Raw genomic sequence first — 57,671 nt, 5'->3', positions numbered from 1 at the left:
TTTCTTTTCCAAAGTATCTGGAAAAGAAAGAAAAAGCGCGCGCTACAACTGGTTTAGACGAAGCTGTCGTAACTGGGGTGGGTGAAATCTTCGGCTACCGAACTGCTATTGGTGTGATGGACTCATTTTTCATGATGGGGTCTATGGGGACTGGTTTAGGTGAAAAAATTAAAAACTTGTTCAACTATGCAACTGAACACCAGTTACCAGTCGTCCTATTTACCGCTTCTGGTGGTGCCCGGATGCAAGAAGGCACACTGTCTTTAATGCAAATGGCTAAGATTTCCATTGCTGTTCAAAATCATTCTAAAGCTGGTTTATTATATATTCCCGTCTTAACTGACCCAACGACTGGTGGTGTAACGGCATCATTTGCTATGGAAGGGGATATTACCATTGCTGAACCAGGGGCCTTAATCGGTTTCGCTGGTAAACGGGTAATTGAACAGACGATTAGACAACAATTGCCTGAAGGTTTCCAAACGGCAGAACACCAACTGCAACACGGTTTTATCGATATGATTGTTGAACGTTGGCGCCAAAAAATCGTAATTGCTGAGCTATTACAAATGCACGGTGTCGCTAAAGGAGGTGCTCGATTTGAGCGTTAGTATGAAACAATTATTAAAAACCGTTGAGCAACCTGATGCGAAAATTACGCAAAAAATCCCTGCAGAAGTGGTAACAGCTTCACGTGATATCAACCGATTAACCACGTCTGAATTGGCTAAGAAAATCTGTGACGTCTTTTATGAGATGCATGGTGACCGTCGTTATGGTGATGACGGCGCGATTGTTGGTGGTGTCGGACAAATTAATGGCCGCGCAGTTACAATTGTTGGAACTGAAAAAGGCCACTCGGTCCAAGAAAATATCAAGCGTAACTTTGGGTCGCCTCATGCTGAGGGTTACCGTAAAGCCATTCGTTTGTTTGAACAAGCTGAAAAATTCAACCGTCCAGTGATTACCATTGTTAATACCTCCGGCGCCTTCTGTGACGTTGAAGCAGAAGACCGGGGGATTGGACAAGCGATTGCTGAATCTATGCAAACAATGGCTGGTCTAACTGTACCAACTATCACGATTTTAATGGGTGAAGGTGGGTCTGGTGGCGCGTTAGCTCTAGCTGTTTCAAATAAGGTGTGGATGATGGAGAATGCCATGTATTCAGTCTTATCGCCAGAAGGATTTGCAACAATTTTATGGAAAGACCCGAGTCGTGTACCAGAAGCTGCTGAATATATGAAATTCACGGCGCCTGACTTGCTAGATTTTAAGGTTATTGATCAAATTATCCCAGAGCATTACGGGAAAAAGGTCTTAGACCACGATGTTCAGGCCCAATTGATTAAAGAAATGGTCTTGAAAGAAATTGACCAGCAATTGGCCATGTCAAAAGCAGATTTAATTGCTGCCAAAGAAGCACGCTTTAATCAATTCTAGTCAACTGACATTTTGAATAAATAACCACTTTTAAAGGAAGGTGTGACCTAAGGTCGCATCTTCTTTTTTTGAATTATTGGATAAAAATATTCATGGATATGATATTGTGATAATATAAGCATAGAAGGAAGGGCGTTTACAGCCTGCATTTCTACCAGAAAATAAGATTTAAGAGGATGTATAATGAGAAACCAAGACAATGATTTTGAACGATCATTTAAATTAGATATTGAAGAAGCGATTCAGCGTATTAAAGCGGGCGAAATGAGTGAATCGCTGAAATTATTGCTGATTGCCCGTAAGAAAAGAAAGAGTGTCGTTGATTTTAGAAATTATATCATCGGCGTTTTATATGAAGAAGAATTAGAAAATGATTTAGTGGATATTTTCTCATTATTGATTGAATTTTATGGGGAAGGTGTAATGGCTAATCCTGATTTAATCGATGTCGAGGCAGAAATTGACTGGAAGTCTTTCTACCAATTTGTGCAAAAAGCCATTCAGGGACAAGTCAAATTGAACCTCCCTCAACACGGTCAAATGACACCCATTATGCAAATTATCATTGTGCCAGAAATGATGGAAAAGTTGGCCCAATTTGAGGCGACTTCAGATGATGATGCTAGTAATGTGGAGGTTTTACAAGGTCTACAAAAGTTATTCGACCAGTTAGTGGCCAGGGATAAACCCTTGACTATCCTTGAGAAGGCGCAGGTCAACCATCTGCTGGAATTGAGCGACAAGGTATCCATCGATAAATTGTTAAGTCTCTTAAATCGGGACCGGGATTTTGTCTTCCAATCGGATATTTTGCTTTATATTTTCCACCATCCACACGAGAACCAGGAAATTACCTTAACCAATATTTACGATGAGGCGACGACCATTTTACTCAGTGACTTATTTGAGATTGAAACCAATAGTCACTTCTTAGACTTGGTTTCCTATGTGGAGGAAGTGTATATCCACGAACCCTATCGCGTAGCCTATTTGATGGAGAATATTTATGATATATACACCGTCATGTACCCATTTGTCGATGATTTAAACCAAATTGACCAAGAAGATATGGTAGAAGCCATTGGCCAATTAATGGAAAGTGGCGACCCACTGGCGATTGACAATCAAGTCGTACAAGATATTTACCAATATTGGTTTTATGAGTATATGCAGAACTTTGCGAGTTTTGAATAAGAAGATGTAATGGATGATTAAAGGGTGATTGGATGTTAAAAATAGCCATAGACGGATCAGTGGACGGGCAATTTGGGCCGGCAGGCGTTGGTATGGTCATTGTGCATGACGGGCAGCAGCGACAAGAGAAATACCCTTTAAGTGGAGAAATGGACAACCATGAGGCCGAATTCCATGCCTTGCTATTATTGTTAGAAAAATTGCAGGCTGAGGGACTGAAAAATGAGTGGATCTTGTGTCAAACTGACTCCAAGATCGTCTTTGATGCCGTTAATAAGAGATTCCATAAACGAGACCCCTATAAAAGTTTGTTAAAGGTCATTTTAAATAAACTAGACCATTTTCCCATGTTTAATTTAAAATGGGTGCCGGACCAGGCCAATAGGGGGGCGGATAATTTAGCCCGCCAAGCCATGCACCAGGCCAAGAGAATAAGCAACCAGCAGGACTAATTAAGGGATAAATGCAGACCGTCAATCGCATAAACTGATTTTAAATTCGAATAACAGACACAAAAAAAACCAGGTAGCAGGCGAATAAATCCGTTTACCTGGTTTATTTATTATGATCGTAAATAACTTATTCCGCGTCTACATTTTTAGGACGTGGTTTGCGCGCGCCCCAGTATTGGAATAGGTCAGTACGGATAGCCCCATTGTATAATTTACGTTTCTTAGTAGCTTTCTCACCGTAGTATTCTTCAAAGGCTAAGTCAGAGGTCAGGATGTATTTACTCCAAGTTTTCATTGGACGGTAAAGATCACCCATTTGTCTGTATAACTTATGCACGTAATCTTCGTCATTCAAACGCTCACCATATGGCGGGTTGGCTACGATAACGCCGTATTCTTTATTCGTTGTAAAGTCAGATAATTGCATTTGTTTGAATTCAATTTGATCGCCGACACCAGCTGCTTCTGCATTGGCTTTTGCGATTTCAATCATCCGGTGGTCAATATCTGATCCCATGATATCTAATTGAATGTCATGACGGATAGCCGCTTTAGCCTCTTCACGGGCTTTTGAATATTCACGGTTATTGAAGATATCCCATTCCTCAGAAATGAAGGCACGGTTAATCCCTGGGGCAATATTTTTCCCGATTAATGCCGCTTCAATGGGTAGGGTACCTGAACCACATGTTGGATCGTAAAATGGCTTGTCAGGGAACCAGTTAGTTAATTTAACTAGGGCTGCAGCCATGTTTTCTTTAAGTGGTGCGCCACCTTTTTCAGTACGGTAACCGCGTTTAAATAGGGAAGAGCCAGAGGTATCAATAGTAATCAAGGCTTCGTCCTTGTGGATGCTCACTTCAATAGGGTATTTAGCGCCTGTTTCAGGTAACATACCACGGCGGTGGTAGTGGTCGCTCAGACGGTTAACAATCGCTTTTTTCACGATTTTTTGCACGTTAGGAACAGAATGCAATTTTGAATTGACTGATTTACCTGATACTGGGAACTCTGCGTCCATTGGTAGAATATCTTCCCAAGGGATAGCCTTAGTCGATTCAAATAATTGGTCGAAGGTGATAGCTTTGAAATCGCCCATGACGATTTTGATACGGTCTGCAGTCCGTAAGTTAATATTTGTTCGGGCTACGTCATCAAGACTTCCTTCAAAGCGGGCACGGCCATTTTCTACTTGAACCTCGTAACCCATGTCACGTAATTCTTTGCCGACTAGGGCTTCAATCCCTGCGGCAGCTGTTGCGATAAGTGGATATGTTGTCATATTGTACTCCTTTTGGGTGGTAAAGCTTCGTCTTATATTTAAGACTATTTTACCATGATTTCATCTTAATAAAAAAAGGTTGGAAAAGAATCCAACCTTTTGCCTGTTTGTAAATTTCGATAAGCCATGTTCTGTTCCCCGGTAATACAGGTTTAATACCGGTTCGGTAATCATCTGTCTACTAAATAATTAGTCTCTTATTCCGTTTGCTTCCAGTCAAAGAGCGCCCCTACCAATGTTTGGGTTGCTCGCTCGAGGGGTTTACCGCGTTCCATTTAACTACTTTCATAGTTGACTCGTCTCTGTGGCACTTTCAAACTTACTAGCACATAGTCCAAAGACCTTAGTGGGTTCTGTTGCCGTCAAATTAATGCTTTAGCTTATTTTTTCGCTAAACACGAACACTACAAGCGTTGCAGCTTGTGCGAGCATGGACTTTCCTCAGGTATAAGTATATACCCGCGATTACCTGAAATTTACAACTCCTAATGATAACACGAAAGTGACCAAATGACTAGTTATTTTCAAAAATAATAGTATGATCTTTCGTATCGCCTTTGTTCTCTTCGCTAGCATCTATTGTATTTTCGGCTTTGGCGTTTTGGCCACCGAATACAGCTTTTTCTAACTTGGACAAGCGACGTAGAATGTCGTAGTTGGTTGTCCCTTTTGATTGAGGTACTGTTGTAGATTTTGAGCGTTGGTTAGTGGCTTGACGTCCACTTTCACTTGTACCAGTTGAGTGTTTTGCACGTTCTAACTCATTCTTAAGTGAGGCAATTTCTTTTTCATATGACTCATAGTCACGAATAATTAAATCTAAGAATTCGTCTACTTCCTCTGTGTTGAATCCACGAAGAGCAGGTTTAAATTCCTTCTGTAAAATATCTTTTGTCGTCAAATTACGATCGGCCATTTAAATAACACCTCATCATTTATATTTCTAACTTCTATTATAGCACAGCTTTCATTATTTGTAATAAATGTAATATAATAATAGTTTAAGTTTCTATCAAATTCAACAGCAAGTAATAGCAAGTAATAGCAAGTAATAGCCTAATTGAATCCGTCAGAACATTGGTGCGGTAGTTATTTTTGTGTGGGTATATTATAATAATTAAAAAAGACGAAAGTGGGGAATCAACAGATGCAAACCGTATACACTTTTCTTGAAGAAATGTTAGAGAATAGCCATATTGATATTCCTTGGCGTTTATCCTATGTATCAGTAGCCAAACAGGTGGTATTGCAAACATATCTGCCAGTGGTTGCCAGTGATGAAATCACTTTTTTAGACAAAGATAACCAGCCTTTAGAAGGCATCGATTACTTAGAATTGAAGTTTATTTTTACAGCTGATCAACGTGCTAATGAAACAGAGAATGGGATTTTTATCATTCAACCAAAAGACACTGAACAGTTTCAAAAGGGGCACTTAGATATTCTATCCCAAGAAATTAGCCATCTTTTATATGAAGCCCGTTTGCAAATTAAAGAATTAATTAAAGGGGAAAGGATGGCGGTTGATTTGAAATGGCCAGCAGAAGAAGTGGACCAAATGATCACAACAAGAAGAGCTATTAAGCGCTATGATGACAGCTTATTATGTTTAGGAGATGATACGAATGACTTGGTATGAGGTAACAATTGAAACAGATAATAAAAGTGAAAATCTATTAACTGAAATTTTGTGGGGCTTAGACTCTGCTGGGGTGTCCATCAAAGACGAGCAAGACTATATTGACTGGTCAGATGACGGCTTTGGTTCAGTGAAGAATGACCAGCCGGCACCAGGAACCTATGAAATTAACCCGGTAGTTTTAGGTTACTTTTCAGACGATAAAAATATCGAAGACATCATCTCTGAAATCAAAACCTACCAAGCAAACTACAATAAAGAATTAGCAGCAGACCAACAAATTGTTATCCATGACATCCGCTACAGTCCCTTAGAAGATAAGGACTGGGAAACAGCTTGGCAGGCCTACTATGAACCAATCCATGTATCGCGCTTTATGGATATTGTGCCAATTTGGGAGAAAGACGACCAAGTAGCTGATTCGAAGAAAACCACTTTATTCCTAGATCCAGGTATGGCCTTTGGGACCGGTTCACATGAAACCACTAAGCTGGCATTACGTTTACTGGAAATCGCTATGGCTGGCGGGGAAGATGTCATTGATGTGGGGACTGGGTCTGGTGTCTTAGCCATCGCTGCGAAGAAATTAGGCGCTAATGACGTCGCTGCTTATGATTATGACGGGTCCATTTTAGATATTACCCGCAATAATTTTGCTTTAAATGATGTAGAAGACGCTATTTCCGTTGCCCAAAACAACATCCTAAATGGCATCGATACTCAAGTAGATATTATCACAGCCAATATCCTATTTGAAATCCTAGAACCCCTGATCCCGCAAGCATACACCAACCTAAAAGCAGATGGGCAATTGGTGCTATCAGGTATTTTCCATGACAAGAAAGACGACATGTTGGCCTTACTTGCCGCCAATGATTTTACCGTTGAAATCGTTATGAACATGGGTGAATGGTACGGTATTTTAGCCCGTAAAGGACAAGATTAAGATGCAAAGATATTTTATCGAAGAGGAAACCGCCCAATTAAATGACCAAATAGAGATGGATAAAGAGGCTTACCATCATATGCTCAACGTTATGCGGATGCAGATTGGGGACCGGGTAATTCTAGTCACCCAAACTGAACAAGTATTCATCGGTGAACTTGTTTCTGATGAAGGGAAAAAGGCAGTTCTTCGCCTAGTTGAATTGCGGGAAGAAAATAAAGAAATCCCCGTTGATACCACACTCTTTGTCGGCCTACCTAAGGGAGACAAGCTTGACTTAATCGTACAAAAGGCCACCGAATTAGGGGCCCGTCATATTGTGCCAGTTGCCATGCGGTATTCCGTCACTAAATGGGACCAAAAGAAAGCGGGCAAAAAAATTGACCGTTTGAAAAAGATTGCCAAGGAAGCTGCTGAGCAATCTCATAGAACTTTTGTCCCAACCATCGAAGACTTGCATAGTGTTAGCATGGTAAAAAATAGACTAGGTGAATTTGACCAAGTTTGCGTGGCTTATGAAGAGGTGGCCAAGTCGGGTGAAGCGGCCCTTTTGGCAAAGACTTATGCCTCACTAAAAGCCAAAGAAAGTATTGCCTTCATTACCGGACCTGAAGGGGGCATTCATTCAGATGAAATTGCCGACTTCACTGACGGATTCGATCATGTGCACTTGTGCGGGTTAGGGCCACGGATTTTACGGACAGAAACAGCACCCTTATATTTATTATCAAGTCTGTCATTTGCAACAGAATTATTAGGTGACTAAGAAGGGCTTGATAGGGTTTCTAGTCCATTTATATGGTAAGATAGGAGAAATATACAATCTAAATATGATGCCAACCATATAAGTTATACCAAGGAAAGTAGGTGGTAACATGCCGAATAAAAAGAACTATACAAAAGCAGAAGTTTTAGCCTTATGTGCTAGCTACATGTCTGAAGCGAAGGTGGACTATGTCCAGAAGGCAGCAGACTTTGCTGAACGTGCACATATTGAGCAAATCAGAAAATCAGGCGAACCGTACTTTGTACATCCAGTTCAAGTAGCAGGTATTTTAGCCGAATTGAAAATGGACCCGGATACAGTCATTACTGGGTTCTTGCATGATGTTGTGGAAGATACCGGTATCTCATTAGACGATATCGCCTACTTCTTCTCACCAACAATTGCCACCCTAGTAGATGGCGTCACCAAATTAGGGAAATTTAAATATAAGTCACATGAAGAGCAATTAGCTGAGAACCACCGTAAAATGTTGTTAGCCATGGCCAACGATTTACGAGTCATTATGGTGAAATTAGCCGACCGTTTGCATAATATGCGGACCCTAAAATGGCATAAGCCAGAGAAGCAAGTGATTATCTCTACAGAAACGTTAGAAATTTACGCTCCCCTAGCTGACCGCTTAGGTATGAACCAGATTAAATGGGAATTGGAAGATACAGCGCTTCGCTATATGGATCCAGAATCGTATTACTCAATCGTTCAACTAGTAGATTCAAAACGCGACGAGCGAGCAGAATTTATTCAAACGACTATTGACGAATTGGAATCACAAATAGAGGGGGCTATTACTGGTAAGTTTGAAATTTACGGTCGACCTAAACATATTTATTCTATTTACCGGAAGATGAAAGACCAAGGCAAAGAATTCGACCAGATTTTCGATCTGCAAGCTATCCGGGTGTTAGTGGAATCTGTTCGTGACTGTTATGCAGTACTTGGGATTGTCCATACTAATTGGAAGCCATTGCCAGGCCGATTTAAAGACTACATTGCCATGCCAAAAGCCAACATGTACCAGTCCATCCATACGACGGTTGTCGGTAACCAGCCAAGCCCAGTAGAAGTGCAAATTAGAACCTACGAAATGCACGAGGTTGCTGAGTACGGGGTTGCTGCGCATTGGGCTTACAAAATGGGTAACCATGAAAAGGTGGAGGCTTCACCTTTAGACGCCCAGCTAGATTGGTTTAACCAAATTGCGGAGTTGCAGGACGAATCTAAAGATGCCACCGATTTCATGGAAAGCGTGAAAGAGGACATTTTCCAAGATAATGTCTATGTATTCACTCCAACTGGCGACGTGACTGAGTTACCAGCGGGTTCCTACCCATTAGACTTTGCTTACTCTATCCATTCAGAAGTCGGGAATAAGACGATTGGAGCTAAGGTTAATGGCAAGATTGAACCTTTGAATTACAAATTGAAAAATGGTGACATCGTGGAAATTCTAACGTCACCGAATTCGGCAGGACCATCGCGTGACTGGGTAAACTTGGTGAAAACTTCGCGGGCCCGCAACCGTATCAAGCGATTCTTTAAATTGCAGGACCGTGACCAAGCGGTAGAACAAGGTCGACATGCGCTTGAAGAAACCCTTGATAATCTAGGTTTCAAATTAAAAGATGTCTACAAAAAAGAAGATATCAGTAAAACATTAGACCGGTTCAACTTCTCGACTGAAGAAGACTTGTTTGCGGCGATTGGCTTTGGCGAATTATCATCAACTGCAGTCGCTAACCGTTTAACTGAGCGGGAACGCCGGTTACGTGCAGCTGAGAAGAACAGAGAATCCGTTGAAGAGACCCTGAAAGAATCAGGCGAACAGAAGAAACTCAGCAAGACTCAAAAGCAATCTAGTCATGTGCGCCGTAAAGCGTCTAAATCTAGTTCTGGTGTCATTGTTGAAGGTTTAGATTCACTCCTAGTCCGTCTAGCCCATTGTTGTAATCCTGTACCAGGAGACGATATTGTGGGTTATATTACTAAGGGGAGAGGGGTTTCCGTCCACCGTAGAGACTGTAAGAATGTGCAAGTCCCTGAGGATCAACAAGACCGCTTGATTCCAGTCGAATGGGAAGATGCCAACAAGAATGTGGACAACCAATATGAAGTGGAAATTGTGGTTGAAGGTGAGGACCGATCTGGTTTCTTAAATGAAGTGCTACAGATCATTACACCGATTGCTGGATCAGTCACTAATATTAACGGTAACGTGAACCATGACGATAACTCTGTTAAAGTGAGGCTACGTTTTGTCATTCAAAACGTCAATCAACTAGATAAGGTTATCGACCGGGTGAAGAATATTCCGGATGTTTATACTGTTACCCGTGCTAAAGAATAAAGTAAAAATTGATAGTAATGAGTAATTTAATGGAGGGTTTGGATGCGAATTATCGTGCAAAGAGTTAGCCAAGCTAACGTTGCCATTGATGAAAAAGTTGTTGGTGAAATTAATAAAGGGTTCGTGCTTCTAGTAGGTGTTCATGATGAAGACACGGTGGAGACGGTGGCATATATGGCTAGAAAGATTGCTAATATGCGGATTTTCGCTGACGAGGATGATAAATTGAACCTAAACATCGACCAGGTGTCAGGTGAGATATTATCTATTTCGCAATTTACTCTTTATGCCAGAACTAAAAAAGGCAACCGTCCATCATTTATCGATGCCGCCAAACCAGACCATGGCGATAGAATGTACCAATTATTAAATGAAACATTGCGCAATGAATATGGGTTAAAGGTTGCTGAAGGTGAGTTTGGTGCTGATATGCAGGTATCATTAATCAATGACGGTCCAGTGACCATCATATTAGACTCGGATGAAGCTTAGTATGATGCTTAGAATAAAGCTTTATTAGATTAAACAGAAAAAAATACCGACTGCTAGAGAATTTCCGGCAATCGGTATTTTTCTTATTTTGGCATCAATGATTAAAAATCAATTATTGATAGTATATCACTAAAGCGTTGTATATGGCGTCGGCAACTTGGTTCCAGTATTCTTCTTGACTGAATATGGCCACGTCACTTGGTGTTGACATGTATCCAAGTTCTAGTAGGACACCTTCGCCGGCTAATTCCCGGATGACTTGGAAGTCACCGAATTTAACGCCGTTAGATTCTAATGGCAATTGTTCCATTAATTGGGCTTGAATCTCTTGGGCTACTGGGATGGAATCGTCGCCGTAGTAGTAAGCTGTTGTGCCGGATGCACCTGTTGATTCAATTGCATCATAGTGGAAGGAAATCAATAGGTCAGCATCTGCCTGATTGGCTGTATATGGAATATCAGCTAAAGCAACATCTGAATCATCATCTCGAGTTAAAATCACATTTACGCCTGCTGCTTCAAGTTTTTCCTTAACGGTTAGAGCAGTTTGTAAGGTGACTTCTTTTTCATATAGACCGTCTGTTACAGCACCTGGATCGATACCACCGTGACCTGGGTCTAATACTATGGTACGGCCAGCTAATGTACTGGTTGCTTCCGCCGCTTTTGCCTTATCCGCCATAGCAGTTGAATCACTTTCTGATAACCAGTTAACGATATAACCCTCAGTACCATCGACTGAACGAACATGGTAGTATTCATTTTCTTGACCAAGGTAGGCAAATTGTTCGTTTAGGGCACCTTTGGCTAAGATTTCAGAGTCTTTATTGGCTTCGCTACGTATATTTACCCCATCTGCAGTTGCCTTGACAGTAAAGTCATAATCAGATAGGAATACATCGTAAGTGGATTGTTCTTCTTCTGTGATTTCAGTATGCTCATCGTAGGCAATTGTTCCTGGTGTCACATCGATTCCTGTTTGTTTCACCCAACCAATTTCACCAGAAAGTTGAATTTGAGCCCAACCATCCGCTTGGTGTAAGATTTGGTATTTTGAATTCTTTTCTGCAGATGTTAAGACTGTTGCGTCCTCTGTGTTTTCTTCGTAGATTTGAATATCATCTACTAAGGTTGTGGCAATGAAATCAGAGGAATCGATATCTTGGTTATCAGCTAACCAAGTTGGTATCCAACCTACTTCATTGTTATCAAGTAGGACATAGTACCAATTATTTTCTTGTCTAAGTATTCGATAAGGATTACTGCCGTCAAGTTGGTCTTTAATATCATAAGTTATCCCAGGTCCTTCACGAAGGTTGACAACATTGGTAGATAGTTCTTTATAGGATGCTTTGTTGTATTGATATAATTGTAATGAGGAGAAACCAACGATTCCTGTTACAAAAATAAGGTAGAGTAGGTAGACTACTTTATTTTGTTGGAAGTGGTTCTCAGAATGATCTGTCAATTCGCGTACACCTCAGTAGTTCACCAGAAATTCCGGTAGAAAAATTTTATATTTTTGCTAAAATTTGGCATTATTATAACTCAGTTTACCTTTCTTGTGATAAATGAACAACTAGAAAATATACTATCTTGACACTTTTTTTGTTTTGATATAAGATAGGGAACGAATAATCCAATGAAAGAGCAAGAATAATTGTCGACATTTCTAGAGAGAGCTAACGGGTGAGAATGCTCAATGTCATTTATTTGCAAACACTCTGGAGGAGAATAGTGCAAAGCTATTCCGTCACGCACGTTACGCGTCGAGCAACAGCCATAGCTGTTGAAATTAAGGTGGTACCACGAAGTTAACTCGTCCTTATATTCCTATCGTTGGAATGTAATGGCGAGTTTTTTATTTTTATTTTAAAGGAGGGGTATTGTGATTCAACGACCAAAAGGGACTGCAGACATCTTACCTGAAGATATGAATCTATGGCATTATATTGAAGAAACTGCCAGAAGAATTCTAAACCAATATCGTTATTTTGAGATTCGTACACCCATGTTTGAAAGTTATGAATTATTTTCCCGTGGTGTAGGAGAAACAACAGATGTAGTGTCTAAAGAAATGTATGACTTTTATGACAAGGGTGACCGTCATATTGCCTTGAAACCAGAGGGGACAGCACCAATCGTCCGGGCATATGTGGAAAATAAATTATACGCACCTGAACAGGTGAAACCTTATAAAGTTTATTATATGGGACCAATGTTCCGTTATGAAAGACCACAAAGCGGCCGTTTACGCCAATTCCACCAAATTGGGGTTGAAGTATTTGGGGAAGCAAATGCTGCCAAAGATGTAGAAACGATTGCTTTAGCAATGGATCTATTTAAATCGCTAAATATCCAACATATCAAGCTAGTGATCAATTCATTAGGGGACACCAGTTCGCGACTTGCTTACCGCCAAGCTCTAATAGACTATCTAACACCATTTACGGATGAATTATCTGAAGATTCGAAAACACGTCTACATAAAAATCCGTTACGTGTATTGGATTCAAAAGATAAAAAAGATATCGAAATGGTGGCCAATGCGCCATCAATCTTAGATTACCTTTCTGAAGAATCAACTAAACGATTTAATGAAGTGCAATCTTTATTGACAGCCTTAGGTATTGAATTTGAAATCGATCCAAATATGGTACGTGGTTTAGACTACTATCAAGACACAATCTTTGAAATCATGTCTGAAGACAAAGTCTTTGGTGCCCAATCAACAATTTGTGGTGGGGGTAACTATGATGGTCTAGTTCAAGAGATTTCAGATGGTAAAGAATCTGCTCCAGGCTTTGGTTTCGGTTTAGGAATCGAGCGTTTAATCTTATTGATGAAGGCGCAAGAAGTCCAAGTACCAGCCATGCATGAACTTGACGTTTATGTAGTGAATATCGGAGACGGTACGGATGAAGCAGCAATGAAAGTCTTGCAACATGTTCGTCATGCTGGTTTTTCAGCTGACCGAAACTTCTCGGGTGCCAAACCTAAAAAACAATTTAGAGATGCCAATAAACTAGGTGCAGACTTGGTTGTTACTATTGGGGAATCTGAATTGGAAAATAACCAAATTACTATCAAACACATGGTCTCTGGTAAAGAAGCAGCCTACCCGCTAGAAAAATTTGCGGATGATTTTGCTAGCATTTACCAAGAGTTAAACCAATAATAGTCATTTTTAAAAATAGAGAAAAGTAATTTAAAATAAAAGGAGCTGCATATAATGCAACGTAGTGTGTATTGTGGAAATGTGTCTAACGAATTCGTTGGACAAACTGTAACATTAAAAGGATGGGTACAAAAACGTCGTGACCTAGGTGGGGTAATCTTTGTTGATTTACGCGACCGCGAGGGTATCGTTCAAGCTGTATTCAACGTTGAAAACTTAGGCAACCAATTCGCTGAGGCTGAACGTTTACGTTCTGAGTACGTGATTGAGGTAACTGGTGAAGTTGTTTTACGTGGTGAAGGATTAGCGAACCCAAAAATTAAAACTGGGGACATTGAAGTAATGGTTTCTGATTTAACAATCTTAAACATTTCAAAAACACCACCATTCCCAGTTGAAGATGACATTGATGTAAACGACGAAATTCGTATGAAATACCGTTACGTAGATTTACGTCGTCCAAAAATGGCGAACAACATGAAATTACGTCATCAAGTAGTATCAACAATCCATCGTTACTTAGATGATCAAGAATTTATCGAAGTAGAAACACCTTACTTAACAAAATCTACGCCAGAGGGTGCGCGTGACTACTTAGTACCATCTCGTGTACATCCAGGTGAATTCTATGCATTACCGCAATCTCCACAATTATTTAAACAATTGTTGATGTCTGCCGGTATGGACCGTTACTACCAAGTTGTTCGTTGTTTCCGTGATGAAGATTTACGTGGAGACCGTCAACCAGAATTTACGCAAATCGATTTAGAAACAACTTTCCTAACACAAGAAGAAATTCGTGATTTAGTTGAAGGTATGTTGAAAACAGTTGTGAAACGCACTAAAAACATTGATATCACTGAAAACTTCCCAATCATTACTTATGACGATGCAATGGCACGTTACGGTAACGACAAGCCAGATACTCGTTTTGGTTTAGAATTAGTGGAAATTTCTGATATCGTTGACCAATATGAATTTAAAGTATTCAACCAAGCAATTGAAAAAGGTGGCATCGTTAAAGCTATCAATATCAAAGGTGCTGGTGACAATTACTCTCGTAAAGACTTGGATAACTTAACACCATTTGCTTCTACATACGGTGCTAAAGGTGTGGCTTGGATTAAAGTGACTGACGAAGGTTTATCTGGTCCAATTGGTAAATTCTTTAAAGACAATCCTGCACCATTAATGGACCGTTTACAAGCTGAAACTGGTGACGTCTTAGTATTCGTTGCAGATAAAGAGTCAGTTGTAAACCAATCATTATCTGAAATCCGTTTGAAATTCGGTCGCGAATTAGACTTAATGGACAAAAACCAATTCAACTTCCTATGGGTAACAAACTGGCCGTTACTTGAGTATGATGAAGATACAAAACGCTTCAACGCAATGCATCACCCATTCACTATGCCTAACGAGGAAGACGTGGATAAATTAGCTGAAAACCCAGAAGACGTATACGCGCAAGCTTACGATATCGTTTTAAATGGTTACGAAATCGGTGGCGGATCATTACGTATCTACCAAAAAGAAATGCAAATGCAAATGTTCAAAGCTTTAGGCTTTACAGAAGAATCTGCAACTTCTCAGTTCGGTTTCCTATTAAATGCTTTAGACTACGGTTTCCCACCACACGGCGGATTAGCTTTAGGTCTAGACCGTTTAGTAATGTTATTAGCTGGTGAAGAAAACATCCGTGAAGTGATTGCCTTCCCTAAAAATGGTCGTGCATTTGACCCACTAACAGAAGCACCAAGCCAAGTATCAGAACAACAATTAGAAGAATTATCACTATCAGTCACTACAATTGATTTTGATTAAGTATAAAAAAATGGCCTCAGGGCCATTTTTTTAATGATCATCGGAAACTTGAATTGTCATATCTAATAATCTTGAAGAGTAAATATATGTCGTATGGTAGAATATACTTAGACATATATTTACTTTTTTATTTGGAGGAGGATTAAGTTAATGAGTAAAAAATCATGGATATTAGCAATTGTTGCTGTTATTATCCTCGCACTGGGTGCTTTTGGTAGCCAATTGACTAGCCAAACCAATATCAATAATTTGCTTTCTGAAGGATCAAATGCCTTTTCAAGCGCGCAAAATATTATTGAAGCAGGGGACGCAAACCGTCAGGTAGCGGTGTTAGAAGTCGATGGAACGATTGCGGACAACTCTGGGTCAGGTTCTTTTTCTGAAGGGATGGATTACCAAGGTATCCTGGATTCTATTGAAGAAATTAAAGAAAATGATGACGTTCAAGCACTATTATTAACCGTCAATTCACCAGGTGGTGGGGTATACGAAAGTACAGAATTATATAATGCCTTACTTGATTTAAAAGAAAGCCGTGAAATCCCAATTTATGTTTCTATGGGGCAAATGGCTGCTTCAGGTGGTTATATGATTTCAATGGTTGGTGACCAAATCTATACGGATAGTGAAACAACTACTGGTTCAATTGGTGTCATCATACAAGTGCCGAACTTCTCAGGCTTTATGGAAGAGCATGGGTTATCTATGGATACCTATAAATCAGGCGCATTGAAAGATATGGGTTCATCATTTAGAGGCGCTTCTGATGAAGAAAAAGACGTCTTAAATTCTTTCATTCAAGAGAAATACAGCCGTTTTGTCGAAATCGTAGCAAATGGTCGCGGTATGTCAACTGATGACGTGAAAAAATTAGCTGATGGCCGTATTTATTCAGGAAGTCAAGCCGTGGAAAATGGCTTAGCTGACCAAATTGGCTATGAGGAAGATGCTTTAGCAGCCTTAAGAGCTGACAACAACCTTGAAACAGCTACCGTTATGAACTATACACCTACATCTGCTACCTCATGGATGACTGATTTTATGTCACTATTAGCTGAGAAAAACTTATTTACTGGTCAATCAGAAACCAATACAGCGGATGAGATGACGCAAATTTTAGAGGTTTTAGAAGATACCTCAACACCTCAATTCTATTACATGTACGGAGGTGAATAAGATGTTTAAACGTCGTAGAAAAGCTAAGGACAATCTAGAAAGTGTTGAATTGCCAAAGCTAAATGAACGTCTTTATGAAGGGTCAGTTGAAACAGATTTTAAAGAAAAACGTCGCGAACGAAAGATTAAATCTTTGCAGGCTTCGCCGCAAGAAATCTTTTCAAATTATCGCCGTAACCTAGAATCAGATATTGCTTCAGGCTATGCTCGTAATCTATATGGCGGTTTCTGGATTCGTTTGGTTGCCTTCTTAATCGATTTACTGATGGTATATGCCCTACGTTTACTAGTTACAGGTGTTTTAAATGCAGTAACACAAGGTACTTATAGCACATTACCAGCTGCAGCAACTTTCCTAGTCGATCAATTTGTCTTAATTGCCTACTTTACCTTGTCAACATTCTTTACCAATGGCCAAACGATTGGCAAAGGTTTATTAGGTCTTCAAGTTGTAACCAACAAACAATACAAGTTATCTTTTATGACTTGTCTGGTTCGTGAAGGTTTAGGAAAAGTCATTTTAACGACAATTCCGTTTTTAGGTTTGATGGTTGTCTTCTCAAACAAACGTCAAAATTTCATGGATTACTTTACAGATACAAATGTCATTTCACTAGGACAATTTGCCATGTTATTTGAAGAAAACGCGATTTAATAATTGACAAAAGGTGTAGATGAAACGCTACACCTTTTGTGTTACATTGCTAATGAAAACCACGCCGCTTCTCGCACCCATTGAATAACGCTTGATTTTTATGTTAGGTGCGTTATAATAATGAAAATAAATGAAAACCTTTAACTTGCGTCCAGAGAGACGAAGAAGGCATGACACGTCTAGTTTTTAACCGAATGGGGAAAGACTACTTCTTTTTGCGCACGCAAGCAGGGAAGTAGTCTTTTTTCTTACTTAAGCAAATAATGGAGGTCATACCATGGTAAAAGTGATTATGAATGAAAAAGAAATTAGCCGTGCTTTAACACGTTTATCTCATGAAATTATTGAACGTTATAAAGGGATCGATAATTTAGTACTAGTGGGGATTGAAACGAGAGGGGTCCCCTTAGCTGAACGTCTAGCTGCTAAGATTGAAGAAATCGAAGGCGCTATTTCTGTCGAAAAAATCAATATCGATGGTTACCGCGATGACGCAAAAGAAGCTATTCAAGTGGCAAAAAGTGGGACAGATTTAACGGGTAAAAAAGTCATCTTAGTAGATGATGTTTTATATACTGGCCGTACAACGCGCGCTGCTTTAGATGCTTGTGTTGACCTAGGTCGTCCAGCTGAGATTGCCTTAGCAGTTTTAGTTGATCGTGGACATAGAGAATTCCCAATCCGTGCAGATTTTGTCGGGAAAAATATCCCAACTGCTCGCGAAGAAGATGTGGTTGTGGCTTTAAATGAAGTAGATGATAAAGACGAGGTTTTAATTAAATAGGCGTAGTGTATTGCTTTAAGTGGGTCCGAGAGGCTACAAGTAATTTTTCTATGTGAACTGGTTTTTGTGGTACCAGTGTATTCACCTAGCGAAGTGCTTGTAGACTTGGATCTGCAAGCACTTTTTTCGATGAAAGTAGGTATATGAATGCGACATTTCTTATCTGTAGAACAATTTACCAATGAAGAATTTATGATGTTAGTGAGGCGAGCGTCTGACTTTAAACATGGACGGGACAGCTTTAAGAGCGACCGAACGATCGTCAATATGTTCTTTGAAAATTCAACGCGAACTAAAATGAGTTTTGAGATGGCTGAACACAAAATTGGCATGCATCAGATGAATTTTGACGTAACAACGTCATCTGTTAATAAAGGGGAGTCTTTATACGACTCAGTCTTGACCATGCAAGCAATCGGGGCCGACGTTGTGGTTATCCGCCATCCTGACGCTAACTATCCTGACCAACTGGTTAACCTTGATGTGCAGGTGGTTAACGCGGGTTCAGGAGCAGGTCAACATCCATCCCAATCTTTACTTGATATTATGACTATTTACGAAGAATTCGGTGATTTTAGAGACCTAAATATCGCTATTATTGGTGATATCATGTACTCAAGGGTAGCCGTTTCTAATATGATGATGCTAAATCAACTAGGGGCGAATGTCATTTTTGCTGGGCCAGACCAATACTTTGATAAGCGTTATGAAAAATATGGTGAGTGGATGTCAGTTGACGACGCTGTGAAAAGGGCTGATGTCGTGATGATGTTGAGGGTTCAATTGGAACGCCATCCAAACGGGGACAAGCCTTTTGAAAAGGCAGACTACCATGAACAATTCGGTTTAACGCGTGAACGATTCCAAACCATGAAAGACCACGCCATTATCATGCACCCAGCACCAGTTAACCGGGACGTGGAAATTGCGGATGAATTGATCGAATGCGAGAAGAGTCGGATTGTTTCACAAATGTCCAACGGGGTATATGCGCGTATTGCAATTTTGGAATGGGTATTGAAAGGAAGATATGATGAGCTTAATAATCACAAATGGTAAACAGGTTACAAAAGATAGTCAACTAGTAGACGTTCATTTAAAAATTGACGGCAAAAAGATTGTCGCAGTTAGCGAGCAATTAGATTTCGACGTTGCGGATACTGACCAGGTGATTGATGTGGCGGGGAAATTAGTCACACCAGGATTGACAGATGTCCATGTTCACTTCCGCCAACCAGGTTTTGAAGATAAAGAAACCATTTTAACTGGTAGTCGAGCAGCAGCTCGGGGTGGATTTACTCGCGTTGCAGCCATGCCTAACTTGAATCCAGCACCTGATACGCCAGAAAAATTAACAGCTATCCAAGAATTGATTGACCAAGATGCAGTTATTGAAGTCTTACAATATGCACCAATTACAGGTAACCTTAAATCAGATGACTTAGTCGACATGGAAAATATGCCAGAAGCCTTTGCCTTTACCAATGACGGGTTTGGGGTTCAAACAGCCGGCACTATGTACTTGGCTATGAAAGAAGCGGCACGTGTAGGTAAGCCAATCGTTGCCCATACGGAAGACGAAAGTCTATTGTTTGGTGGCGTGATGCATGAAGGGATTAAAAACAAGGAATTAGGCTTACCTGGTATATTGAACGCAACTGAATCAAGCCAAATTGCCCGTGATATCCATTTAGCGGAAGAAACTGGCGTTCATTACCACGTTTGTCATGTATCTACTAAAGCATCTGTTGCTGCAATTCGCGACGGCAAAGCACGCGGTGTACATGTAACAGCCGAAGTGGCACCTCATCACTTAATCTTAAATGAACTGGATATTCCTTCAGATGACGCAACATACAAGATGAACCCACCTTTACGCGGGGAAGAAGACCAAGCAGCTTTATTAGAAGGGCTTTTAGACGGGACTTTAGACATGATCGCAACTGACCACGCACCCCATACCTTAGCTGAAAAGGCGAACGGTTTTATGCATTCACCATTTGGGATTGTGGGTATTGAAACGGCTTTCGCAGTGATGTACACAAACTTTGTAAAAACTGGCATAATATCGCTAGCATTTTTATTAGAAAAAATGGCAACTGCACCGACAGCAGTTTTCGGTTTAACACCTGCTATACTCGCAGTTGACAGTCCAGCAGATATTGCCGTTTTCGACTTAGACCAAGCTTATACAATTGATCCTGCTGACTACTTGTCAAAATCACAAGTTACGCCATTCAACGGTGAAGAAGTGTACGGTATGTGTGCCTTGACCGTTTTCCAAGGGGAAGTTGTTTACGAGCAAAAATAATCCAAGTAAAGCTTATTGAAGGAGGCTATTATGTCACGTTTAAGTGTGAAATTACCAGGTTTAGAATTGAAGAACCCTATTATGCCGGCATCAGGCTGTTTCGGCTATGGTGAAGGGTTCGCGGACAAATATGACTTAAGTATCTTAGGGGCTATAGTGGACAAATCGACAACTGTTGAAGTGAGAAAAGGGAATCCAAATCCACGCTACTTCCACTCTGGCGAACGTATTTTAAATTCAGTTGGCTTAAAAAACCCAGGTGTTGAAGGCGTCCTAGCGGAAAGATTACCCTATTTAGCTCAATTTGATGTGCCTATTATCCAAAGTGTAGCAGGTTCAACTGTAGAAGACTATGTAGAAGCTACAAGAGCCTTATCACAGCCTGAAAATGTTAAAGCAATAGAGTTAAATATCTCTTGCCCGAATGTTAAGTTAGGTGGTCTTCAATTTGGGACAGATCCAGAAGTAGCCGCTGATCTAACAAAACAAGTCAAAGCAGCAACAGACTTACCTGTATATGTAAAATTAACGCCAAACGTAACGGACATTACGGCGATTGCCAAAGCAGTAGAAGCTGCAGGTGCAGATGCTATCGTCATGATCAATACGATTACTGGTCAAACATTTGACTTGGAGACAAGACAACCTATTTTAGGTGGCATAACAGGCGGTTTATCCGGTGCTTCAGTGAAATATGTAGCCTTACGCATGGTTCGTCAAGTTGCTCAAGTAGTAGATATTCCAATTATTGGGGTAGGTGGGATTGAAAGTATCGACGATGTTTTAGAAATGATCATCGCTGGTGCAACAGCAGTCCAAGTTGGTTCAGCTAACTACGCCAACCCGATGGTCTGCAAGGAAATCATCGAAGGCTTGCCAGCACGCATGGATGAATTGAATATTGAATCTATTGAAAAATTAGTCCAAGAAATGAAAATGATGATCAAACAATAAATACATTGAAAAACAGCGCTCATGACAAGCATGGCGCTGTTTTTTTATTTTATAGTATTATTTTAAGCTGAGCGGTCTCGTTCTCACCCTAGTCGGGTTTGAGCCTCCAGACAGGAATGCATTTCAGTTTAAGTTGTAGCTGACTTCGCCATCTACTGCCTTAAATTTCCAATGATCCTGTCTGAACGTCGGCTCTCTCACCCTGGAGTTTTTCTTGAGTTGAAGAACATGATGATTAAAGTGGCAGTTTCTTCAATTGACCGGTCAGCGACGTTGATGACTGGACAATTCAACTCTTCGTATAGTTTGTTGGCGTAGGCCAATTCTTTTTCAATGCGGGCATCATCTGTATACAGACTGGCATTTTCAATCCCATATGACCGCATACGTTCGCGACGAAATTTATTTAAAACATTGACGTCATTGGTCAAACCAATAATTTTTGACCGCTCAATTTCATAAATAATATCTGGGATCCTAGATTCTGGGACTAACGGCAGGTTGGCCACCTTATAACCCATATTCGCAAGATACATACTTAATGGCGTTTTAGACGTTCTAGAAATCCCTAATAAAACGATATCCGCGTCGATAAAGCGTTTAGGTTGTTGGCCGTCATCGTTATTGACAGCAAACTCTAAGGCCTCAATTCGTTTGTAGTATTCATCGTCAAGTTGGTGGCGAATACCCGGTTTTCCGGACGGTTTCACATTTGTTTGACTCACAATCTGATCCATTAATTTGTCAAGGACATTCAAGTAGAAAATCCCCGCCATTTCACAATAATCTTCCGCAATTTTATTAAGGTCTTTATTGATGAAAGAAGCAACGATGGATGCTTTTTCAATTTTTGCCTGTTTTAAAATGGGGAGCAGCATGTCGTCGTGTTGGATGAAAGGATAATTGGTGATATCAAAATCAACGGATGGAAATTGAACGGACACGCTTTGGAAAATATCATTCACTAGCGATCCAACTGCATCCGAAATCAGGAAATATTTTGGCTTTTGTGGTGTGTCTTGGCTCATCTTTTTGCCTCCAATAATCTATATATTAAGTTTATTCTATCATATATAATGTGTCAGAAGAATCTAAGATAAAAACACTTTGAATTCGAAACAAAAACATGATATATTAATAATACTAATTCGAAATATAAAAACTTAAAAGATATTTCATTAAAAGGGAGCAATAATTATGTCAACAGATTTATTAGGCATTCACCACGTAACAGCTATTACTTCAAGCGCGGAAAAGAACTATCAATTTTATGCAGGCGTTTTGGGCATGCGTTTAGTTAAGAAAACAGTTAACCAAGATGACATTCACACCTACCATACCTTCTTCTCAGATGATGAAGGAAACGCGGGTACAGATTTAACATTCTTTGACTTCCCGGGCGTGCCAAGTGGTTACTATGGAACAAACTCAATTTCTCGTATCGGCTTACGTGTACCAAATGATGCAGCCTTAGCTTACTACGAAGAACGGTTGAAATCATTTGATGTGAAGACGGAAGAAATTAAAGAAGTTTACGGTAAGAAAGTTTTACGCTTTGAAGACTTTGACGGTCAACGCCTACAAATCTTCTCAGATGAAAATAACGAGGGTGTTGCAGCTGGTAAGCCTTGGAAAAATGGTCCGGTCCCAAAAGACAAAGCGATTTACGGATTAGGACCAATCGAAATTTCAGTATCTTATTATGAAGACTTTGGGAAAATTCTTGAACAAATCTATGGCATGAAACAATTGTCAGACGATGGCCTAGAAGCCCTATATGAAGTAGGCGAGGGTGGTAACGGTGGTCAAGTTATCTTACGTAAAGACTTAGTGACACCACCTGGATTACAAGGATACGGTGAAGTTCACCACGTATCATTTCGTGTCGCTGACCACGATGCCATCCAACATTGGGTCAACAAGTATCAACAAATCGGTCTACCAAGTTCAGGTTTAGTCGATCGTTTCTTCTTTGAAGCTTTATACGCACGTATCGGTGACATCTTGATTGAAATCTCGACTGATGGACCAGGTTTCATGGGTGACGAACCATATGAAACTTTAGGTGAGTCATTATCATTACCACCATTCTTAGAAGAAAACCGTGCGCATATTGAGTCGCAAATCCGTCAATTTGATACAACACAGCCCAATGATTATGGCTTCAAATCGTAATCAATCCGTGTTAGAATAAGTAGGAACTGGAGTGATAACTATGAATTTTGTAGACGAGTCCATGCAAGTCCTACATGAAGCTGGTTTTAAATACACCAAGAAACGCGCTGACATGTTAAACGTCTTTGACGAAGAAGGGGCCTATTTTCTAAGCGCCAAAGAAGTGCAACAACGATTAGAAAACTTATATCCAGGTATTTCATTCGATACCATTTATCGTAACTTAAAATTATTCGAAGACCACCACTTCCTTGAAACCTCTGAAGTTAACGGGGAGATGGTCTTTAGAAAACACTGTGATCCACATTTAGGACACCATCATCATTTTATATGCACAAATTGCGGCAAGACGATTCCAATCAATTCTTGCCCCATGACATTCTTCGCCGATCAATTACCAGGCTGTGAATTTGTCAGCCATACAATTGAATTACAAGGACTTTGTAGTGAATGTCAGTAAGGTAAATTTTTCTGTAAAAGGGGCTAGAGAAGAATTTCTAGCTCTTTTTTCGCGGATACAATACCGACCAAGAAAGTAAGCTTTGACCTGTTGAGGACCGGGGCATTTTCCCTTATGAATACTTAGGTCATGATCACTTGTAAATAACACAATTCTTTACAAATTTACCTTAGGATAATTGACTTTATAAATATAATGGCGTATAATTCACTAGAACGTTTTTTCAAGTATGAAAGAACGATTTGTAGTAACGAGGGGAGGGAAATGTCATGTCAAAAACTGTAGTTCGTAAAAACGAATCACTTGACGACGCTCTTCGTCGCTTCAAACGTTCAGTTTCAAAATCTGGCACAATACAAGAAGCACGTAAACGTGAATTCTACGAAAAACCTTCAGTAAAACGTAAGAAAAAATCTGAAGCGGCTCGTAAACGTAAATTCTAATCGTTTACCTTGCGATAAAGGAGGCGGATCATGGCGTTATTAGACCAACTAAATACCGATATGAAGGTAGCCATGAAAGCTAAAGATAAATTTAAGTTATCTGTTATCCGTATGTTAAAAGCAGCAGTTCAAAATGCTGAAATTAATAAGGGAAGTGCATTGTCTGAAGATGAAGAAATTGAACTTTTGGCTCGTGAGTTGAAGCAACGAAAAGAGTCGGAAGCAGAATTCCGTCAAGCAGACCATGTAGAATTAGCAGATAACGCAGTTGCTGAAATTGCGATTATCGAAGCATACTTGCCTGCACAATTATCAGAAGCTGAATTGGACGAAGGAGTCAAACAAGTCATTGACGAAGTTGGCGCTACATCTATGAAGGATTTTGGTAAAGTCATGCAAACTGCTGTGGCCAAATTTAAAGGTCAAGCGGATGGTAATGCAATCCAAACAGTAGCAAAAAAATATTTAGGTTAATCAATCTAGATCTTAAAGGGAAGTCTTCGGGCTTCCTTTTTTGTTGACCAAAATTTTAGCACTCGCACATTAAATGAGAAGACAATTAAAAATAAATTAAAAATGCCTTGCAATTACATCTTATTTTTGATAAATTGTAGTTAGTAATTTGAAAGGAGTGACAACAATGCGCCAATTTAGAATATCTTCCAAATATATCATGCATGCTGGCGTATTTGTTGCGTCTCCATTTAATCTAAAAAAAGATTTATTATTATTAGCTAAGTAGGATTCTTCTCTAGGAGAGTCCTTTTCCACGTGAAGCGGGCTCTAGCTAATGAAACGGCGGCCTGTCAACGGTCGTCGTTTTTTTATTAGGTGATAGCTAAAGTAATATAGAATAATACAAGTCTGGAAGTTGAGTGGAGCCTTTTTTCAAATCAATAAGATCTTAAAAGATGAAGGAGCGGTTTTGATGGATTTAGGACTAAAAGGTAAAGTAGCAGTCATTACAGGGGCAAGTAGAGGTATCGGATTTGAAACAGCGAAAACACTTGCTGAGGAAGGCGCACAAGTTGTAATTACAGCCCGCCACGAAGACAGATTAATTGAGGCACAAACAGCCATTAAGGAAGCAACAGGGGTTGAAGTGGATTACGCAGTAGCTGACGTCACAGATTTACCGGCTGTCCAAAAAGCGATTGCAGATACAGCAACCAAATACCGGACTATCGATATCTTAGTGAACAATGCGGGTGGCCACAGAGCGGGCTCATTTGAAGAAGTGGATAATGATGCATGGCGATTTGACTTGGAAATCAAAATTATTGGTGTGGCGAATTTTACCCGTGAAGTATTGCCTTATATGCGTAAACAAGCTTCAGGTTCAATTATTAGCGTGGTTTCTAATTCTGGTAAAACGCCAGGTCCTAAGTCTGTACCGACATCTCCGGCGCGATCAGCTGGTTTAGCGGTGATCAAAGAATTGAGTAAGGAATACGGTGAATACAATATTCGTGCAAATGCGGTATGTATTGGTTATATCCGCAGTGAACAGGTTGAGAAGATGTGGCAAAATGACCCAGAAAATCCAACTTGGGAAGAGTTTTCAAAACAAAAAGCCAAAGATACGCATACGCCAATGGGCCGTGTTGGTGAAACAACAGAAGCTGCTAAAGTGATTAGCTTCCTTGCTTCAGATGCCGCCTCATATGTAAGTGGTGCAGCTGTCAATATTGACGGTGGCGCTTCAGACGCCATGTAATTCTAAGGAGAAAAAGCTTATGATGGATCAAGAAATTATTCACGCAAGTAAGACCCTATACCAAGCAGACAATGAAAAAGTGCCGGTACAATACGGGAAATTTGGTATCGTCAACGAAGAAGACGGCTACCGAGTGCAACAAGCTGTTTTAGATTTAAGAAAAGAGGCTGGTGAAAAGGTTGCAGGTTATAAAATCTCCCTGTCAGCAAAAATTCAGCAATCATTTTTTAAGACCACAACGCCTTTATACGGCGTCATGACAGACAAAGGTGTTTGGGGTTCGGATCTGGACTTGAGCAAATTTATGGGTCCTTTGTTAGAATTTGAAATCATATTCAAGGCTGAAGAAACCATTTCGCCTGACGATTCAGTGGAAACTATTATGTCTAAATGTAAGGTGGCGACAGGCTATGAAATTCCTGATTGCCGGTATGACAATTGGTACGGGAACATTTCAAAATTTGAATTGATTGCCGATGGGGCAGCTAACGCCGGTGTAGTAGCCGGTGAATATGTCAAACGGACCTACGAAGAAATTGATGACGTGATGGGGACAGTAACAGTAGATGGTCAACCATACACCCAAGGTTCTTCAAAAGAGGTGATGGGCCACCCAGCTTATTCAGTCCGATGGTTGGCACAAAAATTAGCTGAAACAGGCCAAGCTATTGAACCAGGCATGTTTGTGGCTTCTGGTGCCGTTAATATGCCGAAAGTCATTCAACCAGGCGTTTATGTAGGCAAATTTGAAGGGCTACCTCCAGTTACGCTAAACGCTAAATAAAAGCAAAATAAAATCAAAAAAGCATTTGCTATTCCGATAATTTGGGAAGACAAATGCTTTTATTGTCTATTTGATTTGTTGTAATTTAATAGCCTTTTTCTTTTGAAACGACATTGACTGATAAATCGTCATCTTCCGTGTAAGATCTTAAGTTTGCTTGGAATATCTTGTAAGTCTCTACGGCAAAGTGTTCTACTTGACCTGTCATATGCGGGGTCACATCAATCTTGCTATGGGTCCAGAAAGGATTGTCTGCTGGCAAGGGTTCTTCTCTAAAGACATCGAGAGCCGCATAGGCAATGTCACCTTTATCGATAGCTTCAATTAAGTCTTGGTCTACAATGGCTGAGCCACGACCTACATTAATAAATAAAGGTTGCTTTTCCTGGCGACTGAAATAAGCTGCGTCAAACACGTTTTGTGTGGCAGCAGTTTCAGGAAGAACATTGACGATAATGTTGGCGTCAGTCACGTGTTCAAAACCGTCCGCTGTTTTAACCGTTTGATTAAAATAGTCTACATCGTGTCCTGATGTATTCACGCCGACTGTTTCTAAACCGAATGCTTGGCCAATACGGGCGATTTCTTTTCCTACATTACCAGCACCAAACACAACCATTTTCTTTCCAGGTAAGGACATATGTTGGGCATATTCCCATTGTTGGTTTTCTTCACGCACCTTATAAATATGTAGACTACGGTAGTAGTTCAAGATGTAACCAAAAACGGTCTCTGCGATCGGTATCGCATGAATCCCACTCATGTTAGTGATTTGAATCTTTTCATCAGTGATAATTTCTTTAGGCAATTGATTGATGCCAGCGAATTGGACTTGAATCCAGCGAAGGCTATCATAACCATTTGCTGCATATTTTTCAGCTAAATCCGCATTCCAACCATATTGGATTTCAATATTGGGGAAGTCTGCGTCGGTCAATTGATCCGCCATTTTCACCTGGTAATCGCTTGCTAAGTCTTTGATATCATCGATTTGCCAATCCTTTACAAGGTTTGCAATGGCTAATATTTTTTGCATAGTGTGTGCCTCCCTAAAACATTTTCTCTATTGTATCATTCATTATTTAACTTGCGGAAGCAAATGCCCTTTTCCGGGAAAAGGTCCATGCATTTGAAAATACCTGACCTGTTATTCGTATTTATGTCAGAATTTTGCTATAATTTATTTAATACGAAAAGGGGGAAGTTTTCATTTGACAGAATCTGCAATCAGTAAAAGTGTAGCCTTGATGAATCCAGCATTAGCCGTACAACTATTTGGTACTGAGGACCGTAATCTTTCTTTGATTGAACAAGCTTTTGAGGTGCAAATATTTGCTAGAGATGAGCAAATTGAGGTGACCGGACAAGAAGCGGATGTTGCCCAAGCGATTGATTTACTGACTGAATTACAAGTTATTCTACAATCGGGTATCACAATTGGTGACCGTGATGTGGTTACTGCGATTAAAATGGCAAAGAATGGGACTTTGAACCATTTTGTGAGTCTATATGAAGAGGAAATTGGCCGGACCTTTGAGGGGAAAGCCATTCGTACAAAAACTGTAGGTCAACGTCAATATTTACACGCTGTCAATAAACATGCCATTACTTTTGGGATTGGGCCAGCTGGTACCGGGAAAACTTTCTTAGCAGTGATGATGGCCGTTCAGGCTTTAAAACAAGGACGGGTAAAACGGATTGTTCTAACGCGTCCAGCAGTTGAAGCAGGGGAAAGCTTAGGTTTCCTACCTGGTGACTTGAAAGAGAAGGTTGACCCGTACTTACGACCAATATATGATGCCCTATATACTATTTATGGCCGGGAGCATACTGAACGCTTACTGGAACGTGGCGTGATTGAAGTGGCACCACTTGCTTATATGCGAGGTCGGACTTTGGAAGACGCTTTTGTCATTCTTGATGAAGCACAAAATACAACGGTTGCCCAAATGAAGATGTTCTTAACTCGTCTTGGTTTCGGATCTAAGATGATTGTCAACGGAGACAAGACACAAATTGATTTACCTAGAGGCGCTAAATCTGGGTTAATCGACGCGGAAAGACACTTGCAGGGGATTAAAGATATCGACTTTGTGCACTTTACAGCGACTGATGTTGTTCGTCACCCAGTGGTTTCAGCAATCATCAATGCCTACGCCAATGAAGATAAGGGAAATTAATGATAGATATGGCAAATAGAAAAAAGGTGAAAAAGTGTTAGATTTAATTTTTGAAGATAAGACGAATGAGCTATCTAATAAAGATGAAGAGATGTTGCATGAGTTGTTGGATTTTGCAGCAGATTATTTGAAACTTACTGGAGAAATTGACTTATCTTTAACCATCGTGAATGATGCAGAAATTCATGAAATCAATAAAACTTACCGCAACATTGACCGTCCAACTGACGTGATTTCTTTTGCGATTGAAGATTTAGGTGAGGATGAATTAGCAGTTATGGGCTTGCCAGAGGATATGCCACGTGAATTGGGCGATCTTTTCATCTCAATTGATAAAACGCGTGAACAAGCAGCTGATTATGGCCATTCTTTTGAACGTGAACTAGGCTTTTTAGCTGTCCATGGATTCTTGCATTTAAATGGTTATGACCATATGAATGAAGCAGATGAAAAGGAAATGTTTGGCCTACAGAAAGAGATTTTAGATGCTTATGGACTTAAAAGAGCGTAAACAAGTACCAAAACCACCAAAAGTAGATAAGAACCATAATTTTTTTGAATCAATGGGTTATGCCTTAAGGGGGATAAAATTTGCCTTTGGCCATGAACGAAACATTCGTTACCAGATTCTGGGCTTGATTTTAGTCATGTCGGCCGCTTGGTTTTTTACTTTGTCCATTGAGAAGTGGCTAATTTTAATTTTAACCTGTGCTATTGTGATCTGTATGGAAATTACCAATACCATTGCTGAGTGGATTATTGATTTAGTGACCGACAACCAATACCATCCCATTGCAAAAAATGTGAAGGATGTAGCGGCTGGTGGCGTACTGATTTCATCTACAATGGCTGTAATTATTGGCTTGTTAATTTTTGTACCTGAGATTTTACTTTTTTTCAAATGAATATAAAAATAAGGGAGACTATTTTTGAATATAGAAGATTTTAATATAAATGATTTTGACAATATTGAGGATTTAGAAAAATTACTAGAGGACGACGGCGACCAAGCTGGCGATGACTTTGGTGGTTATAAGTCAGGGTTTGTGGCAATCGTTGGCCGTCCTAATGTTGGGAAATCAACCTTTTTAAATCGCGTTGTGGGGCAAAAAGTAGCCATTATGTCTGACAAGGCGCAAACGACGCGTAACAAAATCCAAGCGGTTTATACAACAGATGAAGCGCAAATTGTTTTCATCGATACACCAGGTATTCATAAACCCCATAATGAGTTGGGCGAGTTTATGAATAAGTCAGCTTACCAATCACTTGAAGAAGTAGATGCCATCTTAATGTTGGTGAATGCGGAAGAACCGATTGGCCCTGGTGATAAATTCGTCTTTGAAAAGATTAAAAACTACAAGACCCGTAAGTTCTTGGGTGTGAATAAAATCGATAAAGTGTCACCAGAGGCACTAGCTGAATTTATGCAAACTATCCCAAGCCCAGAATCTTTTGACGGGATTATCCCACTATCTGCTTTAAACGGGAATAATGTGGAAACATTAATCGACACTTTGGTTGATCTATTACCGACTGGTCCGCAATACTACCCATCTGAATTTATCACTGACCATCCAGAATACTTCGTAGTTTCTGAGTTAATCCGTGAGCAAATTCTACTAAATACCTATGAAGAAATCCCGCATTCAGTTGCTGTTCAAGTAGACTCCATGCAAAAAGATGAACTGGGCCGCGTGCATGTGTATGCGACCATTATCGTTGACCAAAAGAGTCAAAAAGGAATCATCATTGGTAAGGGCGGTAAGATGATCAAGAAAATTGGTGTTGAAGCGCGTAAGGAAATTGAAAACTTACTAGGCTCAAAAATTTATTTAGAACTTTGGGTGAAAATTATCAAGAACTGGCGTAACAACAAGGCCAACTTAGGTGACCTTGGCTACAATCATAAAAACTATAAGGGTTAATGACAAGCAAAAGTCAGTTCTAGCTATCATAAAAATCGAAACACATTGACATGAGTATTGAAAGGGGATAAGACCATGCGAAAGGAACAATACGCGCGTTTCGATGGGATTGTCCTTTTTACGCGTAAATACAAAGAAAAAGACCTACTGATTAAAATATTCACCAAGGAATTTGGTAAGCGGATGTTTTTCATTAAGAATATTCAACGGCAGAATAATGGTTTAAGGGAAATTGCCTTTCCTTACATGCGGGCCTCGTTTGTGGGAACCATCAACGATAAAGGTTTCTCCTTCTTAAATGATACGGACGATGTTCTATTTCCTAAGACAACCATCTCAGACATCCAGGCCAATGCCTACGCAGCCTACATGACAGGTTTGACTGATGCCGCCTTTGAAGATTTTATCAAAGAAGACAAGGTTTTTGACTTGCTCTGGCGCGGTCTAGACAAAATAGAAGCCGGTGTCGATCCGTCAGTCGTGGCCAATATATTTGAAATTCAATTGTTGCCGAAGTTTGGGGTGGCCCCCAACTTTAGGTCTTGTGCTATTTGTGGCCGTGATCAAGGTCGTTTTGACTATTCCATGCGATATGCTGGCGTTTTGTGCGAACAGCATTTTCATATGGATGACAGACGTCTCCATTGGTCACCACGGGCGAGTCATTTTGTTCGGCTGTTTAGTCAAATTCCTTACGAAAAATTGGGACAAGTGGATTTGCAGGCGAAAACGAAAACTGAAATTCGTCAAGCCTTGGATGATCTTTACGAAGAGTATGTAGGAATCCACTTAAAAAGTAAGCATTTTATCAGTCAGATGGAAACTTTCGTCAATCCGCTTGACGACAAAAGAGAAAAAAAGTATGATAATAGCTGAATAAAAGAAGTGTAGTGAAAATACTAAGTAAGAAGATGTAGATTCTAAAGCGAGGCCGGATAGTGAAAGCGGCTGGAGTGAAACCTTTTGAAGGCATATTGGAGCACTTAACAATAAAGCGCTAAGGGATTTTATCCGTTAGAAGTAGGGTGGAACCGCGAGATAATCGTCCCTATGTGTTTGTCTTTTCAAATACATAGGGGCTTTTTTGTGTCTTCTGATGTATTTGACCACTATCACAATAGATTAAAAAATGAGGAAGTGAACATCTTGGCAACCAATCATAAAACATTTCAAGATATAATTTTAACTTTACAAAACTACTGGGCTGAACAAGGTTGTTTAGTTTTAAACGCATATGACACTGAAAAAGGTGCTGGTACCATGTCACCTTATACTTTCTTGCGTGCAATTGGTCCTGAACCATGGAACGCTTGCTACGTAGAACCATCTCGCCGTCCAGCAGATGGTCGTTACGGTGAAAACCCTAACCGTCTATACCAACATCACCAATTCCAAGTAGTGATGAAACCAAACCCAGATAATATTCAAGAATTATACATTGAAAGCTTGAAACAATTAGGGATTGATCCATTAAAACATGATATTCGTTTTGTAGAAGACAACTGGGAAAACCCATCACTTGGCTGTGCTGGTTTAGGTTGGGAAGTTTGGTTAGACGGGATGGAAGTCACCCAATTTACTTATTTCCAACAAGTTGGTGGTTTAGAATGTAAACCTGTTACATCTGAATTAACATATGGTTTGGAACGTTTAGCATCTTATATCCAAGAAGTAGATTCAGTTTACGATATTGAATGGGTTGAAGGCGTTAAATACGGTGAAATTTTTGGTCAAGCAGAATACGAGCATTCAGTTTACTCATTTGAAGAATCTGATGTAGACATGTTATTTTCTGCCTTCAATAAATATGAAGCAGAAGCCTTGAAACAAATCGACAACGAATTAGTCCACCCAGCTTATGATTACATTTTGAAATGTTCACATGCATTTAACTTACTGGATGCTCGTGGTGTGATTTCAGTTACTGACCGTGCCGCTTACCTTGCACGTATTCGTAACATGGCTCGCCGTGTAGCAAAAATGTTTGTGAAGAAACGTGCTGACTTAGGTTATCCATTGTTAGACCGTGAAACTGCAGAAGCGTTATTGAAGGAGGAAAAATAATGAGCCAACATACATTTTTATTTGAAATTGGTTTGGAAGAAGTACCTGCTCAATACGTACGTAATGCCGTGAACCAATTAAAATCGCTAGTAGAAAACTTTTTGTCAGATAACCGTTTAATTTTTGACGATGTCGAAACGTTTGCGACACCGCGTCGTTTGACTGTGCGTGTTAATGGCTTAGCAGATAAGCAAACAGACTTCTCTGAAGTAGCTAAGGGACCTGCTAAACGTATTGCTCAAGATGAAGAGGGTAACTGGACGAAAGCTGCTCAAGGTTTCGCCCGCGGTAAAGGTGCTTCTGTTGAGGATATTTACTTTGAAGAAGTCAAAGGTGAAGAGTACGTCTTCATTAATATTTCGCAACCAGGTAGCCAAGCGGCTGACATTTTACAAGATGTGGTTTCAGTTATTGACCAAATGTCATTCCCTGTTTCTATGCACTGGGCTTCATATGATGTTAAATACATCCGCCCAATCCACTGGATGGTTGCCTTATTAGATGACCAAGTCTTACCGTTAACCTTCTTGAATCTAACAGCTTCAAATATCTCACGTGGACACCGTTATTTAGGTTCTCAAGAGGTCGTGATTGCGGATGCCAATGCTTATGAGGCAGCCTTAGCTGACGAATTTGTTATTGTAAAACAAGACGAACGAAAAGCATTAATCGAACAACAAATCGAGCAATTAGCGAGCGAAAACCAATACCAAATCGACATCGATGCTGACTTACTTGAAGAAGTTACCCAAATTGTTGAATACCCAACTGCCTTTATCGGCAACTTTGACAAGAAATACCTTGAATTACCAGATGAAGTATTGATCACTTCAATGAAGAACCACCAACGTTACTTTTATGTTAAAGACCAAGCAGGCAAATTGTTGCCATTGTTCTTAGCTGTTCGTAACGGTAATGCTGAACACTTAGATAATGTCCGTAAGGGTAATCAAAAAGTCCTAACTGCACGATTGGAAGATGGTTTCTTCTTCGTCAATGAAGATAAAACTAAAACGATTCAAGACTTCCAAGACCGTTTAGCTAAAGTAACTTTCCATGCTGAAATTGGTTCTCTACAGGAAAAAATGGCCCGTACTGGTCAAATAGCCCAATATTTAGCCGAAAAATGGTCTGGTCAGTTAGCTGAAGTCCAAATTGCTGACGTCACTCGAACTGGTGAAATCTACAAGTTTGATTTAATGACTGGTATTGTGGATGAATTCTCTGAATTACAAGGGATCATGGGTGAAAAATATGCCTTAGCATTTGGTGAAGCACCTGCAGTTGCTACTGCTATTCGCGAACACTACATGCCAATTTCTGCTGAAGGTGAATTACCTGCTAGCCAATTGGGTAAATTATTTGCTGTGTCAGACAAACTAGATTCAGTGATTTCATTCTTTAATATTGACCGAATTCCTTCTGGTTCAAACGATCCGTTTGCTTTACGTCGACAAACATCAGGAATTGTGCGTATTCTAATCGAAAATGAGTTAACTTTTGACTGGAAAACTGATATCATTAGTATCTTGCAAACTGTTTATGGTATTGAAGACCAAGAACGCCTAGTTCACTTGCAAACAGCTTTAAGCCAATTTGTGAATGACCGCTTGAAAGCTATCTTAAATGACCAAGGAGTTCGTTATGATATCGCGGATGCTGTTTTGCAAAGCCGTTCAGCGGATATCTTAAGAAAATTAGCGGCAAGTAAAGTCTTACAAGCAGCTAGTGAAAAAGCGTCATTTAAAGAAACACTTGAAGCATGGAACCGTATTTTGAACTTGGGTGCGAAAGCCCGTGAACTTAATGTCCAAGATGTTACAATAGAAGAAAGTCGTTTTGAATCAGATTCAGAAGTTGCATTGTTTAATGCTGCTAAAGGGTTAGAGATGACAAATGACATGCAGAACAACTATAATCAACTTGAGGCATTAACACCAGTTATTACCGAATTCTTTGATAACAACATGGTATTTGCTGAAGACCAAACGGTACAAAACAACCGTTTAGGCATCTTAAGCATGATTGCGCAAGCAATTTTGACGCTTGCTGATACAAACCGTATTAACACGAAATAAAAGCAAAATAAAAGAAATTGAAAGGAGGGGTAACACATGTCAACATTTTTTGATTATGCCAAGATCTGGGTAAAAGGAGGTAAGGGTGGCGACGGTATGGTTGCCTTTTTACGAGAAAAATATCGTCCAGATGGAGGTCCAGCTGGAGGAGATGGCGGTCGCGGAGGCGACATCATCTTCAAAGTTGACGAAGGGTTAAGAACCTTGATGGATTTCCGTTACAACCGTCACTTTAAGGCAAAACCAGGTGAAAATGGTATGCCAAAAGGTATGTACGGTCGTGGTGCAGAGGATATGTATGTCGCTGTACCCCCTGGAACTGTTGTCAAAAACTTTGACACTGGTCAAATTATTGGTGATTTAGTGGAGAACGGTGAAGAGCTCGTCGTTGCACATGGTGGTCGTGGTGGCCGTGGGAACATGAAATTTGCGACCCACAACAACCCGGCACCAGAAATCGCTGAAAATGGTGAACCAGGTGACGAAATTACCCTACAACTAGAATTGAAATTGATTGCTGATGCTGGATTAGTTGGTTTCCCATCAGTTGGTAAATCAACCTTATTATCGGTTGTCACAGCGGCAACACCTAAAATTGGTGATTACCACTTTACGACCATTACACCAAATTTAGGTGTGGTAAATACTCGTTCGCATGAATCTTTTGTATTAGCCGATTTACCAGGGTTAATCGAAGGGGCTGCTGATGGTATTGGTTTAGGATTCCAATTCTTACGCCACGTTGAGCGTACCAAGGTGATTTTACATGTGATTGATATGGGTGGCTTTGAAAACCGTGACCCATTTGATGATTATGTAGCCATCAACAAAGAATTGCATAATTATGATGACAATTTGATGTCTAAACCAACGATTATCGTAGCCAATAAAATGGATATTCCTGAAGCTGAATTATATATTGAAGAATTCAAGGAAAAACTTGCAAGCTATTTTGCAGAAAACTATCCAGACTTAGAATTGCCAGAAATTTTCCCAATCTCAGCTTATACTAGAGAAGGTTTAGATCCTTTAATGGACCATACGGCTGAATTGATCCGTTTAGAAGAAGAGCGTATTGCTGAAGAAGGCAAACAAGCGTCTACTGAAACAGTGGTTTATGAAATCCCTGAAGACGAGGAACCACCATTCTATGTGGGCCGTGAGTCAGATGGGACCTTCTACTTATACGGTGACAAAATTGAGAAAACATTCAAGATGGCGAACTTGGAATATGATGAGTCGGCATTACGATTTGCTCGTCAGTTGAAAAATATGGGTGTTGATAAAGCCTTGGCTGCACGTGGTGCGAAGCAAGGGGATATTATCCGTATCCTAGATTACGAGTTCGAATTCCAAGAATAGTAGGTGTGACAAGAGTCGTTTAGGATCAACGCACTTCCCAAAAGTCGAACAACTACTGTAAAGTAATTGGCGCATTTTTGGAAGTGTCGGAAAATGCTGACTTTTGCAACCTGATATCATGAGTATTGTTGGTGGGCATGCGACGCTTTAGTCTCAGACCCACTGAAAGACGAGCGCACATTGAACAGGGAGACTTGGATTTAATGTGCGCTCTTGATTTTTTACGAATATATAAAATAGAAATGAGCGAAAAAAAGTGGAGATAACTTTTTTGGGAACAGGTGCTGGCGTTCCAAGTAGAAGTCGTAACGTGACAAGTATCATGTTAAAACTATTAGACGAAAGTAATGAAATGTGGATGTTTGATTGCGGAGAAGCAACCCAACATCAAATTATGAAAACCACATTGAAACCGCGTAAAGTCACTAAAATTTTTATCACGCATTTACACGGAGACCATATCTTTGGTTTGCCAGGCTTTTTATCGTCAAGAAGTCATCAAGGTGGGGAGTCTCCGGTGACCATTTATGGACCTAAAGGCATTAAAGCCTATATTAATAACTTTCTTCAAGTTACCCGTACGACCTTAGGCTATGATCTAACCATTCAAGAATTAGCGGATGAAGGTATGGTCTTTCAAAATGATCAATACCAAGTTAGCTATAAAACCTTAGACCATGCCATTCAGTCTTATGGCTTTAGAGTCATTGAGGCAGACCAGGTAGGGGAATTGTTAATTGATAAGGCGAGAGAAGCTGGCGTACCAAATGGGCCTTTACTAGGTCAACTAAAACAAGGCAAGACCATTACTTTAGAAGATGGTACCCAGTTAGATGGTCGTGACTTCATTGGACCTGACAAAAAGGGCCATATTGTCACCATTCTAGGTGATACCCGTTATAACCAAAATGCAGTAGCACTTGCAAAAGATGCGGACTTTTTAGTACATGAAGCGACCTTTGCTGCTGGCGAGGAACGGATGGCACGTAATTACTACCATTCAACCGCTAAACAAGCCGGTCAAGTGGCTAAGGAAGCCAATGTCAAACAATTATTACTAACCCATATCTCAGCTAGATATGTAGGAAAAGCCTCACAGCAACTAGAGGCAGATGCTAGGAAAGTGTTTGCCAACAGCCAAATTGTAAAAGATTTTGATTCAATCAGTCTCGGATAAGTAGCCACATTTATAGGAGTGATGAAAATGTCTCAAACATACACAGTCATTACAGGTGCATCTTCAGGAATCGGTCAAGCTTTTGCTTATAAAATGGCCAGCGAAGGTAGAAATATCATCATCAACGGTCGAAATGAAAAGCGATTGTACGAAACAAAGAAACAGGCCAAGGAATTAGGTGCAGGACAAGTTTTAGCTTATACAGCGGACTTAGTGACTGGTGACGAAGCCGAGAAATTCGCCCAATATTGCTTTGACAAAGGACAAATCGAAAATTTTGTCCATTGTTTAGGGTTCGGTGATTTTTCTGCAATTAGTGACCAAGCTTATTCGCAAATCGCTAAACTGACCCATACTAATTTATTATTAACCATGTTCCTTTCAAAACGCTTTGCAGCTGGGATGTTAGACCAAGATACGGAAGCCAATAATATCACCTTAATTGGGTCAGTTGCTGGCTTAATTCAAACGCCTAAATCAGCTGTATACGCAGCTAGTAAAGCGGGCGTTCATGCCTTTGCCAACGGCTTAAGACAAGATTTGTGGTCAACCAAGATTAAGGTGACTTGTATCTTGCCTGGTCCAGTTGACACTGCCTTCTTTGATATCGCGGATAAAGATGGGTCATACTTTGAAAATGTCCAATCTTTTGCCACCACACCAGAGATTGTTGCTGACAAGATGGCAACCGCGATTGAACGTGGCCAGTTTGAGGTAATCGTGCCATTTTACTATGACATTATGAACCGTCTAATGAGATTGGCGCCAAGCCTAGCCTATCGTTTGATTCATATGACCTATGAAAAAGGCCAATTTAGAGACTAATTTTCTACGAAACTTAGAAATGAGGACAAATTTTGTTGCAATCAGTTTATGAATGGATAGAACCTGAATACTTAAGCAATGCAGATGATACAGCTGCAGCCTTTATCCAGCAGCTAGCTGAAGACCTATCCTTACCAAAGATGGTCGTACAGGTCATTTATGATAAGGGCTACCAAACAGCTGAAGCGATTCAAGCTTTTATCGCTAAAGAGCCCGTATTTCATGATCCATTCTTATTAAAAGATATGGAAAAGGCCGTTTCGAGGCTACAACAAGCGGTGGAAGACTATGAAGAGATTTTAATCTACGGGGATTATGATGCAGATGGGATCACATCAACGACGATTTTGTATGAAACCCTAGAAATGCTTGGGGCCAATGTATCCTTCTACTTACCTAATCGGTTTGAAGATGGGTATGGGCCAAACAAGGATGTATATGCTTATTACATCAAGAAAGGGACGCAACTGATCCTGACTTGTGATAATGGGGTAGCAGGACACGAAGCCGTAGCTTACGCCAAAGACCAAGGTGTAGACGTGATTATCACCGACCATCATGAAATCGGGGACAGCTTGCCGGATGCCTATGCCATCGTCCATCCACGACATCCAGAGGGTCAATATCCTTTTGGTGATTTAGCAGGTGCAGGTGTCGCTTTGAAATTGGCCACAGCCTTACTTGGTGAAACGCCAAGTGATTTACTGGATGTTGCTGCTATTGGAACCGTTGCTGACTTGGTGCCACTAACTGACGAAAACCGGGTCATTGTGGCGTCTGGATTAGACCAAATGAAGCATACCGAGCGGTTAGGCTTACAGATGTTCTTTGAAAAAGAGAGCATTCAGCCAGACCAAATCGATGAGCAAACGATTGGTTTTATTCTCGGACCGAGATTAAATGCCTTAGGTCGTTTGGGCGATCCAAACCCTGGTGTGCGGTTCTTAACCTCTTTTGATGACCAAGAAGTTAGCGAACTGGTTGAGTTACTAGACTCAGAAAATAACGCCCGTAAAGCTATCGTTGATAAGATGGTGACAGAAGCGGAAGCCATAGTTAACCGTGAAAGTCAATTACCGCAAATGATTATCTTGGGCCAAGAGGGTTGGCATGAAGGGGTGCTAGGAATAGTAGCCAGTCGTTTGGTTGAAAAATATCACCGACCAACCATTCTACTAAGCAAGAAACCTGAAAATGGCAGCTATAAAGGGTCTGGCCGTTCAATAGAAGGGATTGACCTTTTCCAAGTATTACAAGCCGGTAAAGACTATGCGGACAAATTTGGTGGTCATGAAATGGCCGCTGGGATGACCGTAGCTATTGACCAGTTTGAAGCTTGGAAGTCGGCTTTACTTGACCGAGTGGCAGAATTTGAAGCGGTATATACTCAGCAAACACCGCTGAAAATTGATGGGATCATTGGGATTACAGACATCACCCTTGAAAATATCAAAGCCCTTGACCCAATTAAACCCTTTGGTACCGATAACCGACAACCCTTGTTTTTAATAAAGGACGTCCAATTATCACAAATCCAATTGATTGGGAAGGACAAGAATACTTTGAAACTGACAGTAGCAGATGCAGATGTCAAAACAAGTATGATTGCTTTTAAATCTGGCGCCTTAGCCAAACAATTAGTAGCGAACGAACCAATCGATGTGGTAGTCACCTTGTCCATCAACGCATGGAACGGGAACCAATCACCGCAAGCTCAAATCAAGGATATTCGCCAGTCTAGTAAAAGTATTTTTGACTTGCGAAATATGCGCGAGCGTAATCAAATCATGTCGATTGAAAATGCCACTTATATCTTTGAAAATGCGCCGTTTTTCAAGGCTTATAAAGACGAAATTCCTTTTACAAGTGAGGCCATCATGACCAGTGAGATTGGTCAAATACTTGAAAAAGAATCGGTGCTTGCTAGTAAGGAAAGCTTGGTCATTTTCGATATTCCAAAGGACTTATCAGCAGTTAAAGACTTGATAAACCAAGCGGCAATTGATAATATTTATGTTTATGCTTATTCTGCAGTTAATGCCTACATGGTTGGAAAACCAACCCGGCAAGAGTTCGGCCAATTATATAAATACTTACAAGGCCACGGAACTGTTCCACTCGCGGGTAAGGAACAGGCGCTGGCGGACTTCTTCAAGATTTCTAAGGTGAAGCTTGATTTAATGGTGAAAGTCCTAGAAGAAGCGGAATTGGTTAAATGGCATAATACGGATTTAGTGACCTTACCGGTAAATGAGAAGGTAGACTTATTGGCAACTCAAACCATGGCCGATTGGGAGACCCAAATCAATAATGAACGACTTTTACGGTATAATGATGTTAAAATGATTAAAGATTATTTCTATTCAGGAGGAAAATAATGGATTTTAAACAATATATTGCAGACGTACAGGACTTCCCAGAGAAAGATATCTTATTTAGAGATATCACACCTTTGATGGGGAATGGCCCAGCCTTCCACGAAGCAATTAATGAAATCGTGGAATTTGCACGTGAAAAAGATGTAGATGTGGTTGTCGGACCAGAAGCCCGCGGATTTATTGTTGGTTGTCCAGTTGCTTATGCATTAAATATTGGCTTCGTTCCTGCACGTAAAAAAGGTAAATTACCTCGTGAAATTGAATCAATCGATTACGGTTTGGAGTACGGTCAATCAACCCTACAAATCCATAAAGATGCGATTAAACCGGGCGATAAAGTTCTAATTGCAGATGACTTATTGGCAACTGGTGGTACCATCGAAGCTTGTGTGTCATTAATTGAAAAATTAGGTGGCGAAGTTGTTGGTGCAGCCTTCTTAGTAGAATTAGATGAATTCAAAGCCAGAGAAAAAATCGCTGGTACTGACGTATTCTCATTAATGCACTACTAGTATGAAGTAGTAAAATAACAGAAAACATGACCAAATCCCCATAGGGCGAGATTTGGTCATGTTTTTTTTGCATAAAGAATAGCATTTTGGTCGAACAATCATCATTAGGCGGTAATATTCAATTCAGATTCAGCTCATAAGACGGCAGCCCCGGCCAAGGTGACCTGATCTTCACTAACAGAACATCTTACGGTCCCGCCCAAGCTTCTTTAGGACTTACGCCTAGTACAGCTACCATTGCTTCACTTACAGGGATAGATTGCAATTTATAAGACGGGAAGGCCATGACGTATTGATCACCATCACGTGTTACTGTTAATTGGCCACTAAGTGGATCAAAGGAAACTTGCTTTAAACTTGAATCGATATAGTTCATGATGACGAAAGCTGTCGCAAGTGTCGCATGTCCATAAAGGTCAATTTCACCGCCGGGGGTAAACCAACGTAAATGGTAGTTGCCAGCTTCTTTAATCGCGAAGGCTGTTTCTGACAGGTTATTTTCCTTTGTGATGTTAATCATCAAGTCTTCTGGTAACCACTTGTCTAAGATACAGACAGCAGCAGGATTATCTTCAAATAATTGTTCTGCAAATGCATCGACGATATATTGCTTCATATACTTTGCTCCTTCAATTTGGAATATCTCTTCCAATTAGTATAGCGGATATTTCAAAAATGCAAAAAGGTGATTGTCGTATAGGCATCGACCTGGTTAATTTGAAGGCACAAAAAAGCCATGATGATCATCGGATAATGGATGCCACCATGGTATAAGGAATTAATAAGTATGTTCTCTAAATAAACTGATTACGCGTCCTAAAATTTGCACGTCTGGTAAAATAATAGGCTCTAAGCTATGGTTTTCTGGTTGTAGGCGAATATACCCATCCTCTTTAAAGAATCGTTTACAGGTAGCTTCACCTTCGTCTGTCATGGCGATTACAATATCACCATTTTTGGCAGATGATTCTTGACGAACGATAACGAAGTCGCCATCTAAGATACCTGCTTCAATCATTGAATCACCACGTATTTTCAACATAAATAGGGAATCTGATTGGTTCTTCAAAGTAGGTGGAATAGGGAAATAATCTTCAATTTCTTCAACGGCAGTAATTGGTTGACCGGCAGTTACCGTACCAATCATTGGAATACCTTGACTAGATACACCTAGCAACTCCAAGCCTTTGTCTGTGATTTCCATAGCACGCGGTTTAGTCGCGTTCCGAAGTAGATAACCTTGCTTTTCTAATTGAGAAAGGTGGCCATGGACTGTAGAAGTTGAAGATAGGTTCACGGCTTCACAGATTTCCCTTACTGTTGGGGGGAAACCTTGACTTTGAATGTTTGAATAGATGCATTTTAGAATTTGTAGATGACGCTCTTTCATTAGCTGTACTCCTTTTTTGTGGGTTATGAGTTCTAACTATTCACGCTTTATTTATAATCAGTATAGCACATACGTTCGGTCAACACAAACGTACATTCGATGAATGTGAAAATTCTGACCAATATTCGTCTAATAGCCTAGTATTTGGTATAATAGAGGGCACAATCATACACGTAATAAGATAAATGAGGTGTCAAACATGGGAAATAAGGGTTTCTTATTTATTTTTAACCAAGCTGCTGGGAAAAAGAAGAAGGCCGATATAAATGCATTGGTATTAGACCGGGCTTCAAAAGCAGGATTGAATAAAGACGATATCTTTTTAGTGTATTCGACATCAAAGGCGTCTAGCCAATTTTTGATTGACCGTTTTTCAGAAAAATATCGAGATGGGATAGCTGTTGCCTGTGGTGGGGATGGAACTGTCCATTCAATCGGGAATTTGATGATAGATACTGCGCTTACTTTTGCTATCTTGCCCTTAGGTACTGGGAATGACTTATATACTGGCTTATATGGCAACCGTTCGGTTAAAGACCAGATTGACCATATTTTTAAGGGTAAAACGAGCAAAACGGATGCTATTTATATTCCTGAATTAGACTTGTATACTATGAATATTTTGAGTGTTGGCGCCGATGCGAATGTTGTTTTTCAAGCCAATGACTTTAAAGAAAAGCATAAATTCTTGCAAAAATTCGCCTACATGGCTTCGGTTCCAAAGGCCTTACAAGCAGGTACGGCATTCGATATTCGCCTAACAGCCAGAAAAAAAGGGGCAGAGTTGAAGCTGATGGAGGGACCATATATTCTGGCCGCATTATGCAATGGGGTTATGTATGGTGGAGGTTTCAAGATCAACCCTGATGGTCAAGTGAATGACGGCCTTCTAGAATTGGTTTATGTAAAAACTATGCCTATGCATAAAATATGGACTGTCCTATACAAGTTTTTCGCTGGAAACCATGAAGATTTGGAAGAGCTACGTAATGTATTATGTGATGAAGTGGTTTATGCCAGTAAGGATGGCAGCCCGATGGTTCTGAACTGTGATGGGGAAATTTATCAATTACCAAAATTTACCTGTCAGGTGAAGAAACACGCTTATAAACGGATTATTTAGAAAATATATGTAGAAAAAAGACCGACTGGTTTGATGACTACCCTTGCGAGCTAGCTAGGGGGTGAGCAATCTGCCAATCGGTCTTTTTGCATATTTAGTGATGAGTTTTTAATATCGACACTTAAACGATTTTTGTTGGTGTGACAAAGATCGTTTTTTGTTCAAAATAATTCACGAATCCAGGTTTACTTCCATTTGGTTTTTTCACGTGTTTTACTTGCGTGTAATCAACGGGCACATTATTGGAGTGGCTATATTTTGAAAAGGCTGCGGCTAATTCAGCTGCTTGGGTGATTTCAGCTTCACTAGGGTCACTGGTTTCTAAAATAACGTGTGAACCAGGAATATCCTTGGTATGGAACCAAAAGTGGTTTTTATTGGCCTGACGCATGGTTAATTGGTCGTTTTGTTTGTTGTTTCTTCCAACTAAAATCCGGTTACCCTCCGCAGTTTCATATTCACGCGGTTTAGCTGAGGCATTATTTGACCGTTTTTTCTTATCTTGCTTTTGCTTTTTAAGATAACCTTGGTCAATTAATTCATCCCGTATATCCGCTAATTCGTTTGGTTCCGCGAAGTTCAATTGGGTTTGGATAGATTCCAAATACTGGATTTCAGCTTCAGCAACGGCTTTTTGTTTTTCGATATGATTAATAGCATTCCGTAGTTTATTATACTTATGGTAGTATTTCTGCGCATTTTGTGACGGTGTCAAGGCAGGGTCTAAACTAATGGTAATGGGTTGATCATTGTCGTAGTAGTTGGCTAATGTCACCTCAGTTTGACCTTTTTCAATTTGATAAAGGAAGGTTGTCAATAATTCACCTTTTAACTGGAAAGTATCGGCCTTAGCGGATTTCTCCAAGTCTTGGTTTAAATTTGCCAACCGTTTATGTTGGTGAGCCAGATTCTTCTCAACGACTTGAATAATAGCATTACCCACTTGCCGGACATAATCTTGCTTACTTTTCTCTGCATAATAAGCTGTTAATAAGCCACTCAAATCGTCATAATGACTTTCTTCCCCTGAAATTGTCGTGTAAGGGAAGGCTAAGAAATGTTGCTTATCCTCTTGAACTACTAAGGTTGGATTTGGATTTTCAAAGCCTGCACAGAAGTCTTGAATCACTTGAAAAGGTTTGCGTTGATCTTTTTCAATTAAACTTGCTAATTCAATTGCTGAGTCACGGCCTAATCCCATAAGTTGACTCTGTAAGAATTTAGCTGTCATTAAGGACTTGTCAGATTCAAAGTTTTCGCCAACCTTAAAGGGGTTAACCTGGTTTTGATTTGGCGGCAGTTGGTAAGTCGCCCCAGGTAAAATCGTTCTAAAGGTATTTTGATACATGGGTACATGTTTGATGGCATCAATAATTTTTTTATCCTTATCTAATAAGAAGATATTTGAATGACGGCCCATAATTTCAACGATTAATTGTTGTTGGCTGGCGTCACCTAATTCATCTCGTCTAGTTAAATTGAAGAGGATAATTCGGTCATTATCGTACTGTTCAATGCTATCAATAATGTTCCCTTCAACGTACTTACGCAATACCATAGTAAAGTTTGGTGGGGTTTCCGGGTTATTATAAGCTTGTTCTGTAACTTGGATACGCCCAAAACTTGGATGGGCTGAAATCAATAATTTGTGGTTTTTGCGATTTGCGCGGATTGTTAAGACCAATTCCATCTCGTATGGCTGTTGGATTTTATGAATGCGTCCGCCCGCAAATGTTGTGTTTAATTCTTTAATTAATGCATGGGTAAACATACCGTCAAATGACATGTAAGCACCACCTTCCTAGCATTTCATTATAAGGGTAATTGGCAATTTTGGCAAAAAAGGCGATTTTTCGCTGACAAAATTTTTTCTAGGCAGAAATTGTCATTTTTCAGATATTATGCTTGTCATTTTTCTCATGATTTGTTAATATTTGTTTAACGAGATTTCAAAGACGAAGGGAGCCACTCAAATGTTAACTACTGTGCAAACAATGAAATACTGGCAAAGCCACATGAATTAGTTGTATCTGCACGAGTGCGCATAGATACAACTTCAGTTTTCTGGACTGTATTTATGTGGAGAAAAATTTGAGCCTTTCAAAATAACCCCCCACATAGACATGATAGTAATGATTTACCAATCAACTATGTGGGACCTAGCGTCCTACAGTTTAGAGTAGGACGTTTTTTATTGTCAAAATTAGGAGGAAAGACATGAAGAAAATTTCAAGTATGGGTGCGGTATTAGTGATTGCCCTTTTTGCATTATATCTTGTAATGCCAACCCTTATTGCAAAACGAGAGGGACTAGAGGCCGCCAGTCAAGAGGTAGATGAATCTCAATTAGTGGAAACAGAAGAAGACATCACTATCGGTTTATTACAATTCATCCAACATCCTTCATTAGACCAAATTAGAGACGGTTTCTATGATGGCATGGCTGAACGTGGCTATGTAGATGGTGAAAACATCACAATTGATTACCAAAATGGCCAAGGAAACCAATCTGATTTAGCCATGATTGCGAATGCTTTTCTTGCTGAAAATGCAGATATTTTAGTCGGCATCGCAACCCCAGCTGCGCAAGCTTTAGCCAATGCCGCTAACGGCGATCGTCCGGTGATCTTATCTGCGGTATCAGACCCAGCTAACAACGGTTTTATCGCCTCTGATGAACAACCAGGGGCTAACGTCACAGGGGTTACAGATATGGCACCAGTTGCAGAACAATTTGATTTAATGGAAGAAATTTTACCAGATATAGAAGATGTCGGCATTATTTACAATTCTTCAGAATCGAATGTAACGAAAACGGTTAGTGAAGCCAAGGCTGAAGCAGAATCAAGAGGGTTGAACGTAGTAGAATCTACCATTACTTCAACAAATGATCTAGCGTCAGTCGCTGAACAATTAGCTGGTCAAGTGGATGTTATCTGGGTACCAAATGACAATACAATTGCTAGTGCTATGGATACCTTAATTCAAGTAACAGATGCAAAAGGCATTCCAGTTATTCCAGTAGTTGACGCTATGGTTGCTGACGGTGGGTTAGCGACTGTTGGTATCAACCAATATCAATTCGGTTTAGATACAGCTAAAGTAGTAGCAGATGTCATTGAAGGCGCGGATACGGCAACTTATCCAATTGTCTACAATGATAAGACAGATACTTACATCAATACGGCTAAAGCTGAAGAATTGGGCATTCAACTACCACAAGCATTAATCGATGCGGCAATTGATGTTAACAGTGACGAATATGCTGAATTAGTTGGCAAATAAGGAGGAGACCATATGGACATGATAATTAGTGCTTTTTCTCAAGGGACAATCTGGGCTGTAATGGGTCTCGGCATTTATATCACTTTTAGAATTTTAAATGCACCGGATATGACAACTGAAGGGTCGTTTGTACTGGGTGGTGCCATTGGTGCCCAAATGCTTTACTTTAATATAGATCCTTTCACATCATTGTTGATTTCATTTTTAGCAGGTATGGCTGCAGGAGCAGTTACAGGTTTTTTAGTAACCCGCTTGAAAATTAATCCGTTATTAGCAGGTATAATTACCATGACAGGGATTTACTCAATCAACTTGAAAATCATGGGTAAGGCCAACATGTCTTTATCAACGGTGACGACTTTAAAAACTGCGATTGCTGGTTTATCCTTGCCACGTAATGTAGATACCATTGTGATTGGTTTGATCATTGTAGCAGCAATTATATTCCTGTTAACTTATTTCTTTAAAACCGAAATGGGGCAAGCTTTGATTGCAACAGGTGATAATATGCAAATGGCTAAATCACTAGGGATTGAAACGTCAGAGATGACTATGCTTGGTTACATGCTAGCCAATGGATTGATCGCTGTGTCAGGTTATATTGTTTCTACTGATAACGGCTATGCGGATATTCAAATGGGTGTTGGTACTGTAGTGATTGGTTTAGCTTCCATTATTATTGGGGAAGTCCTATTCCGTAATGTGAAATTAGGGGTTCGTTTTATTACAATCCTAGTGGGCTCAATTATTTACCGCTTACTATTAACGATTGTCTTAATGATGAACTTTGAAGCGAATGATTTCCGTCTATTCTCAGCAATTATCGTTGCTTTATGTCTGGCTATTCCAACCATTCAAAATAAAGTAGCCGACTACCGTGAATACAGAAAGGTGGCTAAATAATGACGACCTTATTAGAAATTAACCAAGCGAGAAAAGTATTTAACAAACGAACACCGGATGCCTTCGCAGCCTTAGATGACTTATCATTAACAGTGGAAAAGGGCGATTTCATTACCATTGTCGGGGGTAACGGGGCAGGAAAATCAACCCTATTAAACGCCATTGCTGGCACCTTCCTGTTAGACTCAGGTGCCATCACTTTAAACGATAAAGATATTAGTCGTCTTGCTGAAGAGGACCGGGCTAAATTTGTTTCCCGCGTATTCCAAAACCCGTCAATGGGAACAGCACCACGAATGACGGTTGAAGAAAACTTATCATTAGCTTTGAAACGCGGTCAAAAAAGAGGTCTAGGTTTAGCTATTAAGGATGATAACCGCAAACAATTCCATGAGGCCTTAAGCCAATTACATTTAGGCTTAGAAAATCGATTGGATGCTGAAATCGGCTTATTATCCGGAGGGCAAAGACAAGCGATTGCTTTATTGATGGCAACTATCACTAAACCAGAAATTTTATTATTAGATGAACATACAGCAGCCTTAGACGCAAAGACATCTAAACGCATTTTAGAAATTTCATCTGACCAAGTAAAAGACCATAACCTAACAGCCTTAATGATTACTCATAATCTCCAAGATGCCTTGTTATATGGTAACCGGATGATCCTTTTACACCACGGTAAAATCATTAAAGACTTTAGTAAAGAAGAAAAAGATCAGTTGACAGCAGGTGATTTATACCAAATCATGGCCGACTTGGCTGAATCAGACTATCAAGAACAAGAAAATTCTATTTAAACAAAAAAGCGCCACAGTCCAAATCCTAAATCATGATGATGAGGGAAAGGGCGTGACGCTTTTTATATAAAAACGACTGAAGGTCAAACTTCAGTCGTTTCATTTGATTTGATTAAACTAATTTTGCTAAACGGTCTGGTTGGAAACCGTAGAAAGCTTCTTCGTTTTCGGCAACGATTACAGGTACAGCTTGGAAGCCCATGCCTTTAACTTTAGCTAATGCTTCTTCTGATTCTGTAATATCGATTGTTTGAAATTCGATTTCTTTTTCAGTTAAATATTTTTTTGTGAAATTGCATTGCATGCAATTTGGTTTTGTGTATACAGTTACCATTATTATCCCCCTAAATATGCCACATATAGTTGTGATTTATCTTATGAACACAATATATAGGGTTTATAGTTCTGAGTCAAGTTGTTTAGCTTAAATTCTTTTTTTCATCAATAGGACTTGAGCTAAAAGGCTGATGTATGGGAATTTCCAAATTTTTAAAAAATTCATGAGGAATTATAAGTGCAAATTTGGTACTTCGTTCAATAAAAATATTGAAACAACCAAGTTAAAATTTTACCAAAAATAAAAGTGCCTGTCACTTGTAACTTGAAATCAGGGGGGACAATTGTATAATGAATCAAATGCTATCAAGAAATTTGGGAGGTAAAATGTATGAAGAAAATAGGGTTGGGAATAGTGTCAGCGGTAATGCTTGCGGCTTGAGGCACTAATGAAGAAGCTACAGAAAAGGTCTTAAATATCCAATCCACGGATGAAATTCAATCAGCTGATACGGCTTTTGCGGCATCGAATATTGCAACAATCACAGCCAATATGAACTTTTATAACAGTTTGTATACTTATGATTTGGATAACCAATTAATTGCGGCGGATGCAAACGACATGCCGACAGTTTCTGAGGATGGGACTGTTTACACCATCAAATTGAAGGAAGCAGCGACCTGGTCGAACGGCAATCCCGTGACAGCCAACGATTACGTCTATGCATGGCAACGAATGGTGGATCCCGACCTGGGTGCACCTTATGCCTATATGTTTGACGGCACAATCAACAATGCCACAGAAATCATGGCTGGCGAATTAGATACCAGTGAATTAGGTGTTCGGGCAATGGATGATAGAACTTTGGAAATCACCTTAGAAAATCCAACAGCTTACTTTACCGATCTTTTGACCGTACCTGCTTACTACCCGCAAAATCAAGAGGTCGTTGAAGCAGCAGGTGACCAATACGGGTCTACCAGTGACTCTGCTGTCTATAACGGACCATTTGTTTTGAAAGAATGGAATGCAGCGACTGGAAACACTTGGACTTTTGCGAAAAATGACCACTACTGGGATGCTGACAATGTCAATTTAGATGCGGTTATTTTCCAATACCTACCTGAAACAGCCACTGCACTAAATTTATACGATTCTGGCCAATTAGATGTCATCGAATTAACTGGTAATTTTGCAGTCCAAAACCAAAATAATGAAGACTACCAGACTTATCCAATTCCGCGGACGAATTATATCGAAGTTAACCACGAAACACCGGGTCTAGATAACTTGAATATCCGCCGTGCTATTTACGAAGCCATTGACCGGGAAGCCTTTGTAGATAATATTTTACAAAACGGGTCGGTTGCGACCAATGGTTTTGTATCACGTGAGGTGGCCTGGAACCCTGAAACAGATGCTGATTTTAGAGATGATGCGACGATTGAAACAGATTACGATTTAGAAGATGCCCAGGAAAATTGGAAAAATGGTTTGGCGGAGGCTGGCTTAGATTCCTTATCATTGGAGATGGTTGTGGCCGAAGACGAGGAAAGTCAAATTTTTGCGGAGTATATTCAATCACAATTAACAGAGAACCTGCCAAGTATCGAAGTTACTGTAAAGACTATGCCGTTATCTGCTCGATTTGCAGCTTTATCTGATGGGGACTATGACTTAGGTGCCACTTTCTGGCAAGCTGATTTCGGGGACCCAATAAACTATTTAGGACGGTTTGATTCTTCTATTACCCGCGGAAATTATCAATATGATGAATTGGATGAATCGGTGGCTAAAAGTCTGGCGCAAGCACTTGACCCAAGTGGTAGATGGGAAACGCTGATAAATCTTGAAAAAGCTGACTTAGATGATTATGCTGTTCAGATTCCAGTGTATCAGTCCTATCAAGCAATTTTAGAAAATCCACAAGTATCTGATATCAATCGACCAGGTCAATCTTATATCAACTATAGATGGGCCGATATTCAGACAGCAGAGTAGGGTAATGACAGATAATCTAACGTAAAAGACAGTACTTTCAAAATTCCGTGTAAAAATGTTTATCATTTTATCACAAAAAAACTTTTATTCTTTGGTGATTTTGTATATAATAAGTACTGTTCTCATTATATTGTAATAATTAAGAACAGAAAGTAGGAATTAACATGAATGCACAAGAATATATTAAGGTCACTCAAGAAAAATGGCACAAGCAATACGAAGCTGAACCAGAATTCATCCAAGTTTTAGACGAATTCTTAGATTCTGTTGCGCCAGTAATTGAAGAGCATCCTGAATATGTAGAAAAAAACATTCTACAAATTCTAGCGATTCCAGAAAGAATCATTTCTTTCCGTGTTCCTTGGACTGATGATAAAGGAAATGCTCAAGTAAATACTGGTTACCGAGTACAATTTAACTCAGCGCTAGGACCTTATAAAGGTGGGCTTCGTTTCCATCCTACAGTAAACCAAAGTATCCTTAAATTCTTAGGTTTTGAACAAATCTTTAAAAATTCACTTACCGGCCAACCAATCGGTGGTGGTAAAGGTGGGGCTGACTTTAATCCAAAAGGTAAGTCAGACAATGAAATTATGCGATTCTGTCAAAGTTTTATGACGGAATTACAAAAATATATTGGTCCAGATCAAGATGTACCTGCAGGTGATATCGGTGTTGGTGGACGTGAGATTGGTTTTTTATTCGGCCAATACAAAAAATTACGTGGCTTTGAAAATGGTGTCTTAACTGGTAAACCATTATTATATGGTGGATCATTAGCACGTACTGAGGCAACTGGATACGGTGCTGTATACTTCTTAAACGAGATGTTAAAAGCTAAAAACGATACAATTGAAGGTAAACGCGCGATTATTTCTGGTGCGGGTAACGTAGCTATCTACGCTGTTGAAAAACTTCAAGAACTTGGCGGTACAGCGATTTCAGTATCAGATTCAACAGGTTACATCATTGATGAGACTGGTATCGACGTAGCCCTTTTACGTGATGTAAAAGAAGTTCGTCGTGAGCGTTTAACTGCATATGCAGAAGCTAAATCTACAGCAAGCTACTTTGAAGGTTCTGTTTGGGACCACGAAATTGCAGCTGACTTAGCAATTCCTGCAGCAACACAAAATGAAGTGAAAAAACCGCAAGCTGATCAATTAGTTAAAAATGGCGTGAAATTCATTTCTGAAGGTGCTAACATGCCTTTAGATGCACCAGCAACAGAAACATTATTAGCGAATGATGTTTACGTTGGACCAGCGAAAGCTGCCAATGCCGGTGGTGTAGCAGTTTCAGCACTAGAAATGGCACAAAATAGCCAACGTCAAAGTTGGACATTTGAAGAAGTTGACGGCATGTTACAAGATATCATGAAAAATATCTTCAACGAATCGAAAGAAGCTGCAAGCACATACGGTAAAGAAGATAACTTAATTGCCGGTGCAAATATTGCTGGTTTCAAAAAAGTTGCAGACGCAATGATTTCTCAAGGTTTAGTATAATTCAAATACATTACACACGATGTGTAAGTAAAAGGTTGGCTAATATGGCCAACCTTTTTGCGTGTAAAGGGTTAGGCATATGCCTTTACTAGTGCTAGAATGAAAGAAAAGGGGTGATGGTTGTGACATTATCAAAGGTTGATTTAAATTTAACAGCTATAAAAAATCTCATACCAGTTCGTGCCGTGGATGCCTATAAGAATCTGTTTGGTCATGTCCTGATTATTGCAGGGAACCGTGCCATGGGTGGTGCAGCTCAAATGGCGACTATGGCTACAGTCAATTCAGGCGCAGGTTTAACCACGATTGCAACTGATTCAGCTAACTTGCCTGCTATTCATACTGTTTTGCCGGAAGCTATGATCATCGATTGGGCGGATGTGTCAGCTATCAAGCAAATGATTGGTAAAGTGGATGTACTATTGGTTGGACCTGGATTCGGAATGAATAACCTGGACTTATGGCAGCTAATTAAAAACATAATTGCATCTGCTAAACGCTCGTTGAAGATTATCTTGGACGCAGATGCTTTAAATTTACTGGCGGCAGATTTGGCAGAAGATGAAGAGAAGACAATCCAAGAATTACTTACCCCGGACAATCAACATGAAATCATTTTGACACCGCATCAAGGAGAATGGCGTACACTGACTGCAGGAAAAATCCAGGCCGATGACCAAGCGAGCATTCAGAATTGGGTAGATCAAGCGGGTGCTATCCTAGTATTGAAAGGTTCATCAACGGAAATTTATGCGCCAAATAAGTCGGTAAGTTACCGAAATCCCGGGGGTAATCCTGGCATGGCAATTGGCGGTATGGGGGACACGCTAGCTGGGATGATTGCTGGTTTAGCAGGTCAAGTAAACAAAACGGCAGATGCAGTTAAGCTGGCAGTTTTCTTGCACTCCTACATTGGTGACCAGCTGTATGAAGACCATTATGTCGTCCTACCTAGTCAAATTAGCAAACGAATTCCTTATGCAATGAAAGAAATCTCAAAAAAAGTAATTTAGGAGTAGAATTAGAAAGTGTGATGAAATGGCAAGTAAGAAATTGCGATATACCAACCCTTCAGCGGGCATATTAATTTTAACCCGGAAATTGGGTGGGCAAAAGCAAGTCCTGTTACAACACAGAGGGCAAACGGAAATGTTAGCGAATAAGTGGGATTGTATATCTGGGCATGTTGAAGCACAGGAAACGGTACGCCAAGCAATGGTTCGAGAAGTATATGAAGAATTGGGCATTCTAATTCAAGCAGACGATTTAGAATTTGTTGGCTTAACCCACCTACGTTTAGACGACGAAACTACTTACTATAATATATATCTGACGACCGACCGATTTGTGGGTACACCGCACATTATGGAAACTGATAAGCATGATGATTTAAAATGGGTGAACTTGACTGATTTACCAACTATGGCGGATGAAATTGTTCAAAATCGTTATGAGGCCATCCAACATTTGGGGCAGCCACCGTTTTATTCAGAAGAAGGATTTGTGTAAAAGGCCGTAATAATAAGCATTTGATATGGAAGAGAACATGAATTTTGATGTTCTCTTTGTTATTTGAAAGAAAATGATTGATTCTGAATGTTTTTGCGTGTATAATGGTTGTGGTATTGAGTAAGCGTTTGCATTTTCTTTATAAAATATTTACATGTAAGGAGTTCGAAAAAGGTGTTATTAGAGGAACGAAAAACGATCATCTTAGATTACCTAAACCAGCATCATATGGTCGATTTGCAGACCTTAGTCACCATGACTGGTGCCAGCGAGTCAACCTTGCGTCGTGATTTAGATAGTATGGAAGATGAAGGACTCTTAATTCGCGTCCATGGTGGCGCGAAATTGAAGAAGGGTGCTAATCCTGTAATTGGAGAAGAACCCCGATTTAGTGATAAGGTACTCAATAATGCAAATGAGAAGCGAATCATTGCTCAACATGCAGTGGGTCTGATAGAAAAAGGCGAAACTATTTATCTAGATGCCGGTACAACGACCTTACTAATGCTTGACTTCATCACACCGGACATGCAATTAAACATCGTCACGAATGGTGTCGATCAAGCGATTGTTGCAGCTGGTAAAGGCTTGAATATCCAATTATTAGGGGGCACCTTACGGGCGAATACCCAAGCAATTGTTGGTCAAAGCGCTCATAAGCAATTAAAGAAATACCATTTTCACCATGTGTTTTTAGGGATGAATGGGATTGATTTAGATGATGGACTGACGACAACTGACGAAGAGGAAGCCTTTTTGAAAGAACAGGCAGCCAGTCAAAGTATAGACGTTCATGTCATGATTGACCAAAGTAAGTTTGAGAGAACTTATCCAATCACGGTTAACTTAGATTGCGAATTCCAAGTTGTTACAAATATTTTTAAAGACCGACATGCAAAAGAAGATTTTACTCAAGTATATAAAATAAAGGAGGTCAACAATTGATTTATACACTAACGTTAAATCCCTCAATCGATTACTTAATGTATATTGATGAGATCCAAGCAGGAAAGACGAATAGATCAACGCGTGAACAGATGTTACCAGGTGGGAAAGGGATTAATGTATCTCGAATCCTAAACCAATTTGAAGTACCCAATATTGCCTTAGGTTTTGTAGGTGGTTTCTCAGGGGACTTTATTCGCGAATGGTTGGAAAAAGAGGGGTCATCTACTCAATTTATAGAAATTTCTAGTCCAACACGTATCAATGTGAAGACAAAAGGAACGAGCGAAACAGAAATTAATGGTGCAGGGCCTGTCATTGATGAAGAAGCGATTAACCAATTGCGCCAACAAATTCAAATGATGACTTCAGAAGACTTGATAGTTCTATCAGGTAGTAAAGCACAAGGCTTACCGGAAGATTTCTACTTAAGCTTAATTAGCTTATTGAAAGAACGCGGTATTCCATTTATCTTCGATACAGCAAGCCAAGAATTAATCGAAGCCTTACCAATGGGACCACTTTTAGTCAAACCAAACCAGGATGAGTTAGGTGACTTATTCGGTGTTGAAATTAATACAATAGATGACGTTGTTTTATATGGTAAGAAGTTACAACAATTAGGTGCAGAAAACGTCGTTGTATCACTGGGTGGTGACGGTGCCTTATTTATTGACAAAGACCGTATTGTTAAGGCTGATGCACCTCAAGGTCAAGTCATCAATACAGTTGGGTCTGGTGACTCAATGATTGCCGGATTTGTTGCCGGATTACAACAAGGTTTACCAGCTTCTCAAGCTTTCGTGCTAGCGGTACAAAGTGGGAGTGCCACAGCATTTAAAGAAGACTTGGCGGAGAAAGAAGACATTGATGCCTTAAACGGGGCAGTCGGTCTATCATTTTTACATAAATAAAGGTTACAGTCGTAAAGAAGGAGATAGATATGAAAATTACGGATATTTTACGTGAAGAGTTAATGATTCTTGATGTGAAGGCAGATAACAAGGCCGCTATTTTAGACGAAATGGCGCAAAAATTAGTAGATACTGGAGCAGTGAGCGACTTTGATAGTTTCCGTTCAGACATCCAAAAACGTGAAGATACTATGAGTACTGGTTTAGGTAATGGTATCGCTATGCCTCACGCGAAAAATGAAGCAGTTACCAAAACCTCAGTTGTATTTGCTAAAAAACAAGGCGGTTTAGACTTCGAATCTTTAGACGGCCAACCAGCTGAATTATTCTTTATGATCGCTGCTGAAGGTGGCTCTGCGGATACGCATTTACAAGTACTTGCTGAACTTTCTAAGTTATTAATGAACGAAGACTTCATTGCTGCCTTAAAAGGTGCCCAAGATACTGCAGCTATTACAGGTATTTTAAACTTAGCACAAGCACAATTAGACGCAGAAAACAAAGAAGAGGAATCTTCTACTGATGTTTCTGCAGCTAACGTTGACGAAAAGCAACCATATATCGTTGCGGTAACCGCTTGTCCAACTGGTATTGCCCACACCTATATGGCTGAAGATGCTTTGAAGAAAAAAGCACAAGAACTAGGCGTACAAATTAAAGTTGAAACACGTGGATCTGAAGGCGTTAAACATGGTTTAACCAAAGAAGACATTGACAAAGCTGACGGAATCATCGTTGCGGTTAGTAAAAATGTCCCAATGGGTCGTTTCAACGGTAAAAAAGTGGTTGAACGTCCAGTTGCTGACGGTATCAACAAAACTGAAGAATTGATTAATTTAGCTTTATCTGGCGACGCACCAGTTTACACGACTAACCGTCAAGATGAAGATGATGCTTCAAATGAAGACGGTGCAGGTTCAGGTCGCTTCAACTTCAAGTCATTATACAAAGACTTAATGAACGGTATCTCAGCAATGCTACCATTCGTTATCGCTGGTGGTATCATTATTGCCATTTCATTCTTAATTGAACGATTTGCCGGTAGCGAATCTGCCTTATTCTTAGGTTTCAACGGTATCGGTTCTGCAGCCTTTGCTTTCTTAATTCCAGTATTAGCTGGTAATATCGCTAAATCTATCGGGGGTCAACCAGCCTTAGTAGCCGGATTCTCTGCTGGTGCTTTAGCAAATACTGCTGGTGCCGGATTCCTAGGTGGTTTAGTTGGTGGTTTCCTTGCTGGTTACGTGACAATTTTAGTCATTGAAATGCTTAAAAGATTACCAAAATCACTTGCAGGTACTAGAACAATCTTATTCTACCCAGTACTTACTTTATTAATTACCGGTGTCATCATGTACTTTGTATTAGGGCCAATTTTCGCTGGTATCAATACAGGTATGTTGAACTTCCTTGAAAGTCTAGGTACTGCTAACTTAGTATTACTAGGTGCCGTACTTGGTGGTATGATGGCC

At 40.0% G+C, this 57,671-nt stretch carries 55 protein-coding genes and 1 other RNA gene (2 of these 56 running past the window's edge); 46 read left to right on the top strand and 10 right to left on the bottom strand.

All coding sequences use genetic code 11. The features are described 5' to 3' along the window. The 4 genes from accD to A6J77_RS08820 form a co-directional block, all read left to right on the top strand. On the top strand, positions 1–611 hold the 3' portion of the coding sequence (accD, locus tag A6J77_RS08835) for an acetyl-CoA carboxylase, carboxyltransferase subunit beta (protein WP_083070090.1). 289 nt of this gene lie to the left of the window's left edge; 611 of the gene's 900 nt are visible here — the last part of the coding sequence; the start codon falls outside the window, past its left edge; its stop codon occupies positions 609–611. Between the two features lies 1 nt (position 612). Further along, positions 613–1,443 (top strand): carboxyltransferase subunit alpha, encoded by an 831-nt coding sequence (gene accA, locus A6J77_RS08830; protein ID WP_415749489.1) that lies wholly within the window; start codon positions 613–615, stop codon positions 1,441–1,443. Positions 1,444–1,626: 183 nt separating this feature from the next. After that, complete coding sequence (locus A6J77_RS08825) at positions 1,627–2,637, top strand: hypothetical protein (RefSeq protein ID WP_083070087.1); 1,011 nt, start codon at positions 1,627–1,629, stop codon at positions 2,635–2,637. Between the two features lie 32 nt (positions 2,638–2,669). After that, positions 2,670–3,089, top strand: a complete 420-nt coding sequence (locus tag A6J77_RS08820; RefSeq protein WP_083070085.1) for a ribonuclease HI family protein — start codon at positions 2,670–2,672, stop codon at positions 3,087–3,089. Between the two features lie 127 nt (positions 3,090–3,216). Here the strand turns inward: A6J77_RS08820 and A6J77_RS08815 are convergent, their stop codons facing one another. The 3 genes from A6J77_RS08815 to gpsB all read right to left on the bottom strand — a co-directional run bounded on the left by A6J77_RS08815 (position 3,217) and on the right by gpsB (position 5,287). Then, a complete protein-coding gene (locus tag A6J77_RS08815; protein ID WP_083070083.1) occupies positions 3,217–4,371 on the bottom strand; it encodes a THUMP domain-containing class I SAM-dependent RNA methyltransferase in 1,155 nt (384 codons plus the stop codon). Between the two features lie 115 nt (positions 4,372–4,486). Beyond that, positions 4,487–4,848, bottom strand: an RNA gene (gene rnpB / locus A6J77_RS08810) — RNase P RNA component class B. 37 nt (positions 4,849–4,885) lie between these two features. Continuing rightward, positions 4,886–5,287: a cell division regulator GpsB gene (gpsB, locus tag A6J77_RS08805; protein WP_083070081.1), complete on the bottom strand. Its 402-nt coding sequence runs from the start codon at positions 5,285–5,287 to the stop codon at positions 4,886–4,888. Between the two features lie 231 nt (positions 5,288–5,518). On the opposite strand from gpsB, the gene A6J77_RS08800 reads away from it, so the two are divergent. From A6J77_RS08800 to dtd, 5 genes are all read left to right on the top strand, one after another. Next, a complete protein-coding gene (locus A6J77_RS08800) occupies positions 5,519–6,010 on the top strand; it encodes a hypothetical protein (protein ID WP_083070080.1) in 492 nt (163 codons plus the stop codon). Then, a complete protein-coding gene (prmA, locus tag A6J77_RS08795) occupies positions 5,997–6,956 on the top strand; it encodes a 50S ribosomal protein L11 methyltransferase (RefSeq protein ID WP_083070078.1) in 960 nt (319 codons plus the stop codon). Before A6J77_RS08800 ends, prmA begins: the two co-directional genes overlap by 14 nt. Position 6,957: 1 nt before the next feature. Further along, positions 6,958–7,722 (top strand): 16S rRNA (uracil(1498)-N(3))-methyltransferase, encoded by a 765-nt coding sequence (locus A6J77_RS08790; RefSeq protein WP_083070077.1) that lies wholly within the window; start codon positions 6,958–6,960, stop codon positions 7,720–7,722. 109 nt (positions 7,723–7,831) lie between these two features. Further along, complete coding sequence (locus A6J77_RS08785) at positions 7,832–10,087, top strand: RelA/SpoT family protein (RefSeq protein WP_083070076.1); 2,256 nt, start codon at positions 7,832–7,834, stop codon at positions 10,085–10,087. Positions 10,088–10,129: 42 nt separating this feature from the next. Beyond that, the gene (gene dtd / locus A6J77_RS08780; protein WP_083070075.1) at positions 10,130–10,579 is read left to right on the top strand and encodes a D-aminoacyl-tRNA deacylase; all 450 of its coding nucleotides are present in this window, start codon (positions 10,130–10,132) and stop codon (positions 10,577–10,579) included. 112 nt (positions 10,580–10,691) lie between these two features. Here dtd and A6J77_RS08775 read toward each other — a convergent pair whose 3' ends face one another. Then, on the bottom strand, positions 10,692–12,047 hold the full coding sequence (locus A6J77_RS08775; RefSeq protein WP_083070074.1) for an N-acetylmuramoyl-L-alanine amidase: 1,356 nt from the start codon (positions 12,045–12,047) through the stop codon (positions 10,692–10,694). A gap of 417 nt (positions 12,048–12,464) precedes the next feature. On the opposite strand from A6J77_RS08775, the gene hisS reads away from it, so the two are divergent. From hisS to A6J77_RS08735, 8 genes are all read left to right on the top strand, one after another. Then, positions 12,465–13,757 (top strand): histidine--tRNA ligase, encoded by a 1,293-nt coding sequence (hisS, locus tag A6J77_RS08770; protein ID WP_193756679.1) that lies wholly within the window; start codon positions 12,465–12,467, stop codon positions 13,755–13,757. A 51-nt stretch (positions 13,758–13,808) separates the two neighbouring features. After that, entirely contained in the window at positions 13,809–15,581 is a 1,773-nt protein-coding gene (gene aspS, locus A6J77_RS08765) for an aspartate--tRNA ligase (RefSeq protein ID WP_026466002.1), read from the top strand. Between the two features lie 150 nt (positions 15,582–15,731). Further along, positions 15,732–16,757: a signal peptide peptidase SppA gene (gene sppA, locus A6J77_RS08760; protein ID WP_083070070.1), complete on the top strand. Its 1,026-nt coding sequence runs from the start codon at positions 15,732–15,734 to the stop codon at positions 16,755–16,757. A 1-nt stretch (position 16,758) separates the two neighbouring features. Beyond that, entirely contained in the window at positions 16,759–17,412 is a 654-nt protein-coding gene (locus A6J77_RS08755; RefSeq protein WP_083070056.1) for an RDD family protein, read from the top strand. A gap of 277 nt (positions 17,413–17,689) precedes the next feature. Continuing rightward, positions 17,690–18,196: a bifunctional pyr operon transcriptional regulator/uracil phosphoribosyltransferase PyrR gene (gene pyrR, locus A6J77_RS08750; protein WP_083070054.1), complete on the top strand. Its 507-nt coding sequence runs from the start codon at positions 17,690–17,692 to the stop codon at positions 18,194–18,196. A gap of 147 nt (positions 18,197–18,343) precedes the next feature. Next, positions 18,344–19,255 carry an aspartate carbamoyltransferase catalytic subunit gene (locus A6J77_RS08745; protein WP_083070053.1) on the top strand — a complete coding sequence of 304 codons (912 nt, stop codon included), beginning with the start codon at positions 18,344–18,346 and terminating at the stop codon, positions 19,253–19,255. After that, the gene (locus A6J77_RS08740) at positions 19,230–20,507 is read left to right on the top strand and encodes a dihydroorotase (RefSeq protein WP_083070051.1); all 1,278 of its coding nucleotides are present in this window, start codon (positions 19,230–19,232) and stop codon (positions 20,505–20,507) included. Before A6J77_RS08745 ends, A6J77_RS08740 begins: the two co-directional genes overlap by 26 nt. A gap of 30 nt (positions 20,508–20,537) precedes the next feature. Further along, positions 20,538–21,461: a dihydroorotate dehydrogenase gene (locus tag A6J77_RS08735; protein WP_083070050.1), complete on the top strand. Its 924-nt coding sequence runs from the start codon at positions 20,538–20,540 to the stop codon at positions 21,459–21,461. A 197-nt stretch (positions 21,462–21,658) separates the two neighbouring features. Here A6J77_RS08735 and A6J77_RS08730 read toward each other — a convergent pair whose 3' ends face one another. Further along, entirely contained in the window at positions 21,659–22,489 is an 831-nt protein-coding gene (locus A6J77_RS08730; RefSeq protein ID WP_083070048.1) for a pyruvate, water dikinase regulatory protein, read from the bottom strand. A gap of 169 nt (positions 22,490–22,658) precedes the next feature. Here A6J77_RS08730 and A6J77_RS08725 point away from each other — a divergent pair, with 169 nt between their 5' ends. From A6J77_RS08725 to A6J77_RS08700, 6 genes are all read left to right on the top strand, one after another. Next, a complete protein-coding gene (locus A6J77_RS08725) occupies positions 22,659–23,636 on the top strand; it encodes a ring-cleaving dioxygenase (RefSeq protein ID WP_083070047.1) in 978 nt (325 codons plus the stop codon). Between the two features lie 40 nt (positions 23,637–23,676). After that, complete coding sequence (locus tag A6J77_RS08720) at positions 23,677–24,096, top strand: Fur family transcriptional regulator (RefSeq protein WP_083070045.1); 420 nt, start codon at positions 23,677–23,679, stop codon at positions 24,094–24,096. Between the two features lie 269 nt (positions 24,097–24,365). Then, positions 24,366–24,539 carry a 30S ribosomal protein S21 gene (gene rpsU / locus A6J77_RS08715; protein ID WP_003142732.1) on the top strand — a complete coding sequence of 58 codons (174 nt, stop codon included), beginning with the start codon at positions 24,366–24,368 and terminating at the stop codon, positions 24,537–24,539. Between the two features lie 30 nt (positions 24,540–24,569). Further along, positions 24,570–25,013, top strand: coding sequence for a GatB/YqeY domain-containing protein (locus tag A6J77_RS08710; protein ID WP_083070043.1), 444 nt, complete (start codon positions 24,570–24,572; stop codon positions 25,011–25,013). A 454-nt stretch (positions 25,014–25,467) separates the two neighbouring features. After that, on the top strand, positions 25,468–26,256 hold the full coding sequence (locus A6J77_RS08705) for an SDR family NAD(P)-dependent oxidoreductase (protein ID WP_083070041.1): 789 nt from the start codon (positions 25,468–25,470) through the stop codon (positions 26,254–26,256). 19 nt (positions 26,257–26,275) lie between these two features. Beyond that, positions 26,276–27,040, top strand: coding sequence for a 2-keto-4-pentenoate hydratase (locus A6J77_RS08700; RefSeq protein WP_083070040.1), 765 nt, complete (start codon positions 26,276–26,278; stop codon positions 27,038–27,040). An 85-nt stretch (positions 27,041–27,125) separates the two neighbouring features. Here the strand turns inward: A6J77_RS08700 and A6J77_RS08695 are convergent, their stop codons facing one another. Further along, a complete protein-coding gene (locus A6J77_RS08695; protein WP_083070038.1) occupies positions 27,126–28,076 on the bottom strand; it encodes a phosphoglycerate dehydrogenase in 951 nt (316 codons plus the stop codon). A 175-nt stretch (positions 28,077–28,251) separates the two neighbouring features. On the opposite strand from A6J77_RS08695, the gene A6J77_RS08690 reads away from it, so the two are divergent. The 12 genes from A6J77_RS08690 (at position 28,252) to A6J77_RS08635 (ending at position 41,544) form a co-directional block, all read left to right on the top strand. Beyond that, positions 28,252–29,220 (top strand): PhoH family protein, encoded by a 969-nt coding sequence (locus A6J77_RS08690; RefSeq protein WP_083070036.1) that lies wholly within the window; start codon positions 28,252–28,254, stop codon positions 29,218–29,220. Between the two features lie 91 nt (positions 29,221–29,311). Continuing rightward, the gene (ybeY, locus tag A6J77_RS08685; RefSeq protein WP_227645200.1) at positions 29,312–29,731 is read left to right on the top strand and encodes an rRNA maturation RNase YbeY; all 420 of its coding nucleotides are present in this window, start codon (positions 29,312–29,314) and stop codon (positions 29,729–29,731) included. After that, entirely contained in the window at positions 29,712–30,125 is a 414-nt protein-coding gene (locus A6J77_RS08680) for a diacylglycerol kinase family protein (protein WP_227645171.1), read from the top strand. Before ybeY ends, A6J77_RS08680 begins: the two co-directional genes overlap by 20 nt. A gap of 24 nt (positions 30,126–30,149) precedes the next feature. Next, positions 30,150–31,148 carry a GTPase Era gene (era, locus tag A6J77_RS08675; protein ID WP_083070031.1) on the top strand — a complete coding sequence of 333 codons (999 nt, stop codon included), beginning with the start codon at positions 30,150–30,152 and terminating at the stop codon, positions 31,146–31,148. Between the two features lie 75 nt (positions 31,149–31,223). Beyond that, positions 31,224–32,024, top strand: coding sequence for a DNA repair protein RecO (recO, locus tag A6J77_RS08670; RefSeq protein WP_083070029.1), 801 nt, complete (start codon positions 31,224–31,226; stop codon positions 32,022–32,024). Positions 32,025–32,285: 261 nt separating this feature from the next. After that, on the top strand, positions 32,286–33,212 hold the full coding sequence (glyQ, locus tag A6J77_RS08665) for a glycine--tRNA ligase subunit alpha (protein ID WP_193756678.1): 927 nt from the start codon (positions 32,286–32,288) through the stop codon (positions 33,210–33,212). Next, positions 33,212–35,290 carry a glycine--tRNA ligase subunit beta gene (gene glyS, locus A6J77_RS08660; protein WP_083070027.1) on the top strand — a complete coding sequence of 693 codons (2,079 nt, stop codon included), beginning with the start codon at positions 33,212–33,214 and terminating at the stop codon, positions 35,288–35,290. The genes glyQ and glyS overlap by 1 nt, the downstream gene beginning before the upstream one ends. 36 nt (positions 35,291–35,326) lie before the next feature. After that, positions 35,327–36,652: a GTPase ObgE gene (obgE, locus tag A6J77_RS08655; protein WP_083070024.1), complete on the top strand. Its 1,326-nt coding sequence runs from the start codon at positions 35,327–35,329 to the stop codon at positions 36,650–36,652. Positions 36,653–36,908: 256 nt separating this feature from the next. Beyond that, positions 36,909–37,829: a ribonuclease Z gene (gene rnz / locus A6J77_RS08650; RefSeq protein ID WP_083070021.1), complete on the top strand. Its 921-nt coding sequence runs from the start codon at positions 36,909–36,911 to the stop codon at positions 37,827–37,829. Between the two features lie 27 nt (positions 37,830–37,856). After that, entirely contained in the window at positions 37,857–38,654 is a 798-nt protein-coding gene (locus A6J77_RS08645; protein WP_083070018.1) for an SDR family NAD(P)-dependent oxidoreductase, read from the top strand. Positions 38,655–38,689: 35 nt separating this feature from the next. Then, complete coding sequence (gene recJ / locus A6J77_RS08640) at positions 38,690–41,032, top strand: single-stranded-DNA-specific exonuclease RecJ (protein WP_227645170.1); 2,343 nt, start codon at positions 38,690–38,692, stop codon at positions 41,030–41,032. Next, positions 41,032–41,544, top strand: coding sequence for an adenine phosphoribosyltransferase (locus A6J77_RS08635; protein WP_003142704.1), 513 nt, complete (start codon positions 41,032–41,034; stop codon positions 41,542–41,544). Before recJ ends, A6J77_RS08635 begins: the two co-directional genes overlap by 1 nt. A 187-nt stretch (positions 41,545–41,731) precedes the next feature. On the opposite strand, the gene A6J77_RS08630 is transcribed toward A6J77_RS08635, so the two are convergent. Together A6J77_RS08630 and lexA are read right to left on the bottom strand one after the other, a co-directional pair. Beyond that, positions 41,732–42,160 (bottom strand): PhzF family phenazine biosynthesis protein, encoded by a 429-nt coding sequence (locus A6J77_RS08630; RefSeq protein ID WP_083070013.1) that lies wholly within the window; start codon positions 42,158–42,160, stop codon positions 41,732–41,734. 162 nt (positions 42,161–42,322) lie between these two features. Next, positions 42,323–42,934: a transcriptional repressor LexA gene (gene lexA / locus A6J77_RS08625; protein ID WP_003142700.1), complete on the bottom strand. Its 612-nt coding sequence runs from the start codon at positions 42,932–42,934 to the stop codon at positions 42,323–42,325. A 199-nt stretch (positions 42,935–43,133) separates the two neighbouring features. Between lexA and A6J77_RS08620 the strand changes: the two genes are divergently transcribed. Beyond that, complete coding sequence (locus A6J77_RS08620) at positions 43,134–44,057, top strand: diacylglycerol/lipid kinase family protein (RefSeq protein WP_083070010.1); 924 nt, start codon at positions 43,134–43,136, stop codon at positions 44,055–44,057. A 121-nt stretch (positions 44,058–44,178) separates the two neighbouring features. On the opposite strand, the gene A6J77_RS08615 is transcribed toward A6J77_RS08620, so the two are convergent. Further along, a complete protein-coding gene (locus A6J77_RS08615; RefSeq protein ID WP_083070008.1) occupies positions 44,179–45,843 on the bottom strand; it encodes an NFACT RNA binding domain-containing protein in 1,665 nt (554 codons plus the stop codon). Between the two features lie 431 nt (positions 45,844–46,274). Between A6J77_RS08615 and trpX the strand changes: the two genes are divergently transcribed. From trpX to A6J77_RS08600, 3 genes are read left to right on the top strand one after another with little or no spacing between them, the layout of a single operon-like run. After that, positions 46,275–47,342 carry a tryptophan ABC transporter substrate-binding protein gene (gene trpX, locus A6J77_RS08610; RefSeq protein ID WP_083070005.1) on the top strand — a complete coding sequence of 356 codons (1,068 nt, stop codon included), beginning with the start codon at positions 46,275–46,277 and terminating at the stop codon, positions 47,340–47,342. Between the two features lie 12 nt (positions 47,343–47,354). After that, positions 47,355–48,245: an ABC transporter permease gene (locus A6J77_RS08605; protein ID WP_083070002.1), complete on the top strand. Its 891-nt coding sequence runs from the start codon at positions 47,355–47,357 to the stop codon at positions 48,243–48,245. Next, on the top strand, positions 48,245–49,045 hold the full coding sequence (locus A6J77_RS08600) for an ABC transporter ATP-binding protein (protein ID WP_083069999.1): 801 nt from the start codon (positions 48,245–48,247) through the stop codon (positions 49,043–49,045). The genes A6J77_RS08605 and A6J77_RS08600 overlap by 1 nt, the downstream gene beginning before the upstream one ends. A gap of 112 nt (positions 49,046–49,157) precedes the next feature. On the opposite strand, the gene nrdH is transcribed toward A6J77_RS08600, so the two are convergent. Then, the gene (gene nrdH, locus A6J77_RS08595; protein WP_069285837.1) at positions 49,158–49,379 is read right to left on the bottom strand and encodes a glutaredoxin-like protein NrdH; all 222 of its coding nucleotides are present in this window, start codon (positions 49,377–49,379) and stop codon (positions 49,158–49,160) included. 495 nt (positions 49,380–49,874) lie between these two features. Here nrdH and A6J77_RS08590 point away from each other — a divergent pair, with 495 nt between their 5' ends. The 7 genes from A6J77_RS08590 to A6J77_RS08560 form a co-directional block, all read left to right on the top strand. Next, the gene (locus A6J77_RS08590; RefSeq protein ID WP_083069986.1) at positions 49,875–51,323 is read left to right on the top strand and encodes a peptide ABC transporter substrate-binding protein; all 1,449 of its coding nucleotides are present in this window, start codon (positions 49,875–49,877) and stop codon (positions 51,321–51,323) included. Between the two features lie 164 nt (positions 51,324–51,487). Continuing rightward, a complete protein-coding gene (gdhA, locus tag A6J77_RS08585; RefSeq protein WP_083069983.1) occupies positions 51,488–52,831 on the top strand; it encodes an NADP-specific glutamate dehydrogenase in 1,344 nt (447 codons plus the stop codon). A gap of 116 nt (positions 52,832–52,947) precedes the next feature. Next, a complete protein-coding gene (locus A6J77_RS08580) occupies positions 52,948–53,844 on the top strand; it encodes an NAD(P)H-hydrate dehydratase (RefSeq protein ID WP_083069982.1) in 897 nt (298 codons plus the stop codon). Positions 53,845–53,869: 25 nt separating this feature from the next. After that, the gene (locus A6J77_RS08575) at positions 53,870–54,340 is read left to right on the top strand and encodes an NUDIX hydrolase (RefSeq protein WP_083069981.1); all 471 of its coding nucleotides are present in this window, start codon (positions 53,870–53,872) and stop codon (positions 54,338–54,340) included. A 174-nt stretch (positions 54,341–54,514) separates the two neighbouring features. Next, complete coding sequence (locus A6J77_RS08570; protein ID WP_083069978.1) at positions 54,515–55,285, top strand: DeoR/GlpR family DNA-binding transcription regulator; 771 nt, start codon at positions 54,515–54,517, stop codon at positions 55,283–55,285. After that, positions 55,282–56,199 carry a 1-phosphofructokinase gene (gene pfkB, locus A6J77_RS08565; protein WP_083069976.1) on the top strand — a complete coding sequence of 306 codons (918 nt, stop codon included), beginning with the start codon at positions 55,282–55,284 and terminating at the stop codon, positions 56,197–56,199. Before A6J77_RS08570 ends, pfkB begins: the two co-directional genes overlap by 4 nt. Positions 56,200–56,228: 29 nt before the next feature. Beyond that, positions 56,229–57,671 carry the 5' portion of a fructose-specific PTS transporter subunit EIIC gene (locus tag A6J77_RS08560; protein WP_083069975.1) on the top strand. 471 nt of this gene lie beyond the right edge of the window, so 1,443 of the gene's 1,914 nt are visible here — the first part of the coding sequence; its start codon is at positions 56,229–56,231; its stop codon lies beyond the right edge, outside the window.

Origin of the sequence: Aerococcus viridans (assembly GCF_002083135.2) — a bacterium.
Classification (GTDB): domain Bacteria; phylum Bacillota; class Bacilli; order Lactobacillales; family Aerococcaceae; genus Aerococcus; species Aerococcus viridans_C.
This window is presented reverse-complemented; position numbering and strand designations above follow the sequence as displayed.

Excerpts from the sequence above, each read along its gene's own strand:
- accA (WP_415749489.1), top strand. The coding sequence starts at position 613 with ATGAAACAATTATTAAAAACCGTTGAGCAACCTGATGCGAAAATTACG.
- A6J77_RS08825 (WP_083070087.1), top strand. The coding sequence starts at position 1,627 with ATGAGAAACCAAGACAATGATTTTGAACGATCATTTAAATTAGATATT.
- A6J77_RS08820 (WP_083070085.1), top strand. The coding sequence starts at position 2,670 with ATGTTAAAAATAGCCATAGACGGATCAGTGGACGGGCAATTTGGGCCG.
- A6J77_RS08815 (WP_083070083.1), bottom strand. The coding sequence starts at position 4,371 with ATGACAACATATCCACTTATCGCAACAGCTGCCGCAGGGATTGAAGCC.
- gpsB (WP_083070081.1), bottom strand. The coding sequence starts at position 5,287 with ATGGCCGATCGTAATTTGACGACAAAAGATATTTTACAGAAGGAATTT.
- A6J77_RS08800 (WP_083070080.1), top strand. The coding sequence starts at position 5,519 with ATGCAAACCGTATACACTTTTCTTGAAGAAATGTTAGAGAATAGCCAT.
- prmA (WP_083070078.1), top strand. The coding sequence starts at position 5,997 with ATGACTTGGTATGAGGTAACAATTGAAACAGATAATAAAAGTGAAAAT.
- A6J77_RS08790 (WP_083070077.1), top strand. The coding sequence starts at position 6,958 with ATGCAAAGATATTTTATCGAAGAGGAAACCGCCCAATTAAATGACCAA.
- A6J77_RS08785 (WP_083070076.1), top strand. The coding sequence starts at position 7,832 with ATGCCGAATAAAAAGAACTATACAAAAGCAGAAGTTTTAGCCTTATGT.
- dtd (WP_083070075.1), top strand. The coding sequence starts at position 10,130 with ATGCGAATTATCGTGCAAAGAGTTAGCCAAGCTAACGTTGCCATTGAT.
- sppA (WP_083070070.1), top strand. The coding sequence starts at position 15,732 with ATGAGTAAAAAATCATGGATATTAGCAATTGTTGCTGTTATTATCCTC.
- A6J77_RS08755 (WP_083070056.1), top strand. The coding sequence starts at position 16,759 with ATGTTTAAACGTCGTAGAAAAGCTAAGGACAATCTAGAAAGTGTTGAA.
- pyrR (WP_083070054.1), top strand. The coding sequence starts at position 17,690 with ATGGTAAAAGTGATTATGAATGAAAAAGAAATTAGCCGTGCTTTAACA.
- A6J77_RS08745 (WP_083070053.1), top strand. The coding sequence starts at position 18,344 with ATGCGACATTTCTTATCTGTAGAACAATTTACCAATGAAGAATTTATG.
- A6J77_RS08740 (WP_083070051.1), top strand. The coding sequence starts at position 19,230 with ATGAGCTTAATAATCACAAATGGTAAACAGGTTACAAAAGATAGTCAA.
- A6J77_RS08735 (WP_083070050.1), top strand. The coding sequence starts at position 20,538 with ATGTCACGTTTAAGTGTGAAATTACCAGGTTTAGAATTGAAGAACCCT.
- A6J77_RS08730 (WP_083070048.1), bottom strand. The coding sequence starts at position 22,489 with ATGAGCCAAGACACACCACAAAAGCCAAAATATTTCCTGATTTCGGAT.
- A6J77_RS08725 (WP_083070047.1), top strand. The coding sequence starts at position 22,659 with ATGTCAACAGATTTATTAGGCATTCACCACGTAACAGCTATTACTTCA.
- A6J77_RS08720 (WP_083070045.1), top strand. The coding sequence starts at position 23,677 with ATGAATTTTGTAGACGAGTCCATGCAAGTCCTACATGAAGCTGGTTTT.
- rpsU (WP_003142732.1), top strand. The coding sequence starts at position 24,366 with ATGTCAAAAACTGTAGTTCGTAAAAACGAATCACTTGACGACGCTCTT.
- A6J77_RS08710 (WP_083070043.1), top strand. The coding sequence starts at position 24,570 with ATGGCGTTATTAGACCAACTAAATACCGATATGAAGGTAGCCATGAAA.
- A6J77_RS08705 (WP_083070041.1), top strand. The coding sequence starts at position 25,468 with ATGGATTTAGGACTAAAAGGTAAAGTAGCAGTCATTACAGGGGCAAGT.
- A6J77_RS08700 (WP_083070040.1), top strand. The coding sequence starts at position 26,276 with ATGATGGATCAAGAAATTATTCACGCAAGTAAGACCCTATACCAAGCA.
- A6J77_RS08695 (WP_083070038.1), bottom strand. The coding sequence starts at position 28,076 with ATGCAAAAAATATTAGCCATTGCAAACCTTGTAAAGGATTGGCAAATC.
- ybeY (WP_227645200.1), top strand. The coding sequence starts at position 29,312 with ATGTTGCATGAGTTGTTGGATTTTGCAGCAGATTATTTGAAACTTACT.
- A6J77_RS08680 (WP_227645171.1), top strand. The coding sequence starts at position 29,712 with ATGGACTTAAAAGAGCGTAAACAAGTACCAAAACCACCAAAAGTAGAT.
- recO (WP_083070029.1), top strand. The coding sequence starts at position 31,224 with ATGCGAAAGGAACAATACGCGCGTTTCGATGGGATTGTCCTTTTTACG.
- glyS (WP_083070027.1), top strand. The coding sequence starts at position 33,212 with ATGAGCCAACATACATTTTTATTTGAAATTGGTTTGGAAGAAGTACCT.
- obgE (WP_083070024.1), top strand. The coding sequence starts at position 35,327 with ATGTCAACATTTTTTGATTATGCCAAGATCTGGGTAAAAGGAGGTAAG.
- A6J77_RS08645 (WP_083070018.1), top strand. The coding sequence starts at position 37,857 with ATGTCTCAAACATACACAGTCATTACAGGTGCATCTTCAGGAATCGGT.
- A6J77_RS08635 (WP_003142704.1), top strand. The coding sequence starts at position 41,032 with ATGGATTTTAAACAATATATTGCAGACGTACAGGACTTCCCAGAGAAA.
- A6J77_RS08630 (WP_083070013.1), bottom strand. The coding sequence starts at position 42,160 with ATGAAGCAATATATCGTCGATGCATTTGCAGAACAATTATTTGAAGAT.
- lexA (WP_003142700.1), bottom strand. The coding sequence starts at position 42,934 with ATGAAAGAGCGTCATCTACAAATTCTAAAATGCATCTATTCAAACATT.
- A6J77_RS08620 (WP_083070010.1), top strand. The coding sequence starts at position 43,134 with ATGGGAAATAAGGGTTTCTTATTTATTTTTAACCAAGCTGCTGGGAAA.
- A6J77_RS08615 (WP_083070008.1), bottom strand. The coding sequence starts at position 45,843 with ATGTCATTTGACGGTATGTTTACCCATGCATTAATTAAAGAATTAAAC.
- trpX (WP_083070005.1), top strand. The coding sequence starts at position 46,275 with ATGAAGAAAATTTCAAGTATGGGTGCGGTATTAGTGATTGCCCTTTTT.
- A6J77_RS08605 (WP_083070002.1), top strand. The coding sequence starts at position 47,355 with ATGGACATGATAATTAGTGCTTTTTCTCAAGGGACAATCTGGGCTGTA.
- A6J77_RS08600 (WP_083069999.1), top strand. The coding sequence starts at position 48,245 with ATGACGACCTTATTAGAAATTAACCAAGCGAGAAAAGTATTTAACAAA.
- nrdH (WP_069285837.1), bottom strand. The coding sequence starts at position 49,379 with ATGGTAACTGTATACACAAAACCAAATTGCATGCAATGCAATTTCACA.
- A6J77_RS08590 (WP_083069986.1), top strand. The coding sequence starts at position 49,875 with ATGAACTTTTATAACAGTTTGTATACTTATGATTTGGATAACCAATTA.
- gdhA (WP_083069983.1), top strand. The coding sequence starts at position 51,488 with ATGAATGCACAAGAATATATTAAGGTCACTCAAGAAAAATGGCACAAG.
- A6J77_RS08580 (WP_083069982.1), top strand. The coding sequence starts at position 52,948 with ATGGTTGTGACATTATCAAAGGTTGATTTAAATTTAACAGCTATAAAA.
- A6J77_RS08575 (WP_083069981.1), top strand. The coding sequence starts at position 53,870 with ATGGCAAGTAAGAAATTGCGATATACCAACCCTTCAGCGGGCATATTA.